Genomic DNA, 56718 nt, shown 5'->3' on the forward strand with positions numbered 1-56718 from the left:
TCGGCCGAGCGGGCCCAGTTCACGATCTCGTCTGCCCGGTCCGACAGCTGCGCCAGCGTCTCACCGTCCGGCACCGCGTCGCGCCAGATGAACCAGCCCGGCCGGATGTCCTGGATCTGCGGCGGGGTCAGCCCCTCGTACGCCCCGTAGTCCCACTCCATCAGCGCGTCCCACGGCTCGGCCCGGTCGCCGAAGCCGGCGAGTTCGCAGGTCTCGCTCGCCCGGACCAGGGGGCTGGTGCGCACCTCCACGCCGGGAAGCCCCTGCCAGGGGCCCCGGTGGAGGCGCTCGCCCAGGAGCTTCGCGCCGCGCCGCCCCTCGTCGAGCAGCGGGATGTCGGTCCTGCCGGTGTGCCGGCCGAGGAGCGACCACTCGGTCTGGCCGTGCCGGGCGAGCAGGATGCGCGGTGCCATGGGAAGGGATCTCCAGAGGTTCACGGTGCGGACGTGCCTCTCCCCATCATCGCCCACGTGGATTCGCGGTGACGTGGGGGCAACCCGCGGGCGGCGTCCGGCGTCCCCTCCCCCGGGGCGGTCACCGGTCGGGGGGAACTCTTCACATGCGCAAGCCACGCTGGTGGGCGGAACTGGCACTGATCGCGGTCGTGTACGCGGCCTACTCGGGCGGGCGGCTGCTCGTCCGCGGCGACGAGGCCTCGGCCGTGGAGCACGGGCTGGCGATCCTGCGCCTGGAGCGGCTGCTCGGCATCGACGCCGAGCACCCGCTGAACCGGCTGTTCACGGACGTGCCCGCCCTCGGGATCCCGGCGGACTTCGCGTACGCCTCGCTGCACTACCTCGTCACCCCGGCGATCCTGCTGTGGCTCTTCCGCCGCCGCCCCGCCCACTACCGGGCCGCCCGGACCTGGCTGATGGTCTCCACCCTGCTCGGCCTGGCCGGCTTCACCCTGCTGCCCACCTGCCCGCCCCGGCTCCTCGACCCGGTGCACGGCTTCACCGACACGATGGCGCACTTCAGCGCGTACGGCTGGTGGGGCGGCGAGGCCAGCGCGCCGCGCGGGCTCGGCGGTCTCACGAACCAGTACGCGGCCATGCCCAGCCTGCACGTCGGCTGGGCGCTGTGGTGCGGGGTGATGCTCTGGCGGTACGGGCGGACCCCGGTCGCGAAGGCGCTCGGAGTCGCGTATCCGCTGCTCACGACGGTGGTCGTGATGGGGACCGCCAACCACTACCTGCTGGACGCGGTCGCCGGCGCGGCCGTCATGGGGGCCGGTCTGCTCCTCACCCCGCACGTGCTGCGGCTCGCCCGGCGACTGCGCGGGACGGCGGAAGCGCCCCCGGTTGTCAGTGGCGGATGCGAGACTTCCGCGGGTGAGCGCATCCCCGGACAGCGGACCGTCCCGACCTCCGCAGACGACACGTCGACCAGGGGTCTCCCCTGCTCCAGCGAAGCCGAGAGCGTGGGAGAGGCTCGCTGAGCTGCGCGGACCGGCCACACCGCCGCGTCCGCTCGACGCGCGGGCCCTCGCGGCGCTGGCCGCCAACCCCGGCTGCCGGCGCCGGGCCCTGCTCGACGGCGCGGGCGTCGACAAGTCCGCCCTGGCCGAGAAGCTCGGCTCGCCCGCCCCCTTCGGGCAGTCCCAGTTCGCGATCGTCCGGGGGAACTCCTTCGAGGCCAAGGTCAAGGCCGACGGCGGCCGCGAGCTGCTGCGCCTGATCGGCGTCGAGGAGCCGGGCGCGGTCTCCGTGCCCGAGCTGGCGGCCGCCGGCCCCGAGGGGCGGGTGGCCCGCACGGCCCTCGCCCTGCGGGAGGCGACCGCGGCCGGGGCGTGGACGCTGCTCGACCATCCCCTGCTCGCCCTGGAGGTGGCCGGTTCGCCGGTCTACCTGGAACCGGACGCCGTGGTGGTCCGCCCCGACGGCGGGTGGACGGTCGTCGAGATCAAGTCCTTCCCGATGGTCGACGGCGCGGCGGACGCCTCGAAGGTGGGCGCGGCGGCCCGGCAGGCCGCCGTGTACGTGCTCGCGCTCGAACGGGTGGCGGCGGTGACCGAGGGCGCCCGGGTGGCCCAGTCGGTGCTCCTGGTCTGCCCGAAGGACTTCTCCAACCTGCCGACGGCCTCGGTGGTCGACGTCCGCAAGCAGCGGTCGGTGACCCGCCGCCAGCTCGACCGGCTGACCCGCATCGACGAGATCGCCGCCGCCCTGCCCGACGGCGTCTCCTTCGACGTGGCGGAGAGCTCGGCGGAGGAGCTGACGGCGGCCGTGGAGTGTGTGCCGCACCAGTACGCGCCGGAGTGCCTGGCCGCCTGCGAGCTGGCCTTCCACTGCCGCTCGCGGGCCCGGGAGGCGGAGGCGGTGGAGACCCTGGGCCGCTCGGTACGGGGCGAGCTGGGCGGGCTGACCACGGTCGGCGCGGTCCTCCGGGCGGCCCGGGGCGAGGAGGGGGATCCGGACGACCCCGCGGTGGCGGCGCTCCGCCGGGCGCGGGCCCTGCGCGAGGAGGCCCTGGCGGGGACGGAGGCGCGGACATGTCGCTGATCTCCACCCTCGCCCGGATGGAGGCCGTCGAGTCCGGCCGCGCCCAGCCGCTCGCCACCGTCCGGCACCGGCGGGTCTCCGCGCGGCCGCTCGTCCTCGTCCCGCTGACCACGGCCGGTGAGGCGGGCGCCCCGCTGGGGGCGCTCGTCGGCACCGACCCGGAGGAGCCGCGGCTCCTGGTGGTGGCCCAGCCCCGGGACCGGGAGCTGCGGTTCGCCTTCCTGGCCGATCTGGCCGAGGAGGTCCTGCCGTACGTCGACTCGTTCGCCGAGGCCGTCGAGGCGGCGGAGAAGAGCGAGGTCGACCCCGAGACCGGCAAGAAGGTGAAGGTCGAGGTCGAGTTGTGCGCGGACGCGCCGCAGCTGATCGTGCCGAGCCGGGCGGGCATCGAGTACGTACGGCTGCTGGGGCGGTCCACGCGGTTCCGGCGGACGGCCGAGCAGGACCCGGAGACGCCGTTCCCCGCGCCGCCCCGCGTCCCGCTGCTCGGGCGCTGGCTGACGCACTTCGGCGACCGGGCCCGGGTGCCAGGTTCCTCGCTGCTGCTCAGCGCGACCGACCTGCTCAACCGGCACTGGGCGACCGGCCAGTCCTCGCTGGAGGACCAGCACCTGGGGGCGCTGCTCGCCTGGATCGACCCGTACGACGGGGAGCCGGGCGCCGAGGCGGCGCTGCGGGCCGAGACGGGCCGGGACCCGCGGGGGCAGCTGTTCTGTCCGCCCGCCGGGCCCGCCACCGATCCCGCCTTCGACAACGGGCTGCTCGCGCCCGCGATCGAGCGGTACGACCGGGCGCGGCAGGCGGTCGGCGCGGCCGAGGACGGCGAGGCGGCGGAGCGCGGTCTCGGTGAGCTGCACCGGGCGGAGCGTGAGGTGCGGCGGCTGGTCGTCTCCCAGCTGCGGCCGACCTGGGACGCGGTCTGGCGGTCGGTCGGTCTGCTGCGGGAGCTGCCGGAGGGGGCCAGGGTCGAGGACCGCTGGACCCGCGACCGCTGGTCGTTCACCGCCCACCGGGACCGGGTCACCGCGGGCGAGCCGCCGCAGCCGCGCCGGGACGACGCCGTGACGGCGGCCCGGAAGCTCGCCGCGCGGGAGCAGGCGCAGGGCCAGCTGGAGGCGCAGGAGGCCCTGGACGATCCGCTGGTGCTCGCCGGACGGCGGCTGTCGGGCGAGGCGTTCGCGGCCGAGGTGGTCGAGGTGACGATGGCGTGGACGGAGTCCAAGCGGCCCGCCCCGCGGCCGCTCCTCACGGTCCGCACCGAGGACCGGCCGCATCTGGGCGAGAAGGTGAAGGTGTACCGCTCGCTCGACGGGAAGCCGCAGTCGGCGGAGTTCGTGCGCCACGAGGAGGACGGGGCGCTGGTGCTGCGGCTCCTCGACCGGATGGGCCGCTCGAAGGAGCCCGCGGAGGGCTCGGTGCCGGAGAAGGGCGAGCGGATCGCCTTCACCCTGTTCGAGCACGACCAGCGGGTCGGGCCGCAGCTGCCGGAGGCGGAGGAGACGCCCTGGACGCACGGCGGTCCGCCGCGGGCCGACGCCGTGGAACTGCCCGACGCCGTGACCTCGGAGGACGTGCTGTGACCGTGTTCGACCTGTCGAAGCCGCCCGTCGGCGACGCGGCGCCGTTCGATCCCTCGGCCGCCGCGGGCCGGGCGACGGCGGACATCCTCGCGGCCACCCTGCACGGCACCGCGCGCGGTGTGGTGGTGGACTCCCCGCCCGGTGCCGGGAAGTCGACGCTCGTGGTGCGGGCGGCGCTCGAACTGGCCGCGGTGGGACGCCCCCTGATGGTGGTGGCCCAGACGAACGCGCAGGTGGACGACCTGGTGCTGCGGCTCGCCGAGAAGGAGCCGGACCTGGAGGTCGGCCGGCTGCACTCGAACGACAGCGACCCGTACGACCGGGCGCTGAACGACCTGGAGAACGTACGGAAGTCGGCGAAGGCGGGGGAGCTCGCGGGGCTGCCGGTCGTCCTCTCCACGGCCGCCAAGTGGGCGCACGTGAAGAACGTCGAGCCCTGGGCGCACGCGATCGTCGACGAGGCGTACCAGATGCGCTCGGACGCGCTGCTGGCGGTGGCGGGGCTCTTCGAGCGGGCCCTGTTCGTGGGCGACCCCGGGCAGTTGGACCCGTTCTCGGTGGTGGGCGCCGAGCAGTGGGCGGGGCTCTCGTACGACCCGTCGGCGAGCGCGGTCTCCACCCTGCTCGCGCACAACCCCGACCTGCCGCAGCACCGGCTTCCGGTGTCCTGGCGGCTGCCGGCCTCGGCGGCGCCGCTGGTCTCGGACGCGTTCTACCCGTTCACGCCGTTCCGCAGCGGCACCGGGCCCGGCGACCGGAGGCTCTCCTTCGCGGTCGCCTCGGACGGCTCGGGGCCCGACCGGGTGCTCGACGAGGCGGCGGAGTCGGGCTGGGGACTGCTCGAACTGCCCGCCCGGCACACCCCCCGCACCGACCCCGAGGCGGTGGGCGCGGTCGCCGTCGTGGTGCGCCGGCTCCTGGACCGGGGCGGGGCAGCGGTCTCCGAGCGCTCGGAGACTCCCGCGCCGCTGACGCCCGACCGGGTCGCGGTCGGCACCGCCCACCGCGACCAGGCGGCGGCGGTCCGCGCCGCCCTCGCCGGGCTGGGCGTCACGGGCGTGACGGTGGACACCGCGAACCGGCTCCAGGGCCGCGAGTACGACGTGACGGTGGTCCTCCACCCGCTGTCCGGCCGGCCCGACGCGACGGCCTTCCACCTGGAGACGGGCCGGCTGTGCGTGCTCGCCAGCCGGCACCGGCACGCGTGCGTCGTGGTCTGCCGGGCGGGCGTCGCGGACCTGCTCGACGCCCACCCGTCGACCGAGCCGGTGCAGCTGGGCGCGGCCGTGTCGTTCCCGGACGGCTGGGAGGCGAACCACGCGGTCCTCTCCCACCTGGAGGAGCACCGCGTCACCTGGACCCCCTGAACCGGCCTGACCGACAAGGCAGCCCCTAGGCCGTCTCTTCCGGATCTTGCCTGACCCGCGCCGCCCGGCACCGCACCTCGCCGCGTTGTCGAGGCACCCGGGTACGCCCGGTACCCGGGTACCTCTCCGCCTTGCGATGCGTCCCCTCGGCCCTGGCGGGCCTGGGGAGACCCCAGGCACCGGACGACGCGGGCTTGACCGGCAAGATCCGAAAGAGACGGCCTAGGCCGGTCGGGTCGCCAGGGCTAGGAGTTCGTCGACCGACCACTGGTCGTAGACGTGCTCGCCGTACTTCACCGCGGCGACCCGGCCCTCGGGCGTGATCAGGAAGTCGGCGGGCAGGCCCAGCCGGCCGGCGGGCTGCTGCCCGGCCGGCAGCCTGCCCCGGCCCCGGAGCAGCTCCCAGGCGTCGCGGAGCACGCCGCCGGCGATGGCGGGCCAGCCGCGCGGGTCGAGCAGGGCCCGGCGGTGGGCCTCCACGCCGAACTCGGCGTAGAACACCTTCCCGGGGTCCGCGACGACGGCGAACGGCAGATGGGCGACGTGCTCGCGGAGCTCCTCGGCGGGCGAGTGGAAGAAGACGACCTCCCGGATCCCGGCCCGCTCGATCTCGTCGTGGCGCAGGGCCACCGAGCGCAGGTGGAGATTGCAGACGGGGCAGCCGGCGAAGCGCCGGAACTGCACGTGGGTGGGGCGTCCGGGGTCCGGGAGGGTCAGCGCGGGGCCGGTCACCGGGGTGAGAACGCGGCTCGGCACGAGGTCTCCGGGAGCCGTCCGACGGGCGCGGGGCGGGGCGGCGGGGTTCGCGGGCGGGTTCTGGGGCGTGCGCATGGGACACCATCCTCGTAGGCGTACGGTGTACTCCCAATAGCGTAGGCGTAGGGCGTACGCTGTCAACCGTCATGCCACGTCCCCGCTCCCTCACCCCCGACCGGCTCGCCGCCGCCGCCCTCGCCGTCATCGACCGCGACGGACTCGCCGGCCTCTCGATGCGCACCGTCGCCCGGGAGCTCGGCGCGAGCCCGATGGGGCTCTACCGCTACGTCGCCGACCGCGAGGAGCTGGAGGGACTCGTGGTCGACCGCGTCCTGGACGGCCTCGACACCGACCCGCCCCCCGCGGACGCCCCCTGGCGGGACCGGATCGAGACCATGGCGGGACGGCTGCGCGACGCGGTCGTCCGCCACCCGGAGGCCCTCCCGCTGACCCTCGCCCACCGGCACCGCGCCCCCGGCGGCCTGCTCTGGTCGGAGACGGTGCTCGGCATCCTGACCGAGGCCGGGGTGGACGGCGCCCAGCGGGTCGTCGCCCTGCGCGCGATCCACGGGTACGTCACCGGGGCCATCCAGCTCGCCCACCTCGGCCCGCTGGCCGGCCCGGGCACCTCGGCCATCGCCGCCCTGCCCGAGGACCGGTTCCCACACCTGGCCCGGACCGCGCGGACGGCCGGCGAGGTCGACCCGGACCAGGAGTTCTTCGGCGGCCTGCGGCTGCTCCTGCGCGGCCTCGACGGCTGACGGCGCACCGCGCGCCGACGCCCTCTTGCGGGGCGCGGGACAATGGAGAGCGGCCCGGGGTTCCGGGCCGCCCGTATGCGGAGGGCCGGTGCGCGACGCGCCGGCGCGTCCCTCGTGAACGTGAACGCGAAGAGGAGAACGACGATGGCGGAACCCGCGGAGCGGAGCGGACAGCGGCGGCTCAGGCCGGCACCGCTGGTCTTCGAGCCTGCCGAGGCGACCGCCGACCCGGAGCACTTCTTCGACCTGGAGTCGATAGACGATCCGCGGGAGCTGCTGTCCCGCGCGACGGAGCTGACGCTGGCGTTCCGCGCGGCGACGGACCGGGCGACCGAGTTCCAGGCGATCGCGGCGGCGCAGCTGGCGGACCCGCGCCGGTTCGACCGGCTGACGCCCGCGGACGTCGCCGAGCGGGCGCAGTGGACCGAGGACTACGCCCGGAAGATGATCGAGTTCGGCCGCGATCTGATCAGGACGAACGGGCGGCCGGCGGAGGACTGAGCCGCCCCGCGCCCGGGCCCCCGGACAGGCTTCACGGAGCCTGCCCGGGGGCTTCGTCGCCTACGCCCGGGGACCTCGTCGCACATGGCCGGAAAACCACCCATGGCATATGCCGGGTGGGCACGATACCCCTCACCCTCCCCGCCTGTCCGGGATTCCGTGAACTCTCGGCGACCGTTCCGTGACGCCCGGTAGATCTGGAGCATGACGACGTGGACGCGCGACGAGGCCCCGCACGACATCACCCGGACTCCCTGGGTGCCCCGGATCCTCCGGTTCCCCGGGGAGGGCGACGAGGGGCGGCACCAGACCGCCCGGGTGACCGCCGACGGCGCCTCCTGGCTCACCTCCGCCACCGGGAGCCGTGAGGCCGCGCTGACCCGCTGGGAGTCGCGGCCGTCCTCCCCGGCGGCACTGCCCTGCGGAACGGTCTTCGACGTCGTCAACGTGGACCCGGTCTTCGGCCGCCGGATGCTGGACCGGCTCTGGGAGGAGGGCCCGGGGTCCGGGCCCGTCGCGGTGCACCGGGGCCGGATGATGCTGTTCGCCGCGCCGGGCACGGCCCAGCGGCTGCCGGCCCTGCTCGACTGGGAGGACTGGGGCGACAGCGTCCCCCGGCCGCTCTGCCACGGGGTCGGGGACGCGGTGACCGTGCCGCCGCTGGTGCCGTCCGGCGGCGAGGGACCCCGCTGGCTCGTGGCGCCCGACACGCGCAGTCCCTGGCTGCCCGGCCCCCAGGTCCTGCTCTGGGCCTGCGTGCGGGCCGCCCGGGCGGCATCCGCCGCCGACGTGCGGGTATCGATTTTTCCTCCCGCCGATCCGGATGCTAATGTCTACGACGTCAGCAGGCGCCGCTAGCTCAGTTGGTTAGAGCAGCTGACTCTTAATCAGCGGGTCCGGGGTTCGAGTCCCTGGCGGCGCACCGACGGAAGAAGCCCCTCGCGGAAGCGAGGGGCTTCTTCGTGTTTCCGGGCCGCCCCGGGGGGGCCGTCGGTCAGCCGACGGCGGGCGGGGTGATCCGCACCGTCCAGGCACCCGCGGGGGTGCGTTCCGCGACCTCCACCCGCACCCCCGTACCGGGCACGGTGAGCGTCTCGCCCTCCTCCAGCGGGGCGTCCGCGAGCGGCGGGTAGACGGAGCGGTCCCAGCAGGCCTCGGTGCGCGGATGGGCGTCGACGACCTCGACGGGGCCGTCGCCGGAGGCGGCGGTGCCGCGGATCCGGTAGACGAGGACGCCCTCGGTGCAGGTGTCGGCGTTGTTCCCGGCCCGGCCCCGCGCCTCGATCGCGAGGACGCTGTCGGGGCCGGTGCGGACCACGGCCAGCCGGGTGCCGAGCGTGGTCCCGGCCGCCGGCTGGGCGTCGGTCGCCTCCAGGGTCACCATCCGGGGGCCGGCCCCCTGCACGCAGGCGATCTGGGCGCCGGAGAGCCAGCCGAGCTTCCACTTGTGCCAGCCGAAGAGGTCCGGGGACAGCCCGAACTGGCTGCCCATGACGTCCCAGTCGCCCACATGGGTGTCCCAGTCGCCCTTGCCGTCCGCCGGACGGCGGTAGAGGTCGGGGAGGTCGAAGACGTGGCCGGTCTCGTGCGCCAGCACGTTCCGGTCGGGCGGGTGCCGCTCGAAGACGGTGACCACCCGCCTGATCTCGGTGCCGTCGACCTCGATCGGCCTGTCCAGGTTGACCACCTTGGTCGCGTCGGAGTCCACACCGGGGGCGTCCGGGTCGGCGACCAGGTAGACGATGTCGTACCGGGAGAAGTCGACGCTCGCGTCGGCGGCGCCGATCGCGTCCCGGAGGTAGGCGGCGCGCTGGCCCGCGTCCCAGTCGCGCCGTATGTCGTACGCGCTCGACTCCTTGGGCATGGGGGTCCAGACGCGCTGGGTGTGCGTGCGCAGGGTGAACCGCCCGTAGGAGGCGCGGGTGAAGAACTCGCTGGTGGCGGGGAAGTGGTCGGCGGCCAGTTCGGCCGGGTCGTTGAGCGGCTCGGAGTCCGGGAACGACAGGAAGACCATGACCGCGTCGAGGGGGCGGTCGGGGCGCGGGTACGACCTGTTCCAGGTGTCGAGGCCGAGCGAGTGATGGGCCGCGGTGCGGGGCAGGACGCAGGGGCCGGCCGCCGGCGCTCCGGCGGCGGGCCCGGCGACGAGCCCGGTGGCCGCGAGCGCGGCGAACGAGGTGAGGGCCGCCGCGCCGGCACGCAGCCGTGAGCGTTCCACTCCCCCGAGTGGCTGCTGACCCCTCACGTGGACCTCCGGTTCGGGAATGCGGGACACCTCAACCACCTTGTGATGGTTTGCGACGTTTCGCATGTTTCCGCTGCCCCGGTCGGGTGAGGGCGCGCCCTGGCGTCGACGCGACACGGACGCGCTTCAGCTCACGGAAAGTCACATTCGGTCACGTCGTCATCGACCCGTGTCAGACCCGAGCAGAAACGATCGGGCGGGGTGTTCCGGTGGCCTGCCTCACAGGGCCGGCCGTCCCCCGGAGGCCCCGTGGAGCTGGAACGCTCCCCCGTACGGGCTCTATGATCGGCACACTCTTCCTCGGCCGACCGTTCCGACCCCATGCGACCGGCCCGACTGCACTACGGGAGCGAGCGTGAGCGGAACCCCCGAAGGACCGGTGCACCCAGAGCCGCCGGAGACGCGTGCGGCGGAGTCCGCACTCACGGAGCGTCACCCCCCGTACGGCGCCGAGCACCGCGTCGGCTGTTCCCCCTCGGAACTCCGGGACTACCGCGCCGCGTTCCGCGTCTCCCAGCTCGCGATGGCCGTCGTCGACCAGAACGGCGTCGTCGTCACGGCCAACGACTCCTTCGGCGCGCTCCTCGGCGCCGAGCCGGAGGCGCTGCGGGACCAGGCCGCCGCCGACCTGGTCGACCTCGCGTCCGACGGGCGCACCTGGCACGCGTACCGCGAGGTGCTGCGCGGCCGGCGCTCCCGCTTCCGCTGCACCCGCCGCCTCAAGCACTCCGACGGCCGCTCGCTGTGGGTCGAGGTCACGGTGGCCCCGGTGCCCGACAGTCCGCGCGTCCTGGTGTCGATCGCGGACATCAGCGACCGGCGCGAGCTCCAGGCGCGGCTGCGGCACCTCCAGATGCACGACCCGGTGACCCGGCTGCCCAACCGCGCCCTGTTCTTCGAGCGGCTCTCGGCCGCCCTGGAGTCCTCGGCGCAGGACGCTGCCGACATGGCGAGCGCCGCGTCCATCGCGGGCACCGCGAGCACCCCCTGCGCCGCGGGCACGGCGGGCGGCACGGCGGGAACGGCGGCCCGCCGCAGGGCGATCAGCTCTTCCTACGAGTCGTACGGGTATGGCAGAACAGGGCGGATCGGCCTCTGCTACCTGGACCTCGACGGCTTCAAGGCGGTCAACGACACCCTCGGCCACCGGATCGGCGACCGGCTCCTCGCCGCCGCGGCCGCCCGGCTGACGGAGTGCGCGGACAGCGACGGCTACACCCGCAGCGGCGGTCATCTGGTGGCCCGGCTCGGCGGGGACGAGTTCGCCATCCTGGTCGAGGACTCCGCCGGCACCGAGCAACTGGCCGACCTGGCCCGCTCGGTGCTCTGCGCCCTCCAGGAACCCTTCGATCTGGGCGGCCGGCGGCTCTCGGTCTCCGCGTCGATCGGCGTGGTCGAGCGCTCGGGAGCCGGCACGACGGCGACGGCCCTGATGCAGGACGCCGACACCACGCTGTACTGGGCGAAGGCGGACGGCAAGGCCCGCTGGACCTTCTTCGACCCGGAGCGCAACGCGCACCGGATGACCCGGCAGTCGCTCTCCTCCACGCTCCGGCCGGCCGTGGACCGCGGGGAGTTCGCCCTGGAGTACCAGCCGCTGGTGGATCTGACGGACGGTGCGGTGCGCGGGGTGGAGGCGCTGGTGCGCTGGCACCACCCCCAGTTCGGCACCCTGCCGCCGAATCGGTTCGTCGGGATCGCCGAGGAGGACGGCTCCATCGTGGAGCTCGGCCGCTGGGTGCTGCGCACGGCCTGCCGGCAGGCCCGGCAGTGGCAGAAGGACCGTCCGGACGAGCGCCCGATCTTCGTCAGCGTCAACGTGGCGGTCCGCCAGGTCTGGGACTCCGACCTGGTCGCCGACGTGGCCGGGATCCTCGCGGAGACCGGCCTCGCCCCGCACCTGCTCCAGCTGGAGCTGACCGAGTCCGCGGTGATGGGCTCCGCCGGACGGCCGCTCCAGGCGCTCCAGGCGCTGAGCGACATGGGGGTGCGGATCGCGATCGACGACTTCGGCACCGGCTACTCGAACCTGGCCTATCTGAGCCGGCTGCCGGTCTCCGTGCTCAAGCTGGACGGCTCGTTCGTCCGGGGCTTCCAGGACGAGGAACACGCCAACCCGGCCGACGAGCTGATCGTCGAGGCGCTGGTGCAGCTGGCGCACCGGCTGGGGCTGACGGTCACCGCCGAGTGCGTCGAGACCTCGGGCCAGGCGAGCCGGCTGCGCAGGATCGGCTGCGACACGGGGCAGGGCTGGCTGTACTCGCGGGCCGTGGCGCCGGACCGGATCGCGGAGCTGATCGGCTCGGAGCCGCTGCCGGCCTGAGCGCCGTCCCCCGCCCGGGCCGGTGCGCCGTGCCGGCCGGCCGCGGCGGCGTCCGGGTGCGCGTCCGGGTCCCGTTGCCGGGCATGGAACTGCCCCCGGCCGGAGGGACATTCCGGGCGGGGGCAGTGGTTCATGCGGGGTTCAGCGGAGGGTGCCTACGGGACGGGGCGTCAGCAGGCGCCCTGGTCCTTCCAGACGCCCCACTCGCCGGTGGTGCCGGGGGTCTCGTTCTGGGTCCACCACTGGGCGAGCCACTTGCGGCCGTTGTGCGAGACGACCGTGCCGCCGTTGTAGACCGTGCCGGCCACGTACGCCGGGACCGAGCCGCAGCCCGTGGGCGGGGTGGTCGGAGGCGTGGTCGGGGGCGTGGTGGGCGGGGTGGTCGGAGGCGTCGTCGGCGGGGTGGTCGGCGGCGTGGTGGGCGGGGTGGTGGTGCTGCCGAGCGCGGTGTTGATCTGCTTCAGCAGGGTGGCGTTCTCGTCCAGGCCGAGGAGCGAGTACATCATCGCGCCGCCGAGGCCGCGCTGCTTCGCGTAGTCCACGCGGGCCTGGATGGAGCGCTGGTTGAGGCCGGTGAAGAACTCGCCGTCCTTGTAGAAGTACGAGGCCTTCGCCTGGTCGTCCCAGAAGGTCGTCGAGGCGTTGTCGACGATGCCGCCGAGCTCCTTGTAGTGCGCGATGCCGGCCTGCTGGCTCAGCGGGCGGACGTTGGAGCCGCCGGTCGCGGTGCCGCCGAGGCCGTTGGCGGAGCCGGCGGGCACGCCCTTCCAGCCGCGGTAGTAGAACTCGTAGCCCAGGGTCAGCTTGTTGGCCGGGAAGCCGCCGGCGATGCCGTAGGCGGGCTTGCCGTCGATCCAGGAGTCGATCGCGTTGTCGATCGAGTACTTCTCGGTGCCCGGGGCGATCGGGTCGGTCGGGTCGTTCGCGCCGGAGTAGAGCGGCGACTGGTGGTACGTCGGCCCGTCGCCGTCCCAGGCGCCGTGCATGTCGTACGTCATGATGTTGGCGTAGTCCAAGTACTGGCCGATCTTGTCGGTCTCGATGTACTTGATCTTGTCCTGGCCGGCCGGCATGGCGGCGGTCAGCATGTACTTCTTGCCGCCGTTGGCGGCGCCGTACTCGTCGAGCTGCTTGCGGAACTCGGCGAGGAGCAGCGTGAAGTTCTGCTTGTCCTCGGGGGCGTAGTGGTTGCCCAGGTGGCCGCCGGAGGAGCCGGGGTACTCCCAGTCGATGTCGATGCCGTCGAAGATGCCGGCCGCCGTGCCCGCGCCGCCGTAGCCGCCCTCGACGGGCAGGTTGCCCTTGAGGTACTGGTCGATGCAGGAGGAGACGAGCTTCTTGCGGCTCGCGTCCGTCTTGGCCGCGTCGCTGAAGTACTTGGAGTAGGTCCAGCCGCCCAGCGAGATGTTGATCTTCAGGTGGGGGTACTTCGCCTTCAGTTCCTTGAACTGGTTGAAGACGCCCACGATCGGCTGGTCCCACTTGTCGGCGACGCCGTCGACGCTGTCCGCCGCGCTGAAGGACTTCTGGTAGTCGGCGTACGAGTCGCCCGCACCGTCACCCGCGTTGGGGTTGTTGTCGTCACCGGCGGCCTTGTTGGCCATGAAACAGGTGAGGTTGGTGGGGTGGATGTTGCCGAACGAGTAGTTGATGACGTCCAGCTGGCCCGCGATGCCCCGGGTGTCGAGGTGCTTGGGGTAGAACGCGTTGCCGTACACGCTCCACTGGTCGTAGTACGCGATGCGCACACCGCCCGCAGCGGCAGTGGTCGATGTGTCGGCCGCCTGGGCGGATCCGAGGCCGACGGTCGCCGCGAGGGCGCCGGCGGCGAGGGCCGTGCTGAGCAGCGCGGCGATCAGGGGCTTACGGGGGTGCACGTGCGGCCTCCATCGGGGGGAGTGCGGGGGTGGTGCCGTACAGGAGCTGGAGCAGTGATAACCGGCACGTGAACAGTGCGTCAATGGTCTGAACCAGATTGAGGACTAGACCAATTGGCGGGAGAAAGGCCTCGTCAGAGCCGCGCAGCACAAAACGGAACCGCCCGCCACCATCGGTGACGAGCGGTTTAAGGTTCACTTAGGGGTGGCGCGGGGTCGGATCCGTGCACGAACCAACCGCCTTCGGGGACCGGGGTTTTTACCCGGCCGACCCCCGACCGGAACAGCCTCCGCGCCGGGGAGCGCCGTCCCGGTCACGCCGGGATCGCGGGGCCTGACCGGGCGGACACCCGCTACTCCGCCGGCAGCTCGGGGAGTTCGTAGGCGTCCGCGATGAGCTCGTAGCTCCGCAGCCGCGCCTCGCCGCCGTGTGCGTTGGCCGTGATCATCAGCTCGTCCGCACCCGTCCTCTTGCGCAGGTCGTCCAGGCCCGTGCGGACCTCGTCGGGGGTGCCGTACACGATGTTCGCGAGCCAGTCGTTCACGAACTCCCGCTCGGCGGCGCTGAACGCGTACGCCTCCGCCTCCTCCGGCGTCGGGACGAGGCCGGGGCGGCCGGTGCGGAGCCGGAGCATCGCGAGGGCCCCGGAGAGCACCTGGCGGCGGGCCTGCGCGGCCTCGTCGGCGGCGAGCGCCGAGACGCCGATCATCGCGTACGGCGCGTCGAGGACGCCGGAGGGCCGGAAGGACTCCCGGTAGAGGTCGAGCGCCGGAATCGTGTTCCTGGCCGAGAAGTGGTGGGCGAAGGCGAAGGGCAGTCCGAGCAGGCCGGCGAGGCGGGCGCTGAAGCCGGACGAGCCGAGCAGCCAGATCGGCGGCCGGCCCTCGGGGCCCTGGACCGGACCGGGCACGGCGTGGATCCGGGCGTAGCGGTGCCCGTCCGGGAAGTCGTCGTCGAGGAACCGGGTCAGCTCGGCGAGCTGCTCCGGGAAGTCGTCCGCCCCCTCGTTCAGGGTGGCGGTCCTGCGCAGGGCGGCGGCGGTGGCGCCGTCGGTGCCCGGCGCGCGCCCGAGGCCGAGGTCGATCCGGCCCGGGGCGAAGGCCTCCAGGGTCCCGAACTGCTCGGCGACGACCAGCGGGGCGTGGTTGGGCAGCATGACGCCGCCCGATCCGAGGCGAATGCGCCGGGTGTGGGCGGCGAGGTGGGCGAGGATCACCGCCGGAGACGAAGAGGCGACACCGGGCATGGAGTGGTGCTCGGCCACCCAGTGCCGGTGGAAGCCGCGCCGCTCGGCGAGCCTGCTCAGCTCGACGCTGGTGGCGAGCGCCTGGGTGGCGGTCCTGCCGCTGCCGACGGTGACCAGGTCCAGCACGGACAGCGGCACGGGCGCGGAGCCCCGCGCCTCTCCTCGAATAGCGTCGGTCACCTTCGGGACCCTCCTCGGCACCCGCACGGCATCGCACGGGTTGATGGACGACTCACCGCCGGCCCCGGAGGACCCGTGGACCGGCTCGGACCCCCGCACAACAGGAGGGTGTCTCCGTTTATTCCGGGGGTCCGCCGACGGTTATCGGCCACCGAACGGGGCCGGAAGGCGCCCGGAGGGGCCGCCACCGCGTCCGTTTCCCCAGGAGAAATCTCGGGACACCCCCGGGCCGAACGTACACGCGAGCCCCCGCGCGCACCGCCCTGACCTGAGACTCTGCGGGACACCCGTGACGGGGGCATATGCCAGCGGGAGGCACTCCAGTCCAGGGACCGGACGCTCCGCATCATTCTCGCCAACAGCCGCCCCGCAAACGGCGCTTGGCGGCTATCGTGGTACGAAAGCTTGCGGTCACAACCTGGTAGGGGGAAACCGTGGCGCTGAAGCCCGAGCCCACCGCGCCGTTCCACTCGGTGCAGTACGCCCTGCGCGTGCTCGAGACGATCTCACGGCACGGTGGCGGTGTGACGGACGTCCAGATCGCGCGCGAGTCCGGCCTGCCCGTCGCCCACCTGACCTCACTGCTCCTCATGCTCCGCCGCGAGGGGTACGTCGAGCAGGTCGCCGACGGCGCGTACGTGATCGGGGACTCCCTCGTCCTCCTCGGCTCCGGCCTGACCCGCCGCGAGGCGCTGGAGGCGAAGCTCCAGGAGACCCTGACCGAACTGCGCGACTCCGTCGGCGCGGCGGTCTACATCAGCCGGTACATCGACGGCGAGGTGAAGATCACCCAGTTCGCCGACGGCCCGCGTACGCCCAAGGTCAACGAGTGGGTCGACTTCCGCTCGGCCGCGCACGCCAGCGCGGTCGGCAAGTGCCTGCTCACCCAGCTCGACCAGAACGGACGCCGGGACCACCTGTCCCGGCACAAGATCGCCCGGCTCACCTCCCGGACGATCACCAGCGAGCGGCTCCTCTTCTCCAAGCTGGACAGCCAGCCGCCGACCGTCCCGGTGCTCGACCTCCAGGAGTACGCCGTGGGCACCGTCTGCGCGGCCGTGCCGCTGACGGCGGGCTCCGCCGTGGGCTGCCTCGCACTCTCCCTGCCGATCGAGCACGCCCACCGGCTCCGCTCGGCGGCGGACACGCTGAACCGGCGCGCGGCGCCGGTGGTCATGGCGCTGGCCATCTGACCGGTCCCCCGGACCCCGGGAGACCCGGGGTCCGGGGCATTCGGGGGTCCCCGCGGCGCGGCCGCGCGGGGTGGTCGAGAGCACCCCGCGGGACCGGGTAGTATTTTCTCTGTCAGCAGGCGCCGCTAGCTCAGTTGGTTAGAGCAGCTGACTCTTAATCAGCGGGTCCGGGGTTCGAGTCCCTGGCGGCGCACCGACGGAAGAAGCCCCTCGCGGAAGCGGGGGGCTTCTTCGTGTCCGCGGCGAGCCGGGGGCGGATCGGGCGGGCCCCCGACGGGGCCCGGTCCGGCCCCTACGCCCGCAGGTAGGTGAGGACGGCCAGGACACGGCGGTGGGTGTCCTCCGCCGGCGGCAGGTCCAGCTTCGCCAGGATGTTGCCGATGTGCTTGCCGACGGCCGCCTCGGTCACCACCAGGCGGCGGGCGATCGCGCCGTTCGACCGGCCCTCGGCCACCAGCCCCAGGACCTCCCGCTCGCGCGGGGTCAGCGCCTCCAGCGGGTCCCGGTGCCGGCGGAGCAGCTGCCGTACGACCTCGGGGTCGACGACCGTCCCGCCGTCGGCGACCCGGACGAGCGCGTCCAGGAACTCCTCCACCTCCCCGACCCGGTCCTTGAGCAGATAGCCGACGCCGGTGCCGTCGCCCGCGTCGAGGAGATCGGCGGCGTAGCTGCGCTGCACGTACTGGCTGAGGACGAGGACCGGAAGCGAGGGCCGCTCGGCGCGGAGCGCGACCGCGGCGCGCAGCCCCTCGTCCTGGAAGCCGGGCGGCATCCGGACGTCCGTCACCACGATGTCCGGCTCATGGGCGGCGACCGCCTCGCGCAGGGCGTCGGCGTCGCCGACGGCGGCCACGACCTCGTGGCCGAAGCGGGCCAGCAGCCCGATCAGTCCCTCCCGGAGGAGGACGCCGTCCTCGGCGAGGACGACGCGGAGCGTGCGCTCGGTACGGGGCATGGGATCTCCACTCGCAGGAGGGTCGGCCCGCCCGGCGGGCTCGTGATCGTCAAGGTGCCGTCGAGGACGGCGATCCGGTCGGCCAGCCCGGTGAGACCGGTGCCCCGGGCCGGGTCGGCGGCGCCGCGGCCGTCGTCCTCCACCTCGATGCGGAGGACGCCGTCCGCGTGCCGGGCGGTGATCCGGGCCCGGGCGGCGCCACTGTGCCGGCCGATGTTGGCGAGGGCCTCGCAGCCCGCGAAGTAGCCGGCGCTCTCGACGGGCTCCGGCAGCCGGGGCAGCTCGACGTCCGTGGTGACCGGCACGGCCGAGCGGTCGGCGGCGTCGACGAGGGCCGGGCCGAGACCGTAGTCGGCGAGGACCTGCGGACGGATGCCGTGGATCAGCTCGCGAAGCTCCGTGAGGACGTGCCCGGCCTCCGCGTGGGCCTTCGCGAGCTGGTCGGCGAGCGGTCCGCCCGCCGGGGCGTCGAGGCGGGCCAGGCCGAGGGTCATCATGAGGGCCACCAGGCGCTGCTGGGCGCCGTCGTGCAGATCCCGCTCGATGCGGCGGCGCTCCGCCTCGAAGGCGTCGACGAGCCGGGCGCGCGAGGCGATGACCTCGCCGATCGCCCCCTGCGCCGCCGGGTCCCGGGGGGTGAGCAGGGCGCGGGCGAGGGCGGCGCGGGCTCCGGCGAAGGCGGCGAGCGGATGGGCGAGGACGACGAGGAGCACGGCGCCGAGGAGGGCGGCGGCGAAGGCCTCCGGGTAGGAGGTCACCAGGTACGCCTTGACGACCTTCGCCTCCTGTCCGTCGGCGGCCAGCTGCACGGGGGCGCCGAGGAGGAGCGCGGGCAGGCCGACGCCCAACGCGACGGCGAGGAGGTCGAGCGGCCACAGGACGGTGGCCAGGAGGAGCGCGTACCCGAGCTCGCGCCAGGTCGCCTGCTCCCCCGCGCGCAGCCGGAGCCAGGCCGCGATGCCGGGGGCGGCCGGGACGCGGTGCGGGTCGGGGGCGGGATCGAGGTCGACGAGGCGGAGGCGTCGGCGCTCGACGGCGCCGAGGGCGAGCCCGGAGAGGAGCAGCGGGGGCAGTCCGACGAGCAGGACGGAGAACAGCCCGAGCAGCGCGAACACCGCGCAGGCGGCGCCCCCGAGGAGCGCGCCGCTGACCAGGTAGGCGAGGGCCCGCCAGGGCCAGGGGCCGAGGAGGAACCGGCGGCGGGTGAGCGCCTGCCAGGGGGTGCGGGGGTCCGCGGGGGCCGCGCCCGGTGACGGGTCCGGGGCGGCGGGGCGGTGCGCGGGGCCGTTCAGGGTGCCCGCCAGACCGTCAGGTCGCCGGTGAGGAAGTTGATCCCGCTTCCCGGCAGGGCGGTCGACGCGGCGGTCCGGTCTCCGTCGTGGCGGGGCGTGTCGCCCTCCCCCAGCCGGTACGCGGCCACCACGGGCGGGTCGTCCGCCTGGAGTGGCTTGAAGACCTCGGTCGCCGCTTCCCTCTGCACTGATCCCCCCGGATCCCTCGATCGGCGACGGTGCGCCGGCCCATGGCAGCAGGTTAGGCGGGCGGGCGACCGGGCCCGCCGCCAGGGTTCGCGATCACGGGGGCGCGGGGCGACGGCCGGGGTGTGCGGCGGAGTTCGGACGGGCCGGGCGGGTTCAGGGGCGGTGGTCCGGGGTCGGGGTGCGGCCGTGGCGCGCGTACTCGGCCCGCAGGGCGGCGGCGGCCTCGGGGGTCAGGGGTTCGTAGGGGGCGGCCGGGGCGGGGCGCCACCAGACGGGGTCCGGGCAGAGGAAGGCGGCGCGGCGGAGGGCCACCCGGTGGATCTTGTTCGTGGCCGTGAGGGGCAGTTCGGGCATCACGCGGACGAAGCGCGGCGGCATCTTCGTGCCCAGGTCCTGCTGCGCCGCGAGGAACGCGGCGAACTCCGCGGGCGCGAAGGCCTCCCCCGCGCGCAGTGCCAGGGCCGCCATCACCTGGTCCCCGGCCACCGGGTCCGGTATCGCGTAGACCGCGACCCCCGCGGCCCGTTCCCAGCGGGCCAGGATGTGCTCGATCATCCCGGCCGCCAGGTTCTCGCTGTCGACCCGCAGCCGTTCGTCCGTACGGCCCGCGAAGTAGAGGTACCCCTCGGCGTCCCGGTAGAAGAGGTCGCCCGTCCAGTACCAGCCCTCGCGCAGCCGTGCCGCCTCGGCGTCGGGGTTGCGCCAGTAGCCCTCGAAGGTGCTGCGGCCCCGGTTGACGAGCTCTCCGATCGCCTCGGAGGCGTTGAGGAGGCGGCCCGTCGGGGAGAAGGCGGCCGGTTCGCACTCCCGGCCGGTCTCCGCGTCCACCACCACCAGGTCGTCGGCCGGTGCCGCCCGGCCCACCGCGCCCGGCGGTGTGTCCGGCGTCCGCTGGATCGACGCACCGCCCTCGGAGGAGCCGTACCCCTCCACGAGCGGCACCCCGAAGCGCTCCCGGAAGCGCGCCGCGTCGACCGCCCCGGCCTCGGTGCCGAAGCCGAGGCGGAGCCGGTGCGCGCGGTCGTCGGGGGTGGGCGGGGTCGCCAGGAGGTACTGCACCGCCCGGCCGACGTAGGTGAAGTAGGTGGCGCCGAAGGCGCGTACGTCGGGCAGGAAGCGGGAGGCGGAGAAGCGGGCCCGCAGTGCCACCCCCGCTCCGGCGACCAGCGCCGGAGCCCAGTCCGCGATCACCGCGTTCCCGTGGAACATCGGCATGCAGACGTAGTGGACGTCGTCCGGGCCGACGGAGAAGTGGTCCGCCAGCGAGGCGCCGGCCGCCGCCAGCCGTCCCTGGCTGCAGAGCGCCGCCTTCGGGGCGCCCGTCGATCCCGAGGTGAAGGAGAGCAGGAACCGGGTGCCGGGGCGCACGGGACCAAGGCGCGCGTCGCCCGGCCGGGCCGACTCGTAGGGCGCGAGGAGTCCCCGGTACGCGTCGGTGTCCGTGACCAGGATCCGGACGCCGGGCAGCGGGAGGCCGTCGAGGAGCGGCAGGCGGGCGCGCTGGGTGACCAGGACGCGGCACTCGGTGTGCCGGACGTCCCGGGCGAGTTCGGCGCCGCGCCGGGTGGGGTTGATGCCGGCGACGGCGGCCCCCGCGAGGGCCGCCGCGCTGAGCCAGAGCGGGTACTCCGGCGTGTTGTCGAGCAGGACGCCGAGGTGCGGCTCGCCCCCCGGCCGGGGTGGCATCAGGTCCACGAGCAGTGCGGCCCGCGCGGCGGCGCCGGCGGCGATCTGGTGGTGGGTGAGGGTGTGGTGCTCATCCCTCAGCCCGATCCGGTGGTCGCCCCACTGGCGCCGTACGAGTTCCGCGACGGTGTCCGCACCCCTCATGGGCCGGACTGTAACTGACGACCCATCAGAAATGAACGGTCAGGGACGACCGCTCGGCGACCGCCGGGAGCGGCCGCCGAACCGCCCGGACGTCAGAACTTGACGTCGGAGCACGCGTAGAACGCGTTCGCCGTGTCCGCGACCGTCCACACCGCCAGGATCAGGTGGCGGCCCGTCTTGCCCGCCGGGACGGTCCCGGAGTGCGAGAGGGTCGCCGGCGGCTGCTGGTTGTTGTAGGGGACGGTCAGGAACGGCTGCGGGTCGAGCGCGGCCCGGGTCAGCTTCTGGCTCGGGTCCCAGCCGTTCTTGGTGATGTAGTACTTGAAGTCGGTGGTGCGGTGCCGGGCCGTGAACTGCCAGCGGAAGCTGTAGCTCTGACCCGCCGTGAGCTGCGTCGCCGGCCACGCCCCGCCCCGCGGGTCGTCGAGCTGGGCGAACTGCGACAGCCCGGCGGAACAGATCTTCCCGTCGGCGGGACCGGCGGAGGGGAAGCCCTTGAGGCCCTCGACCGACTGCGGCTCCCACTGGATGTTGCCGCAGTTGGTCACGGTGCCGTTGGCGCAGAGCTTCTGGCGACTGATGGGCGCGTCGGTGTAGCCGTGGCTGCCGGCACTACCGGTGGCGAACAGGGTGACGCCGGCGACGCCGAGCGCCACCACCGCCGCCCCGACTGAGTTTTTGCGCATGCTTCGCTCCAGGAGAACGTGGGGGAGTTCCTAAGGCCGTGCGCGCACGCGTGCGGTGGTACGTCGTACCGATTTTTGGTCTGGACCAAGTACCAAGGTATGGACGGAAGTTGAACATGTCCATCCCTTCACGCCCCCTCTACAGGACCTGTCCGTCCCGTGTAGAAGGCGACCGTCAGGTCCTTGACCAGCGCCTTGCGCTCGTAGTCGTCGAGCTCCACCAGACCACGACTGGTCAGCCGGTGGACCACGTCGTCCACCGCGTCCACCACCGAGGTGAGCACGCTGTCCCGGTGCTTCGCGTCGATCGCCGCGATCCGGCGCCGCCGCATCGCCGCCGCCACGTCCGGCGCGTACTCGATCCGCGTCGGCTGCGCCGAGAACACGTCCACGCCGACCGGGGCGCACTCCGCCGACAGCATCCGGGTCAGCGCCTCACCGACGGCCTCCGCGTCCCGGAGCGTGGGGGCGTCCTCGTGGAAGGCGTCGGCCGGGAGCTGCGACAGCACCCGGGCCATGGCCGCCTCCACCTGCTCGCGCAGGTAGTCCTCGTGTCCGTCGACACCGAGCGCCGCCCGGACGGTGTCCCGCACCCGCCACACCACGAGCACCGTCACGTCGAGCGCGGTGCCCTTGGCGTCCACCGCGGACAGCGGCTCGCTCCGCCAGTGCCGGAGCCGTACGTCGACGCGGCGGCGCAGCAGGAGCGGGCTCACCCAGACCAGTCCGGTACGGCGGACGGTGCCGCGGTAGTCGCCGAACAGGGTCAGCACCCAGGCGTAGCCGACCCGGCCCCGGCCGAGCCCGCCGAGCGCGAACAGGGCGAGGACGACGCCGAGGGCGAGGAGCGCCCACTGGCCGAGGTGGATGCCGTGGTACGGGCGTTCCGGCAGCCGCAGCATCCGGGCCGCCTCCCCGGGGACGGCCCCGGCCCACCACACGACCGCCGCGCATCCGGCGAGCGCGAGCGCGCCGCCGGCCACGCCGACCCAGCCGGGCAGCGCGGGCCCGGGGCGCTCGACGAGCGCGGGGTCCGCGGTGGGGACGGGCCGAGTGGCGGAGGAGGCGGACGGTGCGGTGACCGGAGCGGGGGCGCCGGTGGCCTTCGCCTTGCGCCGGGCCTTCGCCCAGGGCGCCGAGCGGTCCTTGGGCCGCGCGTCCGGCGTCTTGAGGTGGGCCCGCGACGCGTCGTCCGCCGGGGACCCGGACGTCGTCCCGGACGCGTTCCGGCTCGCGGGCCCGGCACCCGCCCCCGTGCGGGGATGCTCCGGGGCCTGGGTCTTCGACGGGCCCGGGATGGCGGGGTTCCTGCCCGTCGAGGGCAGGGTGGGCGGGGCCATGGCGACCGTGTCGGGACCGCCGTCGTCCGCACCGGCCCCGAAGGGCGCGGCGCGTCCCGGCTCGTCGCGGAAGAGGAGGTGCACCGGGATGGAGCCGGTGGTCTCGGCCCCGATCACGTTCCGCCGCCGCGCGACCCGGACGACGGCGGCGGTGGGCACGGCGACGGCCCGGACGCCGACCCCGGCGATCCGCCCGAAGTCGGGGGTGGCGGGGCGGTCGGCGGGGGCGGGTGCGGAGGGGGCTGCCGCCGGGGCGGGGGCAGGTGCGGTGGTTGCCGTGGCGGGGGCCGGCGTGGCGGACGTGGCCGGCGTGGCGGGGACCGGAGCGGCGCCCCCGGCTCGTACGGAGATGGTGGCCTTCAGCGGGGAGTCGGCGGCGGGCCGGGCGGTCCCGCCCGCGGCGGAGGCCGCGGTGCCGGGGTAGGCGGGCGGGACGGGCTGGACACGGGTGATCACCGGGGCGGCGCCCGCGGTGGAGTCCGCCGGGCCGCGGGCGCCGGGGGCGGGGGTGGCCCCGGTGGTCGGCCGGGTCGCCGACGGGGCGGTCGCGCGGGGGGTCGACGGGGCGGTCGGCCGACCCGAGTGCGGGTCGGGCTCCGCCGTCGCGCGGCCCGGTGCCGCGTCGGCGCGTCCTGCCGGGGCGTCCGTCCTCGCCGCCGCGTCGGCCGCGGCGCCGCCGCGGGCACCCGGCTCGGGCCACACGGGGACCCTGCGCCGTACCGGCTCCGGCGCCCCGACCGCCGGGGCGGGCGGCGACGCCTGCACGTCGGGGGTCGCCGGAGCGGGAGCCGGACCGACGGACGGGGAGGCCGGGGAGGCCGGAGCGGCGACGGCGGGCGCGGAGGCCGAGGTGGAGGCCGGGTCTTGGGTGGGTGCCTGGGTGAGTTCCGACCTCGGTGCGGCACCTGGCGGGGGCTGGGTGGAGACCTGGGGGGAGGCCGAACGCGGCGCGGCACCAGGCGGGGGCGAGGCGGGAGCACTGGTGGAGGGCGAGCCGGGGGCGGCGCTCGACGTCGCGACGGAGGCGGCGCCCGGGGGCTGCGCGGCGGCGCCGGTCGGAGCGGGCGCGGAGACGCCGGGCGCGGGGGCCCGGGTCGGGTTCACCGCGGGATTCCCCGGCACGGGCCCACCGGCCGGGGTCCCGCTCTCCGCGGTCCCGCCTGCTGCCGCACCGTCAGGCGTCGTACGTGGAGGGCTCGTACGGTCAGGGGTGGTCGTCGTACGTTCAGGAGTCGTCGTACGTTCAGGAGTCCCGAGGTCGGCGGCCGCGCGGTCCGCGGCCTCACGGTCGAGCGTCGCCCGGTCGGCGGCCTCGGCCTCGGACGGTTCGCGGCCGGCGCCCTGACGCTCCGAGGCCGGTGTGGCGGGTGCGTCGGCCGCGGACGCGCCCGTCACCGGCGCCCCCGCGGCCGTTCGGCTCTCCCCCGGACCGCTCTCGCCCGGCCCGGCCCCGCCCGCCGGGTCCGCCGAGGCGGGGGGCGGCGTCTCCCGCCGGAACGGCGGGGTGCCCGGGGGCGCGCCCTGGGGAGGGGACGTCCGCGGGAGCGTGCCGTCCGTCAGGCGGCGGGCCGTGCGGGCCGCGTCACGTGAGGCCGCCGCGCCGGAATCCGCGGGGTTCGGGGTCGATGCCGTCATTCGGGTCCACCTCATGCTCTCGGGGTCATCGGAACAAGCGCCGCCAGGTCTCCGGGCCCGGGTAGCCGTCAGCCGCCGCGCCGCGCCAGCCCTGCGCCCGCTGGAACGCCTCGACGTTGCGGCGGTCCGCCTCCGTCCAGCGCGGACCGGGTCCCGACAGGTAGTGCTTGCCGAAGCCCCGCTTCACCAGTTGTTTGCCCAGCTTCTCCACATATGCGTTGGATTGGCCCGGACGGAAGGCGCCACGCCCGGGGAACGCCGTCGCATTGGCGCTCGACCCGCTCGAACCACTCGAACCGCCGATGCTCCGGCCCTTGCCGGTCACGAGGAGCTCCCACGTGTCGGGGCCGGGCAGACCGTCGGCCTCCTTGCCCTTCCAGCCCTGGGCCAGCTGGAACGCCTGGGTCGCGCGCCGGTCGGCCTCGCCCCACTTCGGGCCGGGGCCCTGGCGGTAGTACTTCTTGCCGCCGCGGTCGACGAGGAGCCGGCCGAGCCGGGTGACGTACGCGTTGTCGGCGCCGGGACCGAACATCGCCGCGCCGGGGTACGGCGTGACCGCGGGGGCCGGGCTCCCGGCGCTGCCGGAGCCGGCGCCGGCGACGGCCTTGTAGCGGTAGGCCACGTACCGCTCGGAGTTCGCCCAGTACGCCATCGGCGTCTGCTGCCTCCGCGTCTGCGGCTTGGTCTGCTCGTAGGCGACGTAGGACGTGTGGGTGTAGTCGCTCCAGCCGCCGAAGATCGTGACGTGCGAGCCGCGGGTCGGGTTCGCCGGGTTGTGGAAGAGCAGGATGTCGCCGGGCTGGAGCTCGGTGCGGTCGATGCGGTCGGCGAAGCGGTCGAGGCTGCCGGTCCACTCGTTGCTGCGGAGGTTCCAGGCCATCGAGATGTAGCCGGAGCAGTCCTGGCGGTAGCCGTCGGACCAGTACTTCTCCATGGAGTAGGGGACCTGGGCGGCCACCCACAGCTTGGCGCGGTTGATGATGTCGGCGCGGCTCGTCGTCCGGAGCGTGCCGGGCGAGATCTGACCGGTCGTCGGATTGATGCCCGGAACGGCCTGGCCGCCGGGGCCGGGTGCGCCGTGCAGGGGCTCGCGGCCGCCCTGCGGGGTGTCGGGCTGGGGGAAGGCGGCCCGGACGGACGCGGGCGTCGGCTCCGCCGGCTCGATCGGCGCCGTGGGCGGCGGGAGGGCGGTCGCCGTGGCGGCCCCGCCGCCGCCGAGCGCCACGCCCGCGGCCGTCACCAGGACCAGGGCGCGGCGCGCGCCGTGCGCGGACGGGTGGCCGCCCGCCCGGACCGGCAGGCCGAGCGCGAGGTCGCGCCGCTGCCGGGCGCACCCGGGGCAGCCGCAGTCCGCCGCGGGTTCGAACTCCACGAAGACCGGCACGCTCATGCGAATCCCCTCCACACTCGTCAAGATCTTTCGAACCCTTGGATGTGGGCGTCAGTGTCTCAACTGTCTGGACAAATCGCATTTTGACGGATCGAAGGCCTCATACGACCATCCGACAGGCCGGTGGCGACCGTAATTGGTCAGGAGCACGCCCGGACGTCGGGTAGAGTTCTCTCTGTCAGCAGGCGCCGCTAGCTCAGTTGGTTAGAGCAGCTGACTCTTAATCAGCGGGTCCGGGGTTCGAGTCCCTGGCGGCGCACGCAGAGTCAAGACCCCCTCACCGATGGTGAGGGGGTCTTGCTCGTTCCGGAGGCGTCCACGGGACGGTGCGGTCGTGACCCAGGTGACACGGCAGCGCTCTGGGCCGGGCGGGGCGGGGACCTTACAGTGGCCGGAACCTCGACCTCCCGCGGTGGCACCGGACCCCTCCCGCGTCCGCGAGCCCCACGGTGGAGGACCGGCCCGGCCGGCGGCCGACGCGGGACGCGGCGGCGCCGGCCGGGGTCCGGTCGGCGCGGAAGCCCAGGACTGACGAAGGGCGCCCGGCCTCGCGGGGCCGGGCGGTGGAGGGCCCGCGGCCCGGGGCCGAGCGCTGTGAGCGCCCGGTGGATCAGTGCGTCGCCGAGGTCAGGTAGGCCGAGACCACCACGTTCGCCGTGTACGCGTTCGTCTCGCGGTCGAACGTGCCGCCGCAGGTGATCAGGCGGAGTTCCGCACGGCGCGGGTCCCTCGCCCCGTAGACCCTGCGCGCGTCGAAGCGCTCCCGGGGGTACACCTGGACGTCGTCGACCGTGAACTCGGCGACCGATCCGTCCGTACGGGTGACGCGGACCTTCGCGCCCGCGCGGGCCGCGCTCAGGCCGTAGAAGACGGCCGGGCGGGTCTCGGTGTCGACGTGGCCGACGAGGAGGGCCGGGCCCGCGGCGCCCGGCCGGGTGCCGGCGCCGAACCAGCCGACCGTGTGCGGCATCTCGTACGGCGGCGGGTCGATCGCCCCCGTGTCGTCCAGGCCGCGCGCCACGACCGGTGCGTCGATGCCGAGGGAGGGGACCTCGACCCGGCTCGGCGCGACGGGGGCCAGCGGGTCCCTGGCCGGCGGCAGGGCCGTGCCGAACGGGCGGCCGACCGCGGCGATGTCCCCGGTGGTCGGCCCGGAGCTCCCGCCGGGGCCCTCGGTGACCTCCCGGCCCCAGAGCCAGAGCCCGAGGAGCAGCAGCGCCCAGGCCACGCCGGTGACGAGTCGCCCGGTGCCCGCCGGGCGGGAGCCGGACGTCACCGTCACTCCGTGCCCGGACCCGTGCCGGTGTCCGTGTCGGCGGTCCGGCGGCGGGAGCTGCGGAACGCGACCGCCACGGCGGCGACGGCCGCCAGGCCGAGGCCCAGCAGGGTGTACGGGGTGCCGAGGCCGCTCTCGCTGGTGGTCTGGGCGACCCCGGGCGCGGCCGGGGCGGCGAACGCGGCGGTGCCGCCGCCGCCCGCGCGCACCGGGGCGATCGGGCTCGCGTGGTGGGTCGGCCGATGGGTCGGCTCGTCCGTGGGCCGGTGCGTCGGCTCGTGGGTCGGCTCGTGGGTCGGCCGGTGCGTCGGCTCGGAGCGCTCGACGCGCACGCTGCCGGCGTGCGGGTGGTCGTGGCCGTCGCAGGTCACGCTGACCTTGTACGTGCCGTTCTCCAGCCGGGTCTTCACCGTGGTGTCGCCGAACAGCGGGGCGCCGCCGCCGTCCCGGCCGGTGAGTTCCGCGTCGGCGACGAACGCCGGGGACTTCGCGGCACCCGTCGTGCCCTTGCAGCCCTGGACGCGGACGTCGATGTCGGCGCCGGGCGCCGCGGTGGACGGCGTGACGGTGACCTTCACCCCGTCGTGGGCGTACGCGCCGCCGGCCGCGGGTGCCAGTACGAGCACGAGGGCCGCCCCTGCGGCACCGAGAGCAATGGGACCTGAACGCATCGTGACCTCCTGATACAGGCAGGGTCACCCGGATCGGGGCTTCTCGCATCCGCAGGGGGCCGGCCGGCGGCCGCTACACCCGGTCGACGATGTCCGCGATCGACTTGACGATCTTGGAGGGGCGGAACGGGAAACGGTCGATCTCCGCCTGCGTCGTCAGGCCGGTCAGCACCAGGTAGGTCTGCATGCCCGCCTCCAGGCCGGCCAGGATGTCGGTGTCCATCCGGTCGCCGATCATGGCGCTGGTCTCGGAGTGGGCGCCGATGGCGTTCAGGCCGGTGCGCATCATGAGCGGGTTCGGCTTGCCCGCGAAGTACGGGTCCTTGCCGGTGGCCTTCGTGATGAGGGCGGCGACCGAGCCGGTGGCGGGCAGCGGGCCCTCCAGGGAGGGGCCGGTCTCGTCGGGGTTGGTGCAGATGAAGCGGGCGCCGGCGTTGATGAGCCGGACCGCCTTCGTCATGGCCTCGAAGGAGTACGTGCGGGTCTCGCCGAGCACCACGTAGTCCGGGTCGTGGTCGGTGAGGACGTACCCGATGTCGTGCAGCGCGGTGGTCAGGCCGGCCTCGCCGATGACGTACGCGGTGCCGCCGGGGCGCTGGTCGTCGAGGAACTTGGCGGTGGCGAGGGCCGAGGTCCAGATGTTCTCGACGGGGACCTCAAGGCCCATCCGGGCGAGCCGGGCGTGCAGGTCGCGGGCCGTGTAGATCGAGTTGTTCGTGAGGACCAGGAAGGGCTTCCCGGTCTCCCGCAGCTTCCTGATGAACGCGTCGGCGCCGGGGATCGGCACGCCCTCGTGGATGAGGACGCCGTCCATGTCGGTCAGCCAGGATTCGATCGGCTTGCGCTCTGCCATGGGTGCGGGACTCCTGCCGTGCAAGTGCGGTGTGCTGGGGCGCCGCGACAGCGCTGTGGCGACGCCCCCAGCCTAGTCAGGAAGCCGTGACCCTGACCCCGTCGATCACCCAGTACCAGTTGTTCGCGCCGGTGTAGCGGAAGCGGAAGCCCACGGTGGACGCGCCGGCCGGGACGGCGACCGTGAGGGACTGCGGCTGCGAGATCACGTCGGCGGTGTAGTTCTTCACGACGGTCGGCGTGCCGCCGTTGAAGACGGCCTGGACCTGGGCGGTCTGGGCGCCCTCCTGGCGGTAGAGGGTGGTGAAGTCCAGGGTGACCCGGGTGGCGCCCGCGACGCTGTACGCCGGGGTGACCAGCGTCGAGTCGTACGTCCCCGAGAACGCCTTGTCGGCCCACTCGTCGGAGTCGGCGACGGCGAAGACGCCGCGGGCCCGCACGTTCAGCTCGCGGGACTGGTCGCGCTGGGTGCGGGACCAGAACTCGTCGGTGGCGAAGGACCAGCCGCGCCACTCGGTCATGCCGCCGGTGCCCATGGCGTTGTCGATGACGGACCAGCCGCTGGGCGCGGTGCGGGTGAAGCCGAGGACGCCGGCGGGGATGCCGGTCTCGTCGACGCGCCCGGTCAGCGAGCCCTGGAGGGTGTCGAAGGGGTCGGTGGACCGCTCCTGGATCGGCTTGCCGTCGAGGCCCCAGGACGCGGCGGGGGTGATGCCGAGCTGGCGGAAGACGGTGGCGGCGACGTCGACGAGCCGGGTGTCGATGGGGCGGGCGCCGGCGGCGATGCCGGGGCCCTGGGCGAGGACGAAGGTGCGGCGCTCCTCGATGGAGGAGCCGCCGTGGCCGCCTCCGTCGGTGTGGCCGTGGTCGGTGGTGACGATGACGGTCCAGCGTTCGGTGGCGTACGAGGGGCGGGCCTTGATCGCGGTGAGCAGCCGGCCGAGGTAGCCGTCCTGGACGTCGATGGCGTCGGTGTACCGGGGGCTGGCGGCGCCGTGGTTGTGGCCGATCTCGTCGGTCTCGCCGAAGTAGACGAAGAGGACGTCGGGGTTCTGGTTGCGCAGGACGTCCTCGGTGATGTCGGTGATCACGAGGTCGTTGACGGCGTAGTCGTTGTTGTAGACGAGTTTGGCGTCGGCGCCGGGGGTCACGGTGCCGTGGGTGTCGAGCTCGGGCCAGTCGACGGCGGCGAAGAGCGAGAGCCCGGGGCGGACCTGATTCAGGCGGGCGAGGAAGCCGGGGTACTGGCCGTAGTTCTTGCCGGTGAAGGTGTTGTCCTTGACACCGTGCTTGTCGGGCCAGACGCCGGTGGAGATGGTGGACCAGCCGGGGCCGGAGGAGGTCGCGGCCATCGGGGCGGCGTAGAGCAGGGAGCGGCCGTAGGTGCCGTTCGTCATCAGGGACTTGAGGTGCGGGGCCTTGGCCGCGTCGATCCGGTCGTGGCGCAGGCCGTCCATGCCGACGACGAGCACCTTGTCCTTGCTGGTGCCGTCGGGGAGCGTGGGCGCGGCGGCGGCACGGGCCGCGGGGGCGGTGGCGAGGCCGGTGGCGGCGACGGCCGCGGTGGCGCCGGCGGCGGCGAGCAGGGTGCGGCGGGGAATGCCGGTGACGGGCATGTCGGGTTCCTCCGTGGGCGGGGTCGACGGAAAGGCAGGCGCACGTCAACGCCCCTGATCCCTCAGGGGCGTTGGTCCGTACCCGTTATCCTTCCGCGATCAACGGGAGCATTCCAGGGTCGTACGGTGAACTCTCAGCTGCCGGTCGCGGACTTCCACGCGTCGACGTACGTCTTCAGGTTCTTGTCGATGTCGGCCCAGTCCGGTTCGAAGATCTCGACACCCTCCATCAGCCGGGCGAGTTCGATGGCGTTGGCGTCGGTCGCCTTGACGTCCTTGCGGGCCGGGAAGCCGCCGCCGACGGCGCTGACCTGGCGCTGGGCGCCCTCGGTCAGCATGAAGTCGAGGAGCTTCCTGCCGTTCTCGGTGTGCGGGGCCTTGTCGACCAGGCCGGCCGCGTACGGCAGGGCGAAGGTGGTCGGCTTCCCCGCGCCCCTGGCCGGGAACCAGATGCCGAGGTTCGGCATGGACTTGGACTGGGCGAAGTTCATCTGCACGTCGCCGTTGGCGACGAGGAGTTCGCCCTTGTCCACCTTGGGGGCGAGCTTGGAGGTGGAGGAGGACGGGCCGACGTTGTTGGCCTGGAGCTTCTTCAGGTACTCCATGGCCGGTTCCCGGCCGCCGAAGTCGTGCATGGCCTTGATGAGGACGGCGGTGCCGTCGCCCGCGACGCCCGGGGTGGAGTACTGGAGCCTGTCCTTGAACCTGCCGTCGAGCAGGTCCTCCCAGGACGTGGGGGCCGTGGGGAGCTCCTTCTTGTTGTGGACGAAACCGAAGTAGTTGTTGACGACCGAGGTCCAGGTGCCGTCGGCCGCCTTGTCCCCGCCGCCGACCTGGTCGGCGCCCTGCGGGGTGTACTTCTGGAGCAGGCCCTTGGAGCCGGCCTGCTGGATGAAGGGCGGCAGGGTCACGAGGACGTCGGCCTGGGTGTTGCTCCTCTCGCGGAGGGCGCGCTGCACCATCTCCCCGGAGCCGCCCTCGACGTACTCGACCTTGATGCCGGTCTTCTTCTCGAAGTCGGCGAAGACCTTGTCGTACCAGCCGTCTCCCGCCTCGCCCTTGAGGCCGTCGGCGCTGTAGACGGTGACGGTCTTCGCGTCGGAGGCGGCGGTGGTGCCGCCGCAGGCGGTGAGGCCGGCGGCGAGGACGAGGGAGCCGGTGACGGCGGCGATCGGCTTGGCGTGGGTACGCATGACGTCGTTCTCTCCTGAGGATCTCTGGCTACGGGGAAGGGCGGGGGAAGGCCCCGGGGGCGGGGAAGGCCCGCGGGAGCAGGGGAAGGTTCCGGGGAGCGGCCTCTAGCGGAAGGAGGCCCTGGTGCGGATGCGGGAGACCGCGAGCAGGACCAGCAGGGTCGTGGTCATGAGGACCACGGCCAGCGCCGATCCGGTGAAGAGGGAGCCGCGGTCGGTGGCGGTGAAGACGAGCACCGGGAGCGGCATCCAGTCCGGCGGGTAGAGCATCATCGTGGCGCTCAGCTCGCCCATGGACAGGGCGAAGCAGAGTCCGGCGGCCGCGTTCAGGGACGGCAGCAGGAGCGGCAGGCGCACCCGGAGCAGGACGTACGAGGGGCGGGCGCCGAGGCCGGCCGCCGCCTGCTCGTACATCGGGTCGAGCCGCTGGATCGCGGCGGACACCGACTGGTGGGCGAAGGCCGTGACGAGCACGGTGTGCGCGAGGATCACGATCCAGCGGGTGCCGTTGAGGAGCAGCGGCGGCTGCGAGAACGCGACGAGGACGGCGAGGCCGACGACCACGGACGGCACGGCGACCGGCAGCATGAACAGCGCGTCGAGGATCCGCTTGCCCCTCCGGCCGAGCGCGGCCCCGGCGAGCGCGGCCCAGGTGCCGGCGGCCAGCGCGACCGCGCTGGCGGCGAGGGCGGTGACGAGGCTGGTGGTGAGGGCCCGGAGGGACTCCCCGCGGACGGCGGCCGCGTAGTGGCCGGTGGTCGGTCCGGAGGGGAGGGCGCCGGACCAGTGGGTGGCGAACGAGGCGGCGACGATGACCAGCAGCGGGAGGGCGAAGAGCGGGACGAACAGCACGGCGAACGCGGCCCAGGCCGTCCACCTGCCCGTACGGCTATGCACCAGCACGGCGGCTCACCCCCCGGTAGAGGACGTAGAGCCCCACGGAGAGGGCGACGTTGACGACGGCGACGACGCAGGCGGCCGCGTAGTCGGATTCGAGGATGGCCTTGCTGTAGACGAGCATCGGGAGGGTCGTGACGCCCTTGGCCCCGGTGAAGAGCACGATGCCGAACTCGTTCAGGCACATGACGAGGACGAGGCTGCCGCCGGCCGCGAGCGCGGGCAGCGCCTCCGGCAGGATCACCTGCCGGACGATCCGCGCCGGCCGGGCGCCGAGCGAGGACGCGACCTCCAGCTGGGCGGTCTCCAGCTGGGAGAAGGCGGCGAGCAGCGGACGCATCACGAACGGCGTGAAGTAGGTGATCTCGGCGAGGAGGACGCCCCACGGGGTGGTCAGGAACCCGAAGGGGCCCGACGGGTCGCCCGTGACGCCGGTCCAGACGCCGTTGGCCATGCCGACGGTGCCGTAGAGGAACAGCAGGGCGAGCGTGATCAGGAAGGACGGGAAGGAGAGGAAGACGTCGATGAACCGCGCCACCGCCCTCGCGCCGGGGAAGGGCACGAACGCGATCACGACCGCGAGCGCGAAGCCGAGGACGAGGCATCCGGCGGTGGAGGCGACGGCGAGCCACACGGTGGTGACCAGCGCGTCGCGGAAGGACGCGGAGCCGAGGACGTCACCGTACGCGCCGGGAGCCAGGGACTCCTGGACGACGAGCGCGAGCGGGTAGAGGAAGACGACGGCGAGGAGCGCGACGGGGGGCAGGGCCCAGAGCAGGGCGGGTCCGGGGCGCCGGGCGGCGGGCGGGCGGTGCGCGGGGGCGGCGGGTGCCTTCCCGGTCCGGGCCGGGGGGAGGCCGGGGGTGGCCTCGGTCGGCGGGAGGCCGGGGGTGGCGCCGGTCGGCGGGAGGCCGGGGGTGGCGGCGGTCGGCGGGAGGCCGGGGGTGGCGGCGGTCGGCGGGGGGCCGGGGCGGTCGCCGGTCGGCGGTTGCTCCTCGGTGCGGCGCGGGGCCCTAGTGCTCATCGCTCACCCCCGCGGCCAGCAGCACCGCGTCCTCGGGCGCGAAGTGCAGCGTCACCTCGGCGCCGAGGACCGGCGCCTCCCGCAGCTCGCGGACGTCCGCCGTGACGCGGTGGCCGCCGACCTCGACGAGGAGGCGGTGGGTGGAGCCGCGCCACTGGACCTCGGCGAGCCGGCCCCGGAGCGGGTTCGGGCCCTCGCCGAGGCCGACCAGGTGGGGGCGCACGCAGAGGGTGGCCGCCGACCCGGCGGCCGCGCCGCCGACCGGGACCTCCAGCGGCGTCCCGTCGAGGACGACGCCGGCCGTGCCGACCGTCACCGGCAGCAGGTTGGCGTTGCCCACGAACGAGGCCGTGAACTCCGTCCGCGGCCGGCGGTAGAGCTCCTGCGGAGTGCCGCAGTCCTGGAGCCGGGCCCTGTCCATGACGGCGATGCGGTCCGCGAGCGTCAGCGCCTCGACCTGGTCGTGGGTGACGTACAGGATCGACACGTCGGGCAGTTCGCGGTGGAGCCGGGCCAGTTCGGCCAGCATCCCGGAGCGCAGCTGCGCGTCGAGTGCGGACAGCGGCTCGTCGAGGAGGAGGACCTCGGGCCGGATGGCGAGCGCGCGGGCGATCGCGACCCGCTGCTGCTGGCCGCCGGAGAGCTCCCGCGGGTACCGGTGGGCGTAGGCCGCCATGCCGGTCATGTCCAGGGCCTCGGCGACCCGGCCGGGGATCTCCGCCTTGGGCGTCTTCCGCGCCTTCAGGCCGAAGGCGACGTTGGCCGCGACCCGCAGGTGCGGGAAGAGGGCGTACTGCTGGACGACCATGCCGATGCCCCGCTTGTACGGCGGGAGGCCGGTGACGTCGCGGTCGCCGATGAACACCCGCCCGGAGGCCGGCCGGACGAACCCGGCGACGGCCCGCAGCGCGGTGGTCTTGCCGGAGCCCGAGGGGCCGAGGAGGGCCATGACCTCGCCGGGTTCGACGGTCAGGTCGAGCCGGTCGAGGACGGTGGTGCCGCCGTAGGCGACGGACACGGCGTCGAAGCGGATGCCGCTGGTCATGCCTCCGACTCCCCGATCAGCGCGGGAAGTCCGGCGATCGAGTCCAGGACGTGCGTCGCGCCGTGCTTCCTGAGCGCCGCCTCGTCGTGCGCGCCGGTCAGGACGCCCGCGACGATCCCGGCGCCGGCGCGGACCCCGCTGAGCATGTCGTACGAGGTGTCGCCCGCGACCACGAGCTGCCGGACGTCGTCCACGGCGCCGGTGCGGAGGAGGGCCGCGAGGACCATGTCCGGGTACGGGCGGCCGCGGCCGCCGGCGTCCGCCGGGCAGAGGGTCAGCTCGACCAGGTCCCGCCAGCCGAGCGCGTCGAGGATGGCGTCCTGGGTGACCCGGGCGAAGCCGGTGGTGAGGACCACCCGGCGGCCCTGGCCGGTCAGTTCGGCGATGGCCTCGGCGGCGCCGGGTACCGGGGCGATCCGGCCTGCGGAGACCAGTTCGCCGTAGGCCGCCTCGAAGGCGAGGTTGGCCTGCCGGGCGCGGGTCTCGTCGCCGTCGAAGAGGTGGCGGAAGACGGAGATCTTGGACTCGCCCATCGTGGCGCGGACGTAGTCGATCATCGAGGCGGGGTCCTCGCCGAGGCGCTCGGCGGCGGCGGTGAAGGCCTGCTCGACGAGGCCGCCGTCGGCGACGGTGGTGCCGGCCATGTCGAGGACGACGAGGTTCTTCGTGTGGGTGCTCATGCGGTTCACCAGCCCAGTTCGTTCGCGGTCGTCTCGGCGATGGCGGGCGAGCAGGTCATGCCCCGGCCGCCCGGCCCGGTCACCAGCCACACGCCGTCGCGGACCCGCTGGCGGTGGACGACCCGGGCGGTGTCGACGCACTGCGCGTACACCCCGGCCCAGCGTCGCCTGATCCTCGGCAGCGGTCGGCCGAGGAAGGACTCGACGACGCGGGTGAGGTGCTCGTAGGGGTCTTCGAGGGTGTCGAAGGCGAAGGGGTGCTCGTACTCGTGGGTGTCGCCGATGGTCAGTCCGCCGTCGAGGCGCTGCACCATGAGGAGCTGCATCCGGTGGGCGGCGGCGATGGGGTCCTGCGGCTGCGCGGCCTGGAGGGAGTCCAGGGCCCCGGAGGCGTAGGCCGGGTAGTAGCGGAAGGAGTCGGCGTCCGCGACGGAGGTGGTGAGCGCCTCTCCGAGGGGGTCGGTCTGCATCATCTGGAGCCGCACCCGGCGGACGGGTATCTCGCCGGCGACCTCGCGGACGAGACCGGAGAGCGCGGCGCCGGTGCACAGCACGACGGCGTCGCCGCGGTGCACCTCGCCGCGGTCGTCGCGGACGCCGTCCTCGCCGACGACGTCGCGGACCTCGCGGTCCGGGAGGAAGGTGTACCTCCCGGTGGCGAGGAGGGCCTCGCGGAGCGCGAGTTGCGCGGGGCGGGGCTCGACGGCGGCGTCCCGCTCGCACCAGAGGGCCGCCTCGAACGTGCCCCGCAGGGCCGGGTTGACCGCCCGGGCCTCGCCGGCCGTCAGCAGCTTGTAGCCGCGGGCGGGGGCGTCGGGGCGGGCCACCGCGGCCTCGGCGACGGCGCGTTCCCGCTCGTCGCGCACGGGGGTGAGCGAGCCGATGGCCCGGAAGCCCAGGCCGGGGACGCGGGCGCCGATCGCCTCCCAGAGTTCCCGGGCGCGCAGGGCGGTGTCCAGCTCCTCGCCGCCCGCCCGTCCGCTCACCCAGATCTGGCCGAAGTTCCGGAGGGAGGCTCCGCGCGCCTCGGCCTCGCGCTCGATGTGTACGACCTCGTGGCCGCGTTCCACTGCGTGCCAGGCGTGCATGGTTCCCACCACGCCGGCTCCTACGACGATCACCTTCATGCCGTCGACGGTCCTGGGAACGGGTGGCCCGGACGGGACCGGTGGGCGACGGGACGGTGAACGGCCCGCCAAGCTTGGACCAGACCCGTTATCTTCTCGTTATGTCAGGGCGGCGGGGTGGGCGGCCCGTTCACCCGCCGGCCTTCCCCGCCGGCCTCCCGCGCCTTTCCCGTACGGCGGATCGCGTCGCCGCCCCCGCCACCGCTCCCGTCGCGGCCCTCGTTCAGCCCTGCCGGCCCAGGTGGGCGGTGAAGCTGAACCGGTCGCCCCGGTAGAGGGTGCGGACCCGCTCCAGGGGGCGGCCCGCGGTGTCCCGCGAGACGCGGTGGAGCAGCAGCATCGGCAGCGCCGGCGGGGTGCCGACGAGAAGGGCCTCGCGCGGGGTCGCCAGCACCGTCTCGATGCGCTCGTCGGCGTCGCCGAAGGAGATGCCGAGGCGGTCGTGGAGGTAGGCGTAGAAGGAGGAGTCCGGGTCGAACTCGGTGTCCAGGTGCGGGGCGCGGGCCTCGGAGACGTACGTGCTCTCCAGGCCGACGCGCTCGTCGTCGGCGAGCAGCACGCGCTCCATGTGCCAGACGGGCTCGCCGCGTTCGGCGCCGACCTCGGGGGCGAGTGCCTCCGGGCAGGGGAACCGGTCGAGCGAGATGAGGCTGCGGCCGGGGCGGCGGCCCTGGCGGCGGACGCCCTCCGTGTAGCTCGCGAGCGACAGGGGCTGTTCGAGCTTGGGGCCCGCGACGACCGTGCCCCGGCCCTGACGGCGCAGCCTTCCCTCCAGGAGGAGTTCGCGCAGCGCCTGCCGGACGGTCTCGCGGGACACCTCGTAGCGGACGGCGAGGTCGCGCTCGGTGGGCAGCAGTCCACCCTCCCCCAACTCGTCCACCATCAGGGCCAGTCGGGCCTTGACGGCGTAGTACTTGGGCACGCGGCCGTGCTCCGGGATGCCGGAGTTCACAGGGGCGCCCGGGGTGCCGGGGGTGTTCTGGTAGTTCACCGGGGGATGGTCGCAGACGGGGATGAACGGGAAGGTGTACGCGGCATGTCTCACCGGTGCCGGCGGCGGCGGGCGATCCGGACGAGGACGGCGCCGAGGACGACGAGGCCGCCCGCGAGCGCGGCGACGAGCGCGGCCTTCCGCTCCGACTCCCTTCCCGTACTGGCGAGTTCGTCGTCCGGCCCGGCGAGCACGAGGTCGTCGGGGCTCGCGGTGGCGGTGCCCGGCGGGCGGGGACTCACGGTGGGGGGCCGCGAGGGGGTCGCCGGAGCGGACGTGCCGGATGTGTCAGGTGCGGGTTCTTCGGTGCCGGTGCCGTCGGAGGGCGCCGGGGAGGCGGGGGCCGGGGCGGCGGGGCCCACGGTCAGCCGGTAGTCGTCCGACTCGCCGACCCAGTCCCCGTCGGCGCCCCGGCGCTGGACGACCGCCGCCTTCACGACGACCTCGTCGGGGGCGGCCTCCGCGCGGAAGCCGAGTCGCACGGAGACCGAGAGGGTCTCCTTCGAGGGCACCACGAAGCCGTCGAAGCCGGTGAACGCACCGACGTTCTCGGCCTGTTCGGTCGCCTCGAAGGCCACCGGCCGCCAGCGCGCGGCGCCGCCGTCGTAGAACTCGAACCGGATCTGCTCGGGCCGCAGCCTCCCCTGCTCGTCGGTGAGGACGAGCACGGGGTGGATCCCGGAGCAGAGTCCGTCGGTGGTGTTGGTGAGGTCGAGCTTCCACTCCTGGAGGCCGCCGCCGGCCGGGTACTCCGACGGACCGCCCTGGATCCGGGTGTCGAGGGGGAACGCGGATCCGGAGGAGGCGCCGCAGGTGGGCGCGGGGGGATCGGGGGCGGGGATGGCGGGGGCGGCCTGCGCCGGGGCGGGGGCGGTCGCGGGAGGCCCCGAGGGGTCGGGCGCGGCCGGGACGGGCGGCGCCAGGGCGAGCTGGGCCGTCGCGGTGGCCGCCAGCACGGCCGCCGTGGCGAGGGAACGGGGGGTGCGGGGTCGCAGGGGTGCGGAGGGCATGGGGTGAGGGCCTTCGCTGCTCGCGGGCGTACGGGTCGGCCGCGACGCTGCCATGCCAGCGGCCCGGGGCCCGGACGGCGACACCGCGGCCACCCCCGGACGGCCCGGCCGATCCGCCCGATCGGCCTACAGTCGTACGGTCCGATGAGCGTTTCGGCTGATGGGCGTCTGGGCTGATGGGCGTCTCGACCGATGGTCGCCTGGGCGGATGGGCCGACGATCGGACAGGGCTGAGACCGGCGGAGACGCGGTAGGGGGCGGGAGCAGGGCGAGGGCTGAGCGAGGGCCGGGCGAGGGCCGAGCGAGGGCCGAGCGAGGGCCGAGCGGGAGCAGGGTGAGGGCCGAGCTCAGGACGCGCCGGCTCGTACTGGCGCGGTGCCGGACCACGACGCGTTGGCTCGTGCGGGCAGGGCGAGGGCCAGGCTCAGGACGGGCGGTGCGGACCAGCCGCCGCCTTCCCGCAGGCCCCGGCGGACTCAGGCCGCCCGCGGTGCCGATCCGCCGCCGAAGAGCGGGGCCAGGACCAGCCAGGCCGCGCCCTCCGCCACGGAGTCCCGGTCCCCCGCCACGCGCACCGGCGCCGTCAGGCCCAGCCCGGCGAGCACCTCCCGCACGCCGCCCGCGAACACCTCGGGCGCGGCGAGCACCAGTCGACCGCCGAGCAGGACCTCGTCGATGTCGAGGAGCCGTACGACGTTGGCGGCGCCCGCGCCGAGGATCCGCGCAGCCTCGGCCGCCTCGCCGCGCGCGACGGCCGCGAGGCACAGCACCTCCAGGCAGCCTCGGCCGCCGCAACCGCACACGGGCCCGTCGAGCTGGACGGTCTGGTGCCCCAGCTCGCCGGCCCCCGTCCTGTCGCCGCGGAGCGGGGCCCCGCCGAGGACGAGACCGGCGCCGAGGCCCGTACCGAGGTGGACGTACGCGAAGGAGGAAGGGGCGGCGGGGCGGACCGCGAGGCCCAGGGCGGCGGCGTTGGTGTCCTTGTCGAGGACGACGGGCAGCCCGGTGCGCCGGGCCAGCTCCTCGCGCACGGGGTGGCCGTCCCACTCGGGGAAGCCCGTCACCCGGCCGGGCACTCCGGCGCGGTGGTCGAGCGGCCCGGGCATCGCGACCCCGACACCGAGGACGGGCGCGGGGAGCGGGCCGGGGACGGAGTCCGGTACGTGGTCGACGCGCGGGCCGGGGACGGAGTCCGGTACGTGGTCGACGCGCGGCCCGGGGACGGAGTCCGGTACGGGATCGCCGTACGGCCCGGGGACGGATTCCCGTTCGTGGTCGCCGTACGACCCGGGGACGGAGTCCGGCGCCTGGTCGGCGTACGGCCCGGCGGTGACCTCGGACGCGTGCGGCTCGGAGGCAGCGAAGCCCGCCGTCAGGGCCCTCACCTCCGCCGCCACCGCCGCCAGGACGGGCCCCGCGCCCTCCCCCAGGTCCAGGGCGCGGGTGCGCCGGGCGACGACCGTGCCCGCGAGGTCGGTGAGGAGGCTGGTCAGCTCGTCGCGGTCGAGGTGGACGCCGACGGCGTACCCCGCGGTGGGCACGAGCCGCAGGACCGTCCGGGGTTTGCCGCCGGTCGAGGCGCGGTGGCCGGCCTCCGTGGCGAGGCCCTCGGACCGCAGCCGCGCCGTGATCTTGCTGACGGCCTGCGGGGTGAGCCCGGTCCGCTCGGCGAGCTCCAGACGGCTGATCCCGGCCTCGCCCGCCGTGCGGAGCAGGTCGAGGACGAGCGCCGCGTTGGGGCTGCGCAGGGCCGGCACGTTCACTGCACCACTCCGATCGGATACGTCTCCACCTGCCCATTGTCGCTGCCGCTTGCACTTTGGCAACGCCGTTGTTTAAGTGAGGGCATGACTGGCACTCCCCGCACCCCCCTCCGCGTCGGCCTCGTCGGCTACGGCCTCGCGGGCTCCGTCTTCCACGCCCCGCTGATCGCCGCTTCCGCGGACCTGGTCCTCGCCGCCGTCACCACCGGCAACCCCGAGCGGGCCGCCGAGGCCCGCGCCGCGCACCCGGGCGTCCGGGTCGTCGCCGCCCCCGAGGAGCTGTGGACGGACGGAGCGGCGGACGAGCTCGACCTGGTGGTCGTCGCCTCCCCGAACAAGACACACGTCGCGATCGCCACCGCCGCCCTGGAGGCGGGCCTGCCGGTGGTCGTCGACAAGCCGCTGGCCGGGACCGCCGCCGAGGCCCGCGCCCTCGCGGCCCTCGCCGAGGAGCGGGGCCTGCTGCTCTCCGTCTTCCAGAACCGTCGCTGGGACAACGACTTCCTGACCCTCCGCCGGCTCCTCGACGAGAAGGCGCTCGGCGAGGTCCAGCGCTTCGAGTCCCGCTTCGAGCGCTGGCGCCCGCTTCCCAAGGGCGGCTGGCGCGAGTCCGGCGCACCGGCGGAGATCGGCGGTCTGCTCTACGACCTCGGCAGCCACGTCGTCGACCAGGCACTGGTCCTCTTCGGCCCGGTGGTCTCCGTGTACGCCGAGTCGGACGTCCGCCGGCCGGGCGCCGAGGCCGACGACGACACCTTCCTCGCGCTCACCCACGCGAACGGCGTGCGCTCGCACCTGTACGTGAGTGCCACGACCGCCCAGCTCGGACCCCGCTTCCGGGTGCTCGGGCAGCGCGCGGGCTACGTGAAGTACGGGCTCGACCCCCAGGAGGCGGCCCTGCGCGAGGGTCTGCGGCCGGAGCCGGGCACGGCGTGGGGCGTGGAGCGGGAGGAGCTGTGGGGCCGGCTCGGCGCCGGCGAGTCGCCGCTGACCGGCGGCGGCACACCGGTCGAGTCGGTGCCGGGCGACTACCCCGCGTACTACGCGGCCGTCGCCGCCGCCCTGCGCGGCACCGGCCCGAACCCGGTGACGGCGCACGAGGCCGCGGCCGCGCTCGACGTCCTGGAGGCGGCGCGGCGGTCCGCCCGCGAGGGGATCACGGTGGCGCTGTGAGCGAGCCGGAGGTGCACGATCTGGAGGCCCAGGAGGCCGGGCTGGTCCTCCCCCGCTTCACGTACGAGGACGCCTGGACGCTCGGCGGGCTGCTCGTCGGCATGGCGCGCGAGCGCGGCGCGCCGGTGGCCGTCGACATCCGACGCGGGCCGCAGCAGCTGTTCCACTGCGCGCTGCCGGGGTCGAGTGCGGACAACGACGCGTGGATCGACCGCAAGCGGCGGGTCGTCGAGCGGTACGGCGTGAGCTCGCTCCTGGTCGGCGCCCGGTTCCGGGCCAAGGGGACGACGTTCGAGGCGTCCTCGCGCCTCGACCCGGACCGGTACGCGGCGCACGGCGGCGCGTTCCCGCTCGCCGTCGAGGGCGCGGGGGTGATCGGCTCGGTCACGGTCTCGGGACTTCCGCAGCTGGAGGACCACGCCATGGTCGTCGAGGCACTGGAGCTCCTGCTCGCCTCGTACACCCCGGGCACGCCGCCCACCGCCGGGACCGGCTGACGTACCGCACGGTCGCCCGCCGGCGACGGACGGCGGTGGCGCCCGGGCGGGCGCCACCGTCCCACCGGGAGCGGGCCGGGGCCGGAGGCCCGGAGACCGAGGCCGGGTAAGGCCCGGGGCCGGGGCAGGCGGAAGCCGGGGCCCGGAGGGCGAGGCAGAGCGAGGCCCGAAGCCGGGGCCCGGAGGGCGAGGCCGGGCGAGGCCCGAGGCCGGGGCCCGCGGGAAGCCAGGGCCGGGGCCCGGAAGCCGGGGCCGGCGGGAAGCCGGGGCCGGGGCCCGGGCCCCCCACGCCAGGCCCGGATCAGGCGTCCTTGAGCTCCTGCCGCTGGCGGCCCAGGCCCTCGACCTCCAGCTCGACGACGTCCCCGGCGCGCAGGTACGGCTTGGGCTCCGGCTGCCCCATGGCGACGCCGGCGGGGGTGCCGGTGTTGATGATGTCGCCCGGGTGGAGCGTCATGAACCGGCTGACGTACCGGACGACCTCGGCGACGGGGAAGATCTGGTCCGAGGTGTGGCCGTCCTGCTTGAGCTCGCCGTTGACCCAGAGGCGCAGGCCCAGGGCCTGCGGGTCCGGCACCTCGTCCGCGGTGACGAGCCACGGGCCGAGCGGGTTGAAGGTCTCGCAGTTCTTGCCCTTGTCCCAGGTGCCGCCCCGCTCGATCTGGAACTCGCGCTCGGAGACGTCGTGGGCGACGGCGTAGCCGGCGACGTGCGCGAGGGCCTCCTCGTCGGTCTCCAGGTAGCGGGCGGTGCGGCCGATGACGATCGCGAGCTCGACCTCCCAGTCGGTCTTCACCGAGCCGCGGGGTACGAGCACGGTGTCGTCGGGGCCGACGACGGTGTCCGCGGCCTTGAGGAAGACGACGGGCTCGGCGGGGGTGGCCTGGCCGGTCTCGGCGGCGTGCCCGTGGTAGTTCAGCCCGATGCACACGACCTTGCCGATCCGGCCGACGGGCGGACCGACGCGCAGTCCGGTCGCGTCGAGCGCGGGCAGCACGCCGGCACCGGCGGCGGCCCGTACCCGGTCGAGGGCGGAGGCGTCGGCGAGCAGACTGCCGTCGATGTCGTCGACCAGCGCGGACAGGTCGCGGAGCGTCCCGTCCTGGTCGAGCAGGGCGGGACGCTCGGCTCCCGGCGGGCCGACACGCAGCAGCTTCATGGACTTCTCCCTGTGGTCGAGGCGGGCCCGGGAAAGGGCCCTGAGGTACCCCGGCCGATGGAGTGCGGCCATCGGAGGATTGGTCGATCCTCCAAGAGAAAGGGTCAGTCTGCAAGACCCCGTTCAGCCACTGGACCCTTACGCGCGAGTAGCAAGCGGAGCGGGCCCTTCCTTCTCGCTCCTCTCGCGGAAGAGGAAGGCCCGTTCCGCGGCGGTCCAGGCGGTGCTCGTGACCACGTAGAGCGCGGCGGCGAGCGGGACGACGGCGACCGTGATCAGGGTGGCGAAGGAGAGCAGCGGCATCACCTTGGCGATGGTGCCCGCGCCCGGCGTGGGCTGCCCCAGGTCCAGCGGCTGGGCGGCGAGCTGGGCCTTCGTGCGCCGGTACGTGTACGTGGCGACGGCGACGACGAGCGCGAAGAGGACCAGGTAGACCCGGCCGGCCGGACCGAACGGGCCGCCGTGGGAGAGTGCGTCGGCCCAGTGGTCGCCGAGCGGGGCGGCGAACAGGGTGTGCCCGGCCATCCGGTCGCCGGAGAACAGGTGGTACATCAGCAGGAACGCGGGCGCCTGGAGCAGGCTGGGCAGGATCCCGGCGAACGGCGAGACCTTCTCCCGCGCGTGCAGCTCGGTGACCGCCTTCCTCAGCCTCTCGGGGTTCTTGGCGTGCTTCTTGCGGAGCGCGGCCAGCTCCGGGGCGATCCGGGTGCGGGCCTTCTGCCCCCGCGCGGAGGCCCGGGACAGCGGGTGGACCGCGAGCCGCACGAGCAGGGTGAAGAGGACGATCGCGGCGGCCGTGGCGGTGCCGGCGAAGAGCGGCTGGAGCAGGTCGGCGAGCCGCTCGACCAGGGAACCGAAGGCGGAAAGGACAGCGGACATGGGGAGCCCTCCGTGGGGTCTCGTCGTGCCGGGGAGAGGTCGGGTCTCGGCATGACGGATCCGCGTGAGGGGTGTCCGGTGCGGGGCGCGCGCCCTGTGCGGTGCGCGCTCCCCGGGGGTGGTGCGGGGGCTCCCTACGCGGCCGTCGGGAGGGGACGGCCGGGAGCGCGGGGTCTGCGGCGGCCCGCCGCGTCCGGGTCGCGCTGGGGCAGGAAGGCGGTGCGCCGCTCGCGGTCGCGGAGGGCGGTGCGCACGGCGGTGGGCGGTACGGCCGGGGCCGTACGGGCTCCGAACAGGGCGCAGACGACGGTGGTCGCGGCGAGCGCGACGGCGGCGGGGACGCCACCGCCGTCGGCGAGGAGCAGATCGGCGAGGGCGAGGAGGAAGAACAGCGGCGCGAGGACGCGCAGGGCGATGCTCCCGGTCGTCATTCCGCCACCCCCTTCCACGGGCCTCGCTCGGCTTTCCCACCGGGAGGACGTTCGGGGCGCGCCCGGAGTTCCCGGGCCCGCGCGATCGGGTGGGAGTGTCAGTCGTTCGGGTGATCCAGGGGGACGAGGAGGCGGCGGGGCGCGACGAGGGCGCGGCTGATCGGGTCGGCGGGATCCCGGTCGAGCCCGGCGCCCGGCCGCATCTCGACGTCCGCGGGCGGCACGGGGAGGCGGCAGGCGGGGCACTCGCCGTACGAGCCGAGTTCGGTGCCGCAGTCGGCGTGGTGGAAGTGGCGGACGGCCACGCCTCCGGGCGCCTCGCCCCGTCCCCAGGCGCCGAGCGAGCGCAGCACGGGCCAGAGGGCGAGGCCGCGGTCGGTGAGGACGTACTCGTCGCGCGGGGGTGATTCCTGGTAGCGCCGCCGTTCGAGGACGCCGGCCTCGACGAGGGCCTGGAGGCGGGCGGCGAGGACGGCGCGGGGGGCGCCGAGGTGGACGAGGAAGTCGTTGTAGCGGCGCACGCCGTAGAAGGCGTCGCGCACCACGAGCAGGGTCCAGCGCTCTCCGACGACTTCGAGGGCGCGGGCGATGGAGCACTGCTGGTGGGTGTAGTCCTTGCCGAGAGCCATGCGGACCATCGTACCCACTCAGGTTCATTGAATGAACTGAGCTGGTACCGTGGGAGACCTAGAGTTCATTCACCGAACCTACGGGTGGAAAGGCTCCCGCCATGACCCCGCTCGCGTCCACCGCGCCCGCCACCGCCCCGCCCCGCTCCACCCCCCGCCCCCGGGCCGCGCTCGCCGTCACCGCGGCGGCCACCGCCGTCGCGCTGATGAACTACACGGCCCCGATGCTCACCCTCCCCGACACGGCCGCGGCGTTCGGCACCCCGGCCTCCGCCCGGGCATGGCTGCTCAACGGCACCCCGCTGGGCCTCGCCGTCCTCCTCCTCGTCGCCGGCAGCCTCGCCGACGCGCACGGCCGCCGCCGCGTCTTCCTCCTCGGCACCCTCGCCCTCGGCCTCACCACCGCACTCGGCGCGTTCGCCGGCTCCACGGCCGCCTTCACCGCGGCCCGGATCGCCCAGGGCGCGGCGAGCGCCGCGGTCCTCGCCGGCAGCCTGGGCCTGCTGGCCACCGCGTACCCGGCGGGCCGCGACCGGATCCGGGCCACGGGGATCTGGGGCGCGTCCGTCAGCGCCGGCATCGCCCTGGGCCCGCTCCTCGCGGGCGCGCTGAGCCTGGTGGACTGGCGGCTGGCCTACGCCGTCCTCGGCGCCGCGGCGCTGCTGACCGCGGGAGCCGGGGCACGGCTGCTGCCGGCGGACGAGGCTCCCCCGGCCGGCGCCCGCACGCGCCCCGACCTCGCGGGCGCCACGGCCCTCGGCCTGGCCCTCGCGGCCCTGCTCACCGCCCTCACCCTCGGCCGGGACGGCTGGCTCCACCCCCGGGTGGGTCTCCTCCTGCTCGCCGCGCTCGCCCTGACCGGCCTGTTCGTGCTGGTCGAGCACCGGAGCCGGACCCCCATGGTGGACCTGGCGCTGCTGCGGCGGCCGGCGTTCCTCGCGTCGACGCTGGGAGCGCTGTTCACGGGCCTGGCGGTGATCGGACTGTTCAGCGTGGTGCCCGCGCTGCTCCAGGGCGGAGCGGGGATGTCCCCCCTGGGCGCGGCATGGCTGTTCGTCCTCTGGTCGGGCACCGCCTTCGCGGTGGCCCTGCAGACCCGGCGGCTCGCGGGCCGCGTCCCCGCCCCGTACCAGCTGGCCCTGGGCTTCACCCTGTCGGCCGCGGGGGTGCTGGCCCTGCTCGGCGGCCTGGAGGGCCCGGCCGGCTCCTGGCCCCGGCTCCTCCCCGGCCTCCTGGTGGCGGGCGCGGGCAGCGGCCTGCTCAACGCCGCGCTGCCGCGCCTCGCGGTCGACTCCGTTCCGCCGGAGCGCGCGGCGATGGGCTCCGGCGCCAACAACACCGCCCGCTACATCGGCTCCTCGGCCGGCGTGGCACTGATGCTGGCGCTGGCCACGGCGGGCCCGGACACGGCGGTCCTGGCCGCGGCGGCCCTCGCCGTCGCGGGCGCGGGGCTCACGCTGGCCCTCGGACGACGGCAGCGCGGCGCCTCCCGCTAGGCCACGAGCTTCGCCCAGACGACCAGCCGGTAGGCGCTGCTGAACTCGGGGGTGCAGGTGGTGAGGGTGAGGTAGGCGCCGGGCTCGTCGTACCCGTACGAGGGCTTGACGATCGACCGGGGCACGGCCCGTACGACCCCCACGTCCCGCGGAGCGGTCTGCCGCAGGACCTGGTCGACGCGGTAGACGTACGTACGCGCACGCGTGCGCACGGACACCTCGTCCCCGGGCACCAGCCGGTTGATGTACCGGAAGGGCTCGCCGTGGGTGTTGCGGTGCCCGGCGAGGGCGAAGTTCCCCGTACGGCCCGGGGCCGCGGTGCCGGGGTAGTGCCCGACGTACCCCTTGTCGAGGACGGACCGCTTCGAGATGCCCCGGGCGACGGGGACGGTCAGGCCGAGACGCGGGATGCGCAGGACGGCGAAGGCGGCGGAGGGCGCCGGATCGCCCGGGTCCTCGGCGGCGGGGCGGCCGGCGGGAGCGCCGGAGGGGCCGACGGAGGGCGCGGCAGCCTCGGGCGGGGCCGTACCGGTGGGCGAGGAGCCACCGGTGACGGGGTCAGGGACGGGGACGGAGACGGGGGGAGAGATGTCCCACTCCCGCTCCAGGACGCGGACCTGCTGCAGGGCCTCGGCCCGGGCCTGCCGGTTGGTCCACCAGAGCTGGTGCACCACGAGGAGCAGGACGACGACGCCACAGGTGACGACGGTCTCCGCGCACGCCCAGAGCAGCCGGGCACCCGCGCGGCGACGCCCCCGCGACTGCACGACGACCGGTATCCGCTGCCCCCTGCCGACCCGCACGCGGGGCACGATAAGCGCTGGGCCGCCAACTCTCCAGGCCCGTACAGCAGTACGGTGGAGCGCATGCGCCCCGACACGCCTGCCGCCCACGCCACCGAAGCCGAGCGCCTGCTGCGCACGGCAGCGCAGTACCCCGGAGACCGGGAGCCCCTCTTCCTCCGGGCCGCGGCACACCTGGAACTGGCGGGCGACCGCCAGGCGGCCACGACCCTCTACGACACCCTGCTGTCCTCCGCCACCGCGAACCCGCCCCTGATCAGGGCGTTCAAGGCGGCGAACCTGTGGGAGTACGGCCACGAGGCCGAGGCCCGCGCGATCATCGACGGCATCCGGAGCGCACGGCCCGCGGACGCGGCGCCGTGGGAGATCGCGGCGGAGACGCTGGAGGCCCACGACGAGCTGGAGGCGGCGGAGCAGACGCTGACGGAGGCGGCGGAGCTCCTCGTCACGTCCGCGGAACTCCCGCACGCCACGCAGTCCCTCCTCACCACCCGCCACCGCGTCCGCCGCATGCTGGCGCTGGACCACGACGACTGGGACGACCGGGCGGACCGCCTCCACACGGCGGAGGTCCCCCTGGACGAACTCCACGACCCTAAGCGCCTCTGGTCACTCGGCTCCTCGGACCCGGCGGAACTCCAGGCGGAGATCACCCGCCTCCGCTCGGAACTGGGCACCTACCGCACGGCCCTCTCCCGCCCGTTCCCGGTGGCGGTCCTGCACTGGCCGGAACCGGAACTGGACGAGCTCCTGGCCGCGTATCCGGAACTGGAGGCGGAGTACCCGACGTACCGCGCGCACCTGACGGACATCGAGGCCTCCCTCCGCGAACTCGCCCAGGCGGGCACCCCGAACCTGGGCATCGTCCGCGCGACGGTCCCCTCCTACGAAGCCTTCGCGGCCTCGGAATCCACCCACCCGTCGAACGCGGACCTGCTCCCCCAGTACGCGACGACCCTGGCAGCCCGAGGCAGGGCGACGGCATGGCCCCCGGCCTGGACGGACACCTGCTGGTGCGGCTTGGAACGGGCTTACGGGGAGTGCCACGGGGCGGAGTGACCCGGGGCGGTCCGGCAGAATGCTGGTGCGGCACGGGGTACGGGGAGCGCCAAGTGGCGGAGTGATCCGGGTCGCTCATGAGGCGTGGATACATCCGGGGAGCTGACAGCAGTGCAGGAATCCTTTCTTCCTTTCGACATCGCGGCCGCGCACAACGTGGCAAGCCGGCTGAGCTGCTCCCCGGAACCTGACGCCGCCGTCTCCGAGGTGGCCGCCTGGCTGGAGCAGCGGCAGGCGGCCCAGGTCATAGGAGACTCGATCCGGCAGGCATTCGACGAAGTGCTGGACGGTCAGCGCACCGGCCGCTTCGACATCGACACGCTGGAGAAGACCGAGAAGACCTACCTCGGCACCAAGGTGGAGATCATCCTGAGGAGCTCCTTTGGCCTGGGCCGCGGCCGGAGCATGGACTACGTAATCGCCGGTCATGAGGTCGACTCGAAGTTCACCGTCGGACAGAACTGGACCGTTCCGTCGGAAGCCGACGGGCACATCTGCCTTCTCGTCTCCGCCAACGACCGGAAAGGCGAATTCACTGCGGGAATCCTGCGCATCAGCGACGACGTGCTGAACCCCGGCAGGAACCGGGACGGCAAGCGAACGCTTTCGGCTTCGGGGCGAAACGCCGTCCTCTGGATCGCCAGCCGGGCAAGGCTTCCGGAGAACATCCTTCTCCGCACCAGCCAAGCCGACCGGGAAGCGATCTTCGGAGCTGGCGGGGGAAGAAGCGGACAGTTGCGTACCGACGAGCTCTTCCGTCGAGTTCAGGGACGGGTCATCAACCGGAACACCGTTCTCACCGTCGCCCGGCAGGACGACAGCCCCAAGCGGGTCCGCGACGCCCGGAACAGGCTGCGCTCCGAAGGCATCGCCATCCTCGGGCACCTGCATCCGCACCCTCAGATCGCCATGGCACTCGGCCTCGACGTTCCGGGAAAGGGATCGTGGCTCTCGACGGCCCTTACTCAAGTCGGCTCCGAAAGCAGCCGGGCCAGGGTCGAAATCAACGGGCTCTTCTACGCTGTTCCCCTCCCCGGGGAACAGCCGACCGTCCCCGCGCCGCTGTAGGGGCCAACCAGCACCATGGACAATCCGCGCCAGAAGGACACCCGCCCGCCGGCCGGGGAGCCGGAACTCCCGCCGGGTTCCTGGGCCTCATCCGCCGCCCGCCGGCGCAATATGCAGGCCATCCGCAGCCGTGACACGAAACCGGAGCAACTGGTCCGGAGGCTGCTGCACGCTCAGGGGCTGCGCTACCGCGTGGCCGCCAGGCCGGTGGCCGACCTGCGGCGGACGGCGGACATCGTCTTCCGGCCGGTGAGGGTCGCGGTGTTCATCGATGGGTGTTACTGGCACGGATGTCCCGAGCATTACGTGCCGCCCAAGACCAACCCCGGCTACTGGTCGGACAAGGTCGCCGGCAACATGGCCCGCGACCGGGACACGGACGCGCGGCTGCTGGAGGCGGGATGGGCCGTCCTCCGCTTCTGGGAGCACGAGGCACCCGCCGAGTGCGCCCTGCGGATCGCCGCCGAAGTGGAGAAGCGCCGTGCCTGCACCCGTGCCGAGAAAGAGGGCACGGATACAGGCACAGACACTCCCTGATCAGGACTGCTGCGCGTCTCTTTCCCGGGCGGCCTTCAGGACCTCCATGATCGAGCGGCCCACGGCCTCGGCGACCGGCGGCGGGAAAGCGTTGCCGACCTGCCGGTACTGAGCCGTCTTGCCCCCGTCGAAGATCCAGTCGTGCGGAAAGCCCTGGATGATCGCGGCCTGCTCGACCGTCAACATCGGTCCGTCCGCGCCGAAGAGGTCGCGGTTCGCCGAGTTCTTCTTCTCGGCCGTCTCGGTGTCGTTGGCGACCCCGAGGCCCGACACACCCAGCTGCTTCCAGGCCGCCTTGGCCCGGCTCGGACCGAGGTCGGCCCCACCGTGCTTCTTCGAACCGCCCACGAGCGTGGGGGCGATGCCGGCGCTTCCCTTGGCCCTGAGCTCCGCGTGTCGCTCCGACGCCTTCCGGTACCACTTATCCAGGGCATCCCGCGCTTCCTGCTCACGGGCGCCGCCGTAGTGGGCGGCGTACCGCGTCTCCATCGACTCCTTCAGGGCCTCCGCGACGCTGAACGGCTCCTCGTGTGTCGGCGTGGGCCACTCGTACTTCACGTCCTTCAGGACGTCTTCCCGGATGGCGACGAGAATCGCACGCGGCCGGAGCTGCGGGACACCGAAATTACTGGCCTCCAGAAGACCCCAGTGACAGACCCGGTAGTTCATCCCCTTCTCGGTGACCACGGTCCCGTCTACCTCGCGGTACGAGCCACCCGCGAGCCTGGCCCTGATGTAGTCCCGGTAGTCCTCGAATTTCGGGTCCAGAATGCCCCGCACGTTTTCAATCATGACCGCCCGGGGGCGGAGCTTTCCCACCAGATCGAGCATGCGCGGGAAGAGATCCCTCTCGTCGTCCCTGCCCAGCTGCTTCCCGGCGTGCGAGAAGGGAGGACACGGCACGCCGCCGGCCAGGAGGTCCAGCTCCTCCGGCTGGAGCGGCACCCCATCCCGGCGGACGGTTTCGAGGGGCTCGAATTCCTGCACGTCCGAGTGGCTGAGGTCACAGTGCCGCAGCTCCCACGCCCAGTCCGGGCGCGTCGCGATGTTCCGTCGCAGCGTCTCCCTGGCGTTCTTGTCGATCTCCACGAGTGCGAGGTGCCGGAAACCCGCGCGGTGCAGGCCGATGGCCTGTCCGCCGGCTCCAGCACAGATCTCGATCGAGGTGAACTCCGATGCAGTGCCGGCCATGCACCCTCCTTCATACGCGAACCCCGGCTGGCGCCTTGTGCCACCAGCCATCACAGAGGGTGACAGACCCCACTGACAATGGGCCGCCCCGACAATAGACAGCGCCCACATAAGTGTGCGGCATCAGGCACGGGTGGATTACCGCGCCTCGGGCGATCGGGAGAGTACGCCTCGCACGGCGCCCTCGGTGGCTAACCCGCCACACTCCTGAACAGAGTGAGGACCAGGATGCCGAGGGTAAGCGCGCCGGCGAAGGCTCCGGCTCCCCAGCGGACCGAGGCGAACATCGTCTCCCCCTCTGCCCTGGAGAGGGCGAAGGCAGCAGCGGCAGCGACGACCGAGACGAAGACGGCGAAGCCGATCCCGACGATCAGGGCCAGCGAAATGTGCAGCATAAAGGGACTCCTGTGCAGCGTGAGCGAGGAGGCGGTCCGGATCCGGGCGCCACAGAGACCGGAGTGGCGACTTCGTCCCACCCCGTGCTGGTGTTCTTCGGAAATGCCCGACGGCTGTCGGCTAGTCGGCTAGCGCCCCAGGCTGGCCTCCGCGGGAAGGCTGGCCCGCATGATGAGCTCGGCGGAGCTTCCGAGACCGGCGCCCATCAGCGCGAGGGCGAGCCGCATGGTGGCGTCCGCGGCACGCTGCCGGTCGGCGAGGAGCAGCGCCTCGGCCAGGTCCGCGTCGCCGGTGGTGTGGAGCGCGGCGACGGCGGCGCAGAACTCGGCCTCGCTGAAGGCCCTGCTGGCCGACCAGGCCGTACCAACGAGGTGCCGGAGGTTCCCCGACGCCCGCGCCGCCCGCAGGATCCCCAGAGTTTCAGTCACCGCGCCGCTCTCGGCGATCTCCATGCTCGTCTCGGCGGCCTCCAGCGCCTCCTGGTTCCCCGCGTCCTGCGCCGAGTACCCCGGCATCTCCGAGCTCTCCGGGTTCTCCCCGCTCTCCAGCAGCGCGGCGTTCCCGACGTTCCGCCGGTCCTGCGCCGGTCCCGTTGCCGGAGGGGTGCCGGATGCCGAGGCGTCCGTGCCGGTTGCCAGAGCGGGCAGCCCCCCGATGACGGACGCGGCGTGGACGTCGCGGTCGAGCCGGTTCAGCCACGCATACGCGCGCAGTTCCTCCAAGGCGGCCAGGGTCACCGGCGCGTCACCGGCCGAGTGCGCCCGTGCCGCCGCGAAGAGGACGCGAAGGTCCGACTGCCAGGGGATGCGGCGGCCGATCCAGTAGTTGGACAGGGTGCTGGGTGCGATACCCAACTGCTGCGCGCGGACGCCCTGCTTGGGGGACCTCATCGCGTTGACCAGCGCGCGGAACTGCGTGGCGAACTCGATGCGCCCAGGGGTGCACTCTTCCCAGAACGATTCCCGTACCTGGCCCAGAGCGGCCATCGAACCTCCAGAGGCGAACGTATTTGTCGAGCAATCAGTCTGACGCGATCATGCGCAGACACAACCAGGAACCAGTCATTCCGCCGACCTGGGTGTTTGCATTGGCACCGCTCGGTCTCCCAGTGTTTGCGTTTCCGCCAGACCGCGCCCCGACATGTTTGCGTTGGGCCGCAAACACCCGGGACAGCTTGATCTTCCGGCCGGCGCCCCCTTCCAATGGAAGGCAAACGGATCCGGGCGCCGGTGTCCGCACGCGGACGCCGGCCCCTGGTCGGCCTTAAGGAGATCATCGTGGTGGACACCGGCATTCCCTCGTGGCGGACCAGCACGCAGGGGACCATGGTCCGCTGCGCACTCTGGCTCGTCACCGAGGTAGGCGTGGGTTCGGTCTTCACCAAGACCCAGCTGCGCGAGGCATTCCCGGAGACCTCGCAGATCGACCGTCGCATGCGTGATCTCCGGGTACATGGCTGGGTCATTGCGACAAATCGCGAGGACCCCACCCTCTCCCCGAGCGAGCACCGGTTCGTCGAGCAGGGGGCCGAGGTCTGGAAGCCCGGCCAGGCACGGGTCAAGCCTGCCGCCGCCGGCATCAGCGCTCCACAGCGCCGTGAGATCCTCGACCGGGACGACCACCTCTGCCGCGTGTGCGGCATCGCCGCCGGCGAGGCGTACGACGGCGGAGTCGAGACCGCCCAGCTGGACATCGCCCGCCGTGAGGTACTAAAGCCGGGCGGCAAGACCGTCGAGCTGGTCATCGAGTGCCGGCGGTGCAGGATCGGCGGCCGGGGCCGTCAGACCGACGTGACGGACATCCTCGGCCGACTGGGGAAGATGAGCGGTGTGGAGCGCGAGCTCTTCGCGCAGTGGGTGGCCGCCGACCACCGGGACTTCAGCGCCATGGAGCGGCTGTGGGGCGAGTACCGCAGTCTGCCGGCGGAGTCCCGTGAGACGGTCCGCACGGCGGTCAGACGGCCGTAGCCCGTCGTGGCGGAGAGCTGGAAGAAAGAACGGGCCGAGGTCCGGAGTTGAGGAGAAACGTGGGAATGCTGGCATTCGCTCTTCCGCCGAAGGGCCCGGAGAACACCGAGCTCGTCGCACGGCGGCTCCATGAGTCCACCGAAGGCGACGGAATCAGCGAGACCGTAACCGTGGAGTGGAACGGCCGTCCGCTTCATGTCGGTGTCATCGACATGCCGCTGCGCGATGTCTATTACAACCCGGCGACTCACCGCATCAGGGCTCAGCGCGACCACGACCCCGAGCGCGCCCGCGGGCTGGAGTCGGATCCCTGGAGCGTGGAGAGCCAGGAGTACCTCGACCGGCTGCTGAGGGGAAAGCCCGCCAGCCCGGACGAGACGGACCCTGACTTCGAAGCACTGCTGGACAGCCTGCGCTCCGTCGACCAGCAGGAACCCGGGCTCATGACGCACGAGGGCATCCTCGTGAACGGCAACACACGTGCCGCGGCCCTGCGCCGGCTGGGGCGCACCTCGATCCGGGTCGGCGTCCTCCCCCGTTCCTTCACCTGGGACGACATCAACGCGGTCGAGCTGACCCTTCAGCTGCGCCCCGACAAGCGTCGTGACTACTCCTACATCAACCGCCTGATTGCCATGGAGGAGCAGGAGGAGATGGGGCGCGAGGCGGCCGACATCGCCCGCGACTTCCACATCCAGCTCAAGACCTTCCGGCAGGAGCGTTGGATCCTCGGAGTGATCCGGGACATGATCGAGCGCAGCGCCACGCCTGAAGGCGCCCAGCTCGGCCTCTCGGACTTCGAGGGCCATCAGGAGAACCTGAAGGAATTGCACCGTACGTACGAGAAGGTGCGGGCTTCGAGCCAGGAACAGGCCGAGCGGGTCAAGGAGAACCGGATCGCGGCCATCATCCTGGACTTCGCCAAGACCAAGACCCGTGTCATCGGAGAGGACTTCCAGGGGGTCTACCTGGAGGAAAACCTCCCCAAGCTGTTCGAGGCCGCCGGTTCCCCCGGGAAGAGCCCCGCAGAACCGGCCGGAATCTCCATCCCCGGGCTGTCCGTCGCCGTCGCTCCGCCCTCAGACCCGGTCGTCCGGGCCCGGGCCGTGACCGACCAGATCCTCAAGGCCCGCGCCACCTGGTCCTCCCGCAACGCTCCGGACGCCGTACGTGAGGCCGCCCAGCGCGAGATCGCCGAAGCCCGTAAGGGGATGCGCCGCGCGCTGGACGCGGCGGAGCGGGATGACCGGCTCAGGAAGGTCAGGCAGACCACGGCGGAGCGTCTCGACGACGCGCGCGCGTCGATCGACCAGAGCGTGAGCGATCTGGTGCAGGCGCTCGGCAGCCAAAGCCTCGACGAGGCGAGTTTCGACAGCGCGCTGCTCAGGGTCCGGAGCAGTCTCGCGAAGCTGGCCCGACAGGCCAGCCGTGGTGTCAGCACGCGCGGCGAGGGCGTCACCTGGCTGATCAAGGCGAGCGAGGACTGAGCATGGCCGGCACGGAAGAGCCCTCGCTCAGAATCAGCTTTGACGAGACGCGGACGAAGGTAGTTTTCCGCTGCCTCGCGGACGGCCAGGCGCATCTCGTGCGGTTCATCGCCCGGTACGGCAGCGGGAGCCAGCGCGGTCCTCAGGCGGCGGAGGTGGACTTGGAGGAGTTCCTCGCCCAGCTGCCCCTGCTGACCCACTGGTACGACCCGCAGGGTGTCGTCTTCAGTCCCGGCCTGAGGGCTCTCGCCGAAGGGTCGGTACGCGACTCGCAGGCGGTGCAGGCCCGTCTGGAGGCGGGGCAGCGAGGCGAGCAGGTACAGGGAGAGGTCTCGCCCTCTGACGTCCCCGCGCTCCTCGGCCCGGCCTGGACGGCTCCGCTGACCAGTTTCCAGCAACGCGACATCGCGAAGCTGCTGTCCCTCACACACGGCGCCAACTTCAGCGTTCCCGGGGCGGGCAAGACCCGCGCCGCCCTGGCGGTGTACGCGGCCCTCCGGCAGGCCGGCAAGGTCCGGCGGCTTCTGGTGGTCAGCCCGAAGTCCGCCTACGAGGCGTGGACCGACGAAGCCGCCACGTGCTTCTCCGTGCCACCCGTTCTCCGCGTCTTCCAGCGGTCGGAGGACAGCGGCGCGGAGATCCTGCTCGTCAACTACGAGCGGCTGAGCCGACAGCAGACCCAGCTCGCTGAGTGGCTCTCGGCCGGCCCGGCACTCATGGTCCTGGACGAGGCCCACCGAATGAAGCTGGGCGTCCGTGGCACGTACGGCGCCAGCTGCATGGCGCTGGGGCCACTGGCCGCGCACCGCCTCATCCTCACCGGGACCCCTGCGCCGAACGGCGCCAAGGATCTGGAGAGCCTCCTCTCGTTCGTCTGGCCCGGGCACGGGCGGCGAGCCGTGGACCAGGCGGTGGCGGGTGGGGACCTCGCGCACGCGAGCCGGGTGCTGAGACCGCTCTTCACCAGGACGACGAAGAACGAACTCCAGCTCCCCCCGGTGGACATACGGGTGAAGTACGTCCAGCTCCCTGAGGCGCACCGCCGCCTCTACGCCGCGCTCAGGAACCAGCTCACCGACCTCCAGGACCGCGAGCAGGAGGAGTTCACCCGGCTGGGCAAGGTGCTCGTCTACCTGATGATGGCCAGTACGAACCCCGCCCTGCTGGAGTCCGGCTCGGACCGTTACCAGCCCCTGCCACTGTTCGCGGCCCGGCGCCCGGCGGACCCCGGTCTCCCTCTGCTGGATCTCATGCGGGAACTTCCGCGCTACGAGCTGTCCCCGAAGTACGAGGCCGTGCTGCGGACCGTGACGGAGAACGCCCGCGCGGGCCGCAAGACACTCGTCTGGTCGACCTTCGTCAGGAACCTGACCACGCTCGCGGCTTCTCTCGATTCGCTCCGCCCAGCGGTGGTCCATGGCGCCACCCCGGACCGGGACGAGCAGATCCGAAGGTTCCGCGAGGACCCGGACTGCATGGTACTGCTCTCCAACCCGGCCACGCTGGGCGAGGGAATCAGCCTCCACCACGTCTGCCACGACGCCGTCTACCTCGACCGCGACTTCGCGGCCGGCCGCTACCTCCAGAGCCTCGACCGCATCCACCGGCTGGGACTCGCCCCGGGTACGGACACCCGCGTGACGGTGCTCGTCGCCGAGGGGACGATCGACGCGGTCGTACACGATCGGCTCGGCCGCAAGCTGGAGTTCATGGGCCAGATCCTCGACGACCCGGTCGTGAGGGAGCTGGCGGACCCGGAGGAGGACCTCACTCCATGGGGAATGGACTCCGCCGACCTCCACGCGCTGCTCGGTCATCTGCAGCAGCCGTGAACGTCGGCATCGCGGCCGTCAACATCCACCCACGCGTGCAGATCGACGATCAGCTTTGATCCGGGGCTCTCCCGCCCGCCCCACATCCCTGACGCCGCCGCAGCCGTCATCCCTCGCAAGT

General features: G+C 73.7%; 51 protein-coding genes and 3 tRNA genes (1 of these 54 running past the window's edge). 21 read left to right on the forward strand and 33 right to left on the reverse strand.

The annotated features are described in order from the left end of the window. Nucleotides 1-413: the 5' portion of a histidine phosphatase family protein gene (locus ACF09E_RS07575; protein ID WP_392204309.1), read on the reverse strand. 181 nt of this gene lie to the left of the window's left edge; the window shows 413 of its 594 coding nt (coding positions 1-413); it begins with the start codon at nt 411-413; its stop codon lies beyond the left edge, outside the window. A gap of 146 nt (nt 414-559) precedes the next feature. Here ACF09E_RS07575 and ACF09E_RS07580 point away from each other — a divergent pair, with 146 nt between their 5' ends. Genes ACF09E_RS07580 through ACF09E_RS07595 form a run of 4 tightly spaced genes read left to right on the forward strand, consistent with a single transcriptional unit; the run spans nt 560 to nt 5448 of the window. Next, nucleotides 560-1438 carry a phosphatase PAP2 family protein gene (locus tag ACF09E_RS07580; RefSeq protein ID WP_392204310.1) on the forward strand — a complete coding sequence of 293 codons (879 nt, stop codon included), beginning with the start codon at nt 560-562 and terminating at the stop codon, nt 1436-1438. Then, nucleotides 1332-2501, forward strand: a complete 1170-nt coding sequence (locus ACF09E_RS07585; protein WP_392204311.1) for a hypothetical protein — start codon at nt 1332-1334, stop codon at nt 2499-2501. The genes ACF09E_RS07580 and ACF09E_RS07585 overlap by 107 nt, the downstream gene beginning before the upstream one ends. Next, a complete protein-coding gene (locus ACF09E_RS07590; protein ID WP_392204312.1) occupies nt 2492-4081 on the forward strand; it encodes a hypothetical protein in 1590 nt (529 codons plus the stop codon). Before ACF09E_RS07585 ends, ACF09E_RS07590 begins: the two co-directional genes overlap by 10 nt. Beyond that, nucleotides 4078-5448, forward strand: a complete 1371-nt coding sequence (locus ACF09E_RS07595) for a helicase (RefSeq protein WP_392204313.1) — start codon at nt 4078-4080, stop codon at nt 5446-5448. The genes ACF09E_RS07590 and ACF09E_RS07595 overlap by 4 nt, the downstream gene beginning before the upstream one ends. Before the next feature lie 222 nt (nt 5449-5670). Here the strand turns inward: ACF09E_RS07595 and ACF09E_RS07600 are convergent, their stop codons facing one another. Continuing rightward, nucleotides 5671-6279 carry a peroxiredoxin-like family protein gene (locus ACF09E_RS07600; protein WP_392204314.1) on the reverse strand — a complete coding sequence of 203 codons (609 nt, stop codon included), beginning with the start codon at nt 6277-6279 and terminating at the stop codon, nt 5671-5673. Nucleotides 6280-6350: 71 nt separating this feature from the next. On the opposite strand from ACF09E_RS07600, the gene ACF09E_RS07605 reads away from it, so the two are divergent. From ACF09E_RS07605 to ACF09E_RS07620, 4 genes are all read left to right on the forward strand, one after another. Then, a complete protein-coding gene (locus ACF09E_RS07605; RefSeq protein WP_361853048.1) occupies nt 6351-6965 on the forward strand; it encodes a TetR/AcrR family transcriptional regulator in 615 nt (204 codons plus the stop codon). Between the two features lie 144 nt (nt 6966-7109). Beyond that, on the forward strand, nt 7110-7466 hold the full coding sequence (locus ACF09E_RS07610; protein WP_361853045.1) for a hypothetical protein: 357 nt from the start codon (nt 7110-7112) through the stop codon (nt 7464-7466). A 204-nt stretch (nt 7467-7670) separates the two neighbouring features. Next, a complete protein-coding gene (locus tag ACF09E_RS07615; protein ID WP_392204315.1) occupies nt 7671-8324 on the forward strand; it encodes a bifunctional DNA primase/polymerase in 654 nt (217 codons plus the stop codon). Beyond that, nucleotides 8315-8388, forward strand: a tRNA-Lys gene (locus ACF09E_RS07620). Before ACF09E_RS07615 ends, ACF09E_RS07620 begins: the two co-directional genes overlap by 10 nt. Before the next feature lie 72 nt (nt 8389-8460). Here ACF09E_RS07620 and ACF09E_RS07625 read toward each other — a convergent pair. After that, the gene (locus ACF09E_RS07625; RefSeq protein ID WP_392204439.1) at nt 8461-9711 is read right to left on the reverse strand and encodes a M6 family metalloprotease domain-containing protein; all 1251 of its coding nucleotides are present in this window, start codon (nt 9709-9711) and stop codon (nt 8461-8463) included. A 355-nt stretch (nt 9712-10066) separates the two neighbouring features. On the opposite strand from ACF09E_RS07625, the gene ACF09E_RS07630 reads away from it, so the two are divergent. Further along, a complete protein-coding gene (locus ACF09E_RS07630; protein WP_392204316.1) occupies nt 10067-12034 on the forward strand; it encodes a putative bifunctional diguanylate cyclase/phosphodiesterase in 1968 nt (655 codons plus the stop codon). A 170-nt stretch (nt 12035-12204) separates the two neighbouring features. Here ACF09E_RS07630 and ACF09E_RS07635 read toward each other — a convergent pair whose 3' ends face one another. After that, nucleotides 12205-13911, reverse strand: a complete 1707-nt coding sequence (locus ACF09E_RS07635; RefSeq protein WP_361853037.1) for a glycosyl hydrolase family 18 protein — start codon at nt 13909-13911, stop codon at nt 12205-12207. 353 nt (nt 13912-14264) lie between these two features. Beyond that, the gene (locus ACF09E_RS07640) at nt 14265-15383 is read right to left on the reverse strand and encodes an LLM class flavin-dependent oxidoreductase (RefSeq protein WP_392204440.1); all 1119 of its coding nucleotides are present in this window, start codon (nt 15381-15383) and stop codon (nt 14265-14267) included. Nucleotides 15384-15772: 389 nt separating this feature from the next. Between ACF09E_RS07640 and ACF09E_RS07645 the strand changes: the two genes are divergently transcribed. Next, on the forward strand, nt 15773-16531 hold the full coding sequence (locus tag ACF09E_RS07645) for an IclR family transcriptional regulator C-terminal domain-containing protein (protein WP_361853031.1): 759 nt from the start codon (nt 15773-15775) through the stop codon (nt 16529-16531). Nucleotides 16532-16650: 119 nt separating this feature from the next. Then, a tRNA-Lys gene (locus ACF09E_RS07650) sits at nt 16651-16724 on the forward strand. 99 nt (nt 16725-16823) lie between these two features. Here ACF09E_RS07650 and ACF09E_RS07655 read toward each other — a convergent pair. The 7 genes from ACF09E_RS07655 to ACF09E_RS07685 form a co-directional block, all read right to left on the reverse strand. Beyond that, entirely contained in the window at nt 16824-17486 is a 663-nt protein-coding gene (locus ACF09E_RS07655; protein ID WP_392204317.1) for a response regulator, read from the reverse strand. Continuing rightward, nucleotides 17417-18778 carry a sensor domain-containing protein gene (locus ACF09E_RS07660; RefSeq protein WP_392204441.1) on the reverse strand — a complete coding sequence of 454 codons (1362 nt, stop codon included), beginning with the start codon at nt 18776-18778 and terminating at the stop codon, nt 17417-17419. The genes ACF09E_RS07655 and ACF09E_RS07660 overlap by 70 nt, the downstream gene beginning before the upstream one ends. Next, nucleotides 18775-18966 carry a hypothetical protein gene (locus ACF09E_RS07665; RefSeq protein ID WP_392204318.1) on the reverse strand — a complete coding sequence of 64 codons (192 nt, stop codon included), beginning with the start codon at nt 18964-18966 and terminating at the stop codon, nt 18775-18777. Before ACF09E_RS07665 ends, ACF09E_RS07660 begins: the two co-directional genes overlap by 4 nt. A gap of 154 nt (nt 18967-19120) precedes the next feature. Beyond that, the gene (locus ACF09E_RS07670) at nt 19121-20797 is read right to left on the reverse strand and encodes an AMP-binding protein (RefSeq protein WP_392204319.1); all 1677 of its coding nucleotides are present in this window, start codon (nt 20795-20797) and stop codon (nt 19121-19123) included. 92 nt (nt 20798-20889) lie between these two features. Further along, nucleotides 20890-21483 (reverse strand): lytic polysaccharide monooxygenase, encoded by a 594-nt coding sequence (locus tag ACF09E_RS07675; protein ID WP_388798426.1) that lies wholly within the window; start codon nt 21481-21483, stop codon nt 20890-20892. A gap of 128 nt (nt 21484-21611) precedes the next feature. Continuing rightward, nucleotides 21612-23927 carry an SPFH domain-containing protein gene (locus ACF09E_RS07680; protein ID WP_392204320.1) on the reverse strand — a complete coding sequence of 772 codons (2316 nt, stop codon included), beginning with the start codon at nt 23925-23927 and terminating at the stop codon, nt 21612-21614. 556 nt (nt 23928-24483) lie between these two features. Then, nucleotides 24484-25848 (reverse strand): peptidoglycan-binding protein, encoded by a 1365-nt coding sequence (locus tag ACF09E_RS07685; protein WP_392204321.1) that lies wholly within the window; start codon nt 25846-25848, stop codon nt 24484-24486. A 185-nt stretch (nt 25849-26033) separates the two neighbouring features. Between ACF09E_RS07685 and ACF09E_RS07690 the strand changes: the two genes are divergently transcribed. Beyond that, nucleotides 26034-26107, forward strand: a tRNA-Lys gene (locus ACF09E_RS07690). 351 nt (nt 26108-26458) lie between these two features. Here ACF09E_RS07690 and ACF09E_RS07695 read toward each other — a convergent pair. From ACF09E_RS07695 to ACF09E_RS07755, 13 genes are all read right to left on the reverse strand, one after another. Continuing rightward, nucleotides 26459-27130: a class F sortase gene (locus ACF09E_RS07695; RefSeq protein ID WP_392204322.1), complete on the reverse strand. Its 672-nt coding sequence runs from the start codon at nt 27128-27130 to the stop codon at nt 26459-26461. Beyond that, entirely contained in the window at nt 27127-27795 is a 669-nt protein-coding gene (locus ACF09E_RS07700) for a PT domain-containing protein (protein ID WP_392204323.1), read from the reverse strand. Before ACF09E_RS07700 ends, ACF09E_RS07695 begins: the two co-directional genes overlap by 4 nt. Before the next feature lie 73 nt (nt 27796-27868). Next, nucleotides 27869-28648, reverse strand: coding sequence for an HAD-IIA family hydrolase (locus tag ACF09E_RS07705; RefSeq protein ID WP_361854989.1), 780 nt, complete (start codon nt 28646-28648; stop codon nt 27869-27871). A 76-nt stretch (nt 28649-28724) separates the two neighbouring features. Then, nucleotides 28725-30263, reverse strand: coding sequence for an alkaline phosphatase family protein (locus tag ACF09E_RS07710; RefSeq protein WP_392204324.1), 1539 nt, complete (start codon nt 30261-30263; stop codon nt 28725-28727). Nucleotides 30264-30397: 134 nt separating this feature from the next. After that, nucleotides 30398-31456: a 2-aminoethylphosphonate ABC transporter substrate-binding protein gene (locus ACF09E_RS07715; RefSeq protein WP_392204325.1), complete on the reverse strand. Its 1059-nt coding sequence runs from the start codon at nt 31454-31456 to the stop codon at nt 30398-30400. A gap of 105 nt (nt 31457-31561) precedes the next feature. Next, the gene (locus ACF09E_RS07720) at nt 31562-32359 is read right to left on the reverse strand and encodes an ABC transporter permease (protein ID WP_392204326.1); all 798 of its coding nucleotides are present in this window, start codon (nt 32357-32359) and stop codon (nt 31562-31564) included. After that, nucleotides 32346-33377, reverse strand: a complete 1032-nt coding sequence (locus ACF09E_RS07725; RefSeq protein ID WP_392204327.1) for a 2-aminoethylphosphonate ABC transporter permease subunit — start codon at nt 33375-33377, stop codon at nt 32346-32348. Before ACF09E_RS07725 ends, ACF09E_RS07720 begins: the two co-directional genes overlap by 14 nt. Beyond that, nucleotides 33367-34422, reverse strand: a complete 1056-nt coding sequence (locus ACF09E_RS07730) for an ABC transporter ATP-binding protein (protein ID WP_392204328.1) — start codon at nt 34420-34422, stop codon at nt 33367-33369. The genes ACF09E_RS07725 and ACF09E_RS07730 overlap by 11 nt, the downstream gene beginning before the upstream one ends. Beyond that, entirely contained in the window at nt 34419-35102 is a 684-nt protein-coding gene (locus ACF09E_RS07735; protein WP_392204329.1) for a phosphonatase-like hydrolase, read from the reverse strand. The genes ACF09E_RS07730 and ACF09E_RS07735 overlap by 4 nt, the downstream gene beginning before the upstream one ends. Before the next feature lie 5 nt (nt 35103-35107). Next, complete coding sequence (locus ACF09E_RS07740; RefSeq protein WP_392204330.1) at nt 35108-36229, reverse strand: TIGR03364 family FAD-dependent oxidoreductase; 1122 nt, start codon at nt 36227-36229, stop codon at nt 35108-35110. Nucleotides 36230-36452: 223 nt separating this feature from the next. Next, nucleotides 36453-37220 carry a GntR family transcriptional regulator gene (locus ACF09E_RS07745; protein ID WP_388798390.1) on the reverse strand — a complete coding sequence of 256 codons (768 nt, stop codon included), beginning with the start codon at nt 37218-37220 and terminating at the stop codon, nt 36453-36455. A gap of 50 nt (nt 37221-37270) precedes the next feature. Continuing rightward, nucleotides 37271-38230 carry a hypothetical protein gene (locus ACF09E_RS07750; protein ID WP_392204331.1) on the reverse strand — a complete coding sequence of 320 codons (960 nt, stop codon included), beginning with the start codon at nt 38228-38230 and terminating at the stop codon, nt 37271-37273. A 476-nt stretch (nt 38231-38706) separates the two neighbouring features. Further along, nucleotides 38707-39993, reverse strand: coding sequence for an ROK family protein (locus tag ACF09E_RS07755; protein WP_392204332.1), 1287 nt, complete (start codon nt 39991-39993; stop codon nt 38707-38709). 84 nt (nt 39994-40077) lie between these two features. On the opposite strand from ACF09E_RS07755, the gene ACF09E_RS07760 reads away from it, so the two are divergent. Then, nucleotides 40078-41166, forward strand: a complete 1089-nt coding sequence (locus ACF09E_RS07760) for a Gfo/Idh/MocA family oxidoreductase (RefSeq protein WP_392204333.1) — start codon at nt 40078-40080, stop codon at nt 41164-41166. Further along, nucleotides 41163-41663: a heme-degrading domain-containing protein gene (locus ACF09E_RS07765; RefSeq protein WP_392204334.1), complete on the forward strand. Its 501-nt coding sequence runs from the start codon at nt 41163-41165 to the stop codon at nt 41661-41663. The genes ACF09E_RS07760 and ACF09E_RS07765 overlap by 4 nt, the downstream gene beginning before the upstream one ends. A gap of 301 nt (nt 41664-41964) precedes the next feature. On the opposite strand, the gene ACF09E_RS07770 is transcribed toward ACF09E_RS07765, so the two are convergent. The 4 genes from ACF09E_RS07770 to ACF09E_RS07785 all read right to left on the reverse strand — a co-directional run bounded on the left by ACF09E_RS07770 (nt 41965) and on the right by ACF09E_RS07785 (nt 44761). Further along, nucleotides 41965-42822 carry a fumarylacetoacetate hydrolase family protein gene (locus ACF09E_RS07770; RefSeq protein WP_392043330.1) on the reverse strand — a complete coding sequence of 286 codons (858 nt, stop codon included), beginning with the start codon at nt 42820-42822 and terminating at the stop codon, nt 41965-41967. A 138-nt stretch (nt 42823-42960) separates the two neighbouring features. Then, nucleotides 42961-43701, reverse strand: coding sequence for a YidC/Oxa1 family membrane protein insertase (locus ACF09E_RS07775; protein ID WP_392204335.1), 741 nt, complete (start codon nt 43699-43701; stop codon nt 42961-42963). Between the two features lie 134 nt (nt 43702-43835). After that, nucleotides 43836-44132, reverse strand: a complete 297-nt coding sequence (locus ACF09E_RS07780) for a DUF6412 domain-containing protein (RefSeq protein ID WP_361854945.1) — start codon at nt 44130-44132, stop codon at nt 43836-43838. A 98-nt stretch (nt 44133-44230) separates the two neighbouring features. Beyond that, nucleotides 44231-44761, reverse strand: a complete 531-nt coding sequence (locus ACF09E_RS07785) for a winged helix-turn-helix transcriptional regulator (RefSeq protein WP_392204336.1) — start codon at nt 44759-44761, stop codon at nt 44231-44233. Between the two features lie 101 nt (nt 44762-44862). Between ACF09E_RS07785 and ACF09E_RS07790 the strand changes: the two genes are divergently transcribed. Further along, complete coding sequence (locus ACF09E_RS07790) at nt 44863-46257, forward strand: MFS transporter (protein ID WP_392204337.1); 1395 nt, start codon at nt 44863-44865, stop codon at nt 46255-46257. Here ACF09E_RS07790 and ACF09E_RS07795 read toward each other — a convergent pair. After that, entirely contained in the window at nt 46254-47060 is an 807-nt protein-coding gene (locus tag ACF09E_RS07795) for a class E sortase (RefSeq protein WP_392204338.1), read from the reverse strand. The two genes, ACF09E_RS07790 and ACF09E_RS07795, sit on opposite strands and share 4 nt — an antisense overlap. Nucleotides 47061-47123: 63 nt before the next feature. Here ACF09E_RS07795 and ACF09E_RS07800 point away from each other — a divergent pair, with 63 nt between their 5' ends. From ACF09E_RS07800 to ACF09E_RS07810, 3 genes are all read left to right on the forward strand, one after another. Beyond that, nucleotides 47124-48119, forward strand: coding sequence for an SEC-C metal-binding domain-containing protein (locus tag ACF09E_RS07800; RefSeq protein ID WP_392204339.1), 996 nt, complete (start codon nt 47124-47126; stop codon nt 48117-48119). A gap of 111 nt (nt 48120-48230) precedes the next feature. Next, nucleotides 48231-49187, forward strand: coding sequence for a NaeI family type II restriction endonuclease (locus ACF09E_RS07805; protein ID WP_392204340.1), 957 nt, complete (start codon nt 48231-48233; stop codon nt 49185-49187). A gap of 15 nt (nt 49188-49202) precedes the next feature. Beyond that, entirely contained in the window at nt 49203-49724 is a 522-nt protein-coding gene (locus tag ACF09E_RS07810) for a very short patch repair endonuclease (RefSeq protein WP_392204341.1), read from the forward strand. Here ACF09E_RS07810 and ACF09E_RS07815 read toward each other — a convergent pair whose 3' ends face one another. The 3 genes from ACF09E_RS07815 to ACF09E_RS07825 form a co-directional block, all read right to left on the reverse strand. Further along, nucleotides 49725-50915: a DNA cytosine methyltransferase gene (locus tag ACF09E_RS07815; RefSeq protein ID WP_392204342.1), complete on the reverse strand. Its 1191-nt coding sequence runs from the start codon at nt 50913-50915 to the stop codon at nt 49725-49727. Between the two features lie 191 nt (nt 50916-51106). Then, complete coding sequence (locus ACF09E_RS07820; RefSeq protein ID WP_392204343.1) at nt 51107-51310, reverse strand: hypothetical protein; 204 nt, start codon at nt 51308-51310, stop codon at nt 51107-51109. A 129-nt stretch (nt 51311-51439) separates the two neighbouring features. Continuing rightward, nucleotides 51440-52297 carry a hypothetical protein gene (locus ACF09E_RS07825; protein WP_392204344.1) on the reverse strand — a complete coding sequence of 286 codons (858 nt, stop codon included), beginning with the start codon at nt 52295-52297 and terminating at the stop codon, nt 51440-51442. A 291-nt stretch (nt 52298-52588) separates the two neighbouring features. On the opposite strand from ACF09E_RS07825, the gene ACF09E_RS07830 reads away from it, so the two are divergent. From ACF09E_RS07830 to ACF09E_RS07840, 3 genes are read left to right on the forward strand one after another with little or no spacing between them, the layout of a single operon-like run. Continuing rightward, entirely contained in the window at nt 52589-53278 is a 690-nt protein-coding gene (locus tag ACF09E_RS07830; RefSeq protein WP_392204345.1) for a hypothetical protein, read from the forward strand. A gap of 47 nt (nt 53279-53325) precedes the next feature. After that, nucleotides 53326-54765 carry a transcriptional regulator gene (locus tag ACF09E_RS07835; RefSeq protein WP_392204346.1) on the forward strand — a complete coding sequence of 480 codons (1440 nt, stop codon included), beginning with the start codon at nt 53326-53328 and terminating at the stop codon, nt 54763-54765. A gap of 2 nt (nt 54766-54767) precedes the next feature. Beyond that, nucleotides 54768-56597 (forward strand): DEAD/DEAH box helicase, encoded by a 1830-nt coding sequence (locus tag ACF09E_RS07840; RefSeq protein WP_392204347.1) that lies wholly within the window; start codon nt 54768-54770, stop codon nt 56595-56597. The last annotated feature ends 121 nt before the right edge of the window (nt 56598-56718 follow it).

The organism is Streptomyces sp. NPDC014891, from assembly GCF_043081085.1.
Lineage (GTDB): Bacteria > Actinomycetota > Actinomycetes > Streptomycetales > Streptomycetaceae > Streptomyces.

Bases quoted from the DNA above. Each gene is read 5' to 3' on its own strand.
- ACF09E_RS07605 (WP_361853048.1), top strand. From the start codon at position 6,351: ATGCCACGTCCCCGCTCCCTCACCCCCGACCGGCTCGCCGCCGCCGCC.
- ACF09E_RS07675 (WP_388798426.1), bottom strand. From the start codon at position 21,483: ATGCGCAAAAACTCAGTCGGGGCGGCGGTGGTGGCGCTCGGCGTCGCC.
- ACF09E_RS07775 (WP_392204335.1), bottom strand. From the start codon at position 43,701: ATGTCCGCTGTCCTTTCCGCCTTCGGTTCCCTGGTCGAGCGGCTCGCC.
- ACF09E_RS07810 (WP_392204341.1), top strand. From the start codon at position 49,203: ATGGACAATCCGCGCCAGAAGGACACCCGCCCGCCGGCCGGGGAGCCG.
- ACF09E_RS07590 (WP_392204312.1), top strand. From the start codon at position 2,492: ATGTCGCTGATCTCCACCCTCGCCCGGATGGAGGCCGTCGAGTCCGGC.
- ACF09E_RS07610 (WP_361853045.1), top strand. From the start codon at position 7,110: ATGGCGGAACCCGCGGAGCGGAGCGGACAGCGGCGGCTCAGGCCGGCA.
- ACF09E_RS07840 (WP_392204347.1), top strand. From the start codon at position 54,768: ATGGCCGGCACGGAAGAGCCCTCGCTCAGAATCAGCTTTGACGAGACG.
- ACF09E_RS07655 (WP_392204317.1), bottom strand. From the start codon at position 17,486: ATGCCCCGTACCGAGCGCACGCTCCGCGTCGTCCTCGCCGAGGACGGC.
- ACF09E_RS07700 (WP_392204323.1), bottom strand. From the start codon at position 27,795: ATGCGTTCAGGTCCCATTGCTCTCGGTGCCGCAGGGGCGGCCCTCGTG.
- ACF09E_RS07760 (WP_392204333.1), top strand. From the start codon at position 40,078: ATGACTGGCACTCCCCGCACCCCCCTCCGCGTCGGCCTCGTCGGCTAC.
- ACF09E_RS07815 (WP_392204342.1), bottom strand. From the start codon at position 50,915: ATGGCCGGCACTGCATCGGAGTTCACCTCGATCGAGATCTGTGCTGGA.
- ACF09E_RS07770 (WP_392043330.1), bottom strand. From the start codon at position 42,822: ATGAAGCTGCTGCGTGTCGGCCCGCCGGGAGCCGAGCGTCCCGCCCTG.
- ACF09E_RS07685 (WP_392204321.1), bottom strand. From the start codon at position 25,848: ATGAGCGTGCCGGTCTTCGTGGAGTTCGAACCCGCGGCGGACTGCGGC.
- ACF09E_RS07740 (WP_392204330.1), bottom strand. From the start codon at position 36,229: ATGAAGGTGATCGTCGTAGGAGCCGGCGTGGTGGGAACCATGCACGCC.
- ACF09E_RS07730 (WP_392204328.1), bottom strand. From the start codon at position 34,422: ATGACCAGCGGCATCCGCTTCGACGCCGTGTCCGTCGCCTACGGCGGC.
- ACF09E_RS07600 (WP_392204314.1), bottom strand. From the start codon at position 6,279: ATGCGCACGCCCCAGAACCCGCCCGCGAACCCCGCCGCCCCGCCCCGC.
- ACF09E_RS07615 (WP_392204315.1), top strand. From the start codon at position 7,671: ATGACGACGTGGACGCGCGACGAGGCCCCGCACGACATCACCCGGACT.
- ACF09E_RS07820 (WP_392204343.1), bottom strand. From the start codon at position 51,310: ATGCTGCACATTTCGCTGGCCCTGATCGTCGGGATCGGCTTCGCCGTC.
- ACF09E_RS07710 (WP_392204324.1), bottom strand. From the start codon at position 30,263: ATGCCCGTCACCGGCATTCCCCGCCGCACCCTGCTCGCCGCCGCCGGC.
- ACF09E_RS07785 (WP_392204336.1), bottom strand. From the start codon at position 44,761: ATGGCTCTCGGCAAGGACTACACCCACCAGCAGTGCTCCATCGCCCGC.
- ACF09E_RS07715 (WP_392204325.1), bottom strand. From the start codon at position 31,456: ATGCGTACCCACGCCAAGCCGATCGCCGCCGTCACCGGCTCCCTCGTC.
- ACF09E_RS07800 (WP_392204339.1), top strand. From the start codon at position 47,124: ATGCGCCCCGACACGCCTGCCGCCCACGCCACCGAAGCCGAGCGCCTG.
- ACF09E_RS07735 (WP_392204329.1), bottom strand. From the start codon at position 35,102: ATGAGCACCCACACGAAGAACCTCGTCGTCCTCGACATGGCCGGCACC.
- ACF09E_RS07580 (WP_392204310.1), top strand. From the start codon at position 560: ATGCGCAAGCCACGCTGGTGGGCGGAACTGGCACTGATCGCGGTCGTG.
- ACF09E_RS07670 (WP_392204319.1), bottom strand. From the start codon at position 20,797: ATGAGGGGTGCGGACACCGTCGCGGAACTCGTACGGCGCCAGTGGGGC.
- ACF09E_RS07790 (WP_392204337.1), top strand. From the start codon at position 44,863: ATGACCCCGCTCGCGTCCACCGCGCCCGCCACCGCCCCGCCCCGCTCC.
- ACF09E_RS07825 (WP_392204344.1), bottom strand. From the start codon at position 52,297: ATGGCCGCTCTGGGCCAGGTACGGGAATCGTTCTGGGAAGAGTGCACC.
- ACF09E_RS07705 (WP_361854989.1), bottom strand. From the start codon at position 28,648: ATGGCAGAGCGCAAGCCGATCGAATCCTGGCTGACCGACATGGACGGC.
- ACF09E_RS07780 (WP_361854945.1), bottom strand. From the start codon at position 44,132: ATGACGACCGGGAGCATCGCCCTGCGCGTCCTCGCGCCGCTGTTCTTC.
- ACF09E_RS07725 (WP_392204327.1), bottom strand. From the start codon at position 33,377: ATGAGCACTAGGGCCCCGCGCCGCACCGAGGAGCAACCGCCGACCGGC.
- ACF09E_RS07750 (WP_392204331.1), bottom strand. From the start codon at position 38,230: ATGCCCTCCGCACCCCTGCGACCCCGCACCCCCCGTTCCCTCGCCACG.